Origin of the sequence: Acinetobacter sp. BIGb0102 (assembly GCF_003815055.1) — a bacterium.
GTDB classification, from domain to species: domain Bacteria; phylum Pseudomonadota; class Gammaproteobacteria; order Pseudomonadales; family Moraxellaceae; genus Acinetobacter; species Acinetobacter vivianii.
Genome location: NZ_RKQE01000012.1, coordinates 1 through 57,671 on the forward strand (window position 1 = coordinate 1; position 57,671 = coordinate 57,671).

The window sequence follows — 57,671 nt, forward strand, 5'->3', positions numbered from 1 at the left end:
TCCACCCGATCGCAATGGACCCAGGTCTACGTTTTGCGATCCGTGAAGGTGGTCGTACTGTAGGTGCTGGTGTTGTTGCTAAAGTAACTGCATAATCGCCTAGAGTGATAAAAAAACACCCCTTTGGGGTGTTTTTTTTTGCCTATTGTTAGACAATCCTTTTGTAAGAGTGTCCTTAACTGATAGCTTGCTGTCCCAAACTGCACTTATTTGATTTGCATAAAAACGTAATATAAAACGCAAGAAACAAATAAAAGTGCTCAGTGGAATGTTTCACTGAAAAAGGAGTTGGCAGCATGAATGCTAAAGTAAATATTTCAAATCGTGCGGGTGCAAGCTTCCCAGTCCGTCGTATGAATTTTGATTTCGATCAAGTACCAGAATACTGGATGGATGGTTCAGCAGGTTTAACCCATTTCATGACAGGTTTATCTGCACTGTTTCCAGATGGTGAGAAATTATTTATTGATGCGGTACGTGCGGTTCGTTACTACCCAGCGATTAAAGACAACGAAGAACTACAAAAAGAAATCAGTGCGTTTATTGGTCAAGAAGCCATGCATACGCAAGAGCATGTTAACTTTAATGCTTCTGCACAAAAATATGGTCATGATGTAAGAACTTTAGAGCAAATCACTGGACGTTATATTCAATTTGCCTTAAATAATTTTTCTAAAGTGGTTAAACCATTTGGTATGACCAGAGAAATGGTTAACCTCACCGCAACAACTGCCTTAGAGCATTTCACCGCGACCATTGCTTCTGAATTATTGCGTAATCAGCATATTCAGGACTTAATGACCGATGAGACCATGTCGTATATGTGGTTCTGGCATGCAGTCGAGGAAAATGAGCATAAAGCCGTAGCTTATGATGTTTATGAAGCCGTATTTGGCAAAGGTTTAAAAGCTTATAGCTTGCGTACCTCTGCGCTGGTTTTTGCGATGGCTCTGATTTTTATTCTTCAGTCCTATTTCACTTTACGTTTGCTTCAACAAGATAAAAAGCTGAACTTTAAAGAATTGGCGATGATTTATAAATATGGCTATAGTCCTTCAAAAGGGATTATTACTGGTATGGCAGGTGAGATGCTGGCTTACTTTAAACCAGGCTTCCATCCAAATGATCTGGATACGGTACAGTTGTTAAAAGACTGGAAAGCGAAACTCGGTTTCTAATTTTCTTATCTTCAAATAAATCGATTTAAAAGGGCAATTAGAATTGCCCTTTTTCTTTTTACTCTTTCATTTCATAGGTGATTTTCAGTGTGAAGACATGTCCTAAGATGATGCTTTTCTGACCTTATCTGCACTTATTCGATGCACTGAAAAGAGCGTATAAAAGAAGTATCAGATATGGTTTATGAAGAATATTCACGGATAGGAGAAAAGGGTATGAATGCTAAAGTCAATATTTCAAACCGAGCTGGCGCCAGTTTTCCTGTACGCCGAATGGATTTTGAATTTGGTGAAGTGCCACGTTATTGGGCAAATGGAGATGCTGCCTTAACACATTTTATGACTGCGCTTTCAGCACTATTTCCAGAAGGTGAACAATTCTTTGTGAATAGTACGCGTGCAGTGCGTAATGATCCTAAGTTGGCTGATCCTAGATTGCAGAAAGAAATCAGTGCTTTCATTGGTCAGGAAGCCATGCATTCAAAAGAGCATTTAGCTTTCAATGCATCCGCACAGGCTTATGGATACAATGTCCGTGAGATGGAAGAGCAAACGGGACGCCTGATTAATCGAACCATCGGCATAACATCTAAACTCTTGAAACCTTTTGGCTTCACTAAAGAAATGATCAGTTTGACTGGTACGTGTGCTTTAGAGCACTTTACCTCGACCATTGCCGAAGAATTATTGAGTAATCCAGACATTCAAGCGATGTTTATGGATGAGACTATGTACCATTTATGGATGTGGCATGCGGTTGAAGAAAATGAGCATAAAGCCGTGGCCTTTGATGTGTATGAATCTATGTATGGGCAGGGCGCTAAAGCCTATTTCATGCGGTCATTGGCGTTGGTTATCGCGATGGGCCTGATCTTTATTACCCAATCTTATTTCACCGCAAAGCTATTAAAAGTTGATGGCAAGTTGACATGGCGTGATACCCGATACATGTTGAAATTTATGTATGGTTATAAAGGTTTTATGACGCGTCAGATTCCAACTTTACTTTCGTTCTTGAGACCGAAGTTCCATCCAAATGATGATGATACGACGGAACTACTGAATAAATGGCGGGCCGAATTAGGTTTTAATCTGAGTTAACTCCAACGGGCAGTAAAACTGCCCATTTTTTTATTCAATTTTTAGCTGAAATTGTCGATAATCTGCATCAGTATTTTATAGAGTGAAAGATTGTGATTCGATTGATGCAGGAGCGTGATCTGGAAAGAGTGGCAGCCATTGAGCGCTTAGTGCAAACACATCCATGGAGCAAGCAACAATTTCAGGAGTCTTTAGCTTCGTATCAATGTACTGTGTATGAGCAAGCCAATCAGGTGGTGGGTTTTTGTATTTTGCAACCTGTTCTGGATGAGGCAAACCTGTTGCTTATGGCAATTCATCCAAGTCAGCAGGGCAAAGGACTTGGTTATACTTTATTAGATGATTCTATTCAGCAGTTAAAGAACAATCCGATTCAGATTTTTTTAGAAGTGCGTGAAAGTAATACCGCTGCGATTCGTTTATATGAAAAAACAGGATTTCATCAAATTGATTTGCGCAAAAATTATTATCCGAATCCTGATGGTTCCAGAGAGCATGCCGTGATTATGGTCAAGACATGCACAGATGATTTTGCTGCGTTATTTAATAATTAAATTATTCCACTCGGAAGGCAGTGTACTCATCAATGAATTTCCTAATTGATGAATTTCATTGTCTGAGAGTGGGCGATTGAGTCTGCGCCATTGTCCATCCAGTAATAATTCGAGTGGTGTATATTGCGATTTATAATTCATTTTATCTGAATGCGGTACCCAATAACCCAAATATAAATAATCTAGATTCAAGCTACGTACATATTCAATCTGTTTAAGGATGGCGAACACGCCCAGTGAACGGCGTTGTTCATCAGGATCGAAGAAAGTGTAAACCGCAGAAAGACCATCATCCATCAAATCACAGGTTGAGACAGCAATTAATTTTTGGTCTTTCCAGAGTTCGATAAAGAAGCTTTCTGTGCAGCTATGCACCAGAAACTTTTCAAACTGATCCAGACTGGCGGGATACATATCGCCATCTGAGTGGCGTTCATTGATATAACGTTCGTACAAGTCATAATGCTGTTGAGTGGCTTGCGAGGTCGGCAAAATACTCATTTCTAAATCTTGATTACGTTTCCATGCCTTTTTCTGGCTGCTATTCATGCTGAATTCCTGAACCGGGACGCGGCAAGATAGACATTGGCGACATAAATGACATTCAGGACGATAAACAAAATCACCACTACGGCGGAAACCGACTCGAGAAAGTTCTGACAATGTCACCACATCAATACGGTGAATCGGGTCCAGAAATACCATCCGGGCAGATTTATTATCGAGATAACTACAATCATGCGGCGGTGTAATGTAGTACTGTAAGTCATTTAAAAGGGACTTGGGTTGGTATGATTTCATTAATCTGTCCCTCCAAGGTGTTAATCCGTTAACCGTCTAATGTGCCAAAAACTGCTATTGTTTTACTTGAAAATACACGTTCTTGATAACTTTTCCAATTGATAGAGGGGGCAATAATTACATCTTGTAACGATTTAAGATAGGCTTGGCGAGAAAGTGTACTCGCACCAAGGCTTAAAAGATGATCATTGACCAGTTGGCAATCAATCCACGGAAGCTGATTTTCCTGTCCAATCAGCATTAAGGTATAGAACGCCATTTTCGAAACATCGGTTTCAGTACTAAACATCGACTCACCAAAACAGCCTTTGCCTATGGTAACGCCATATAAGCCACCTACCAGCTTCTCTTGTTGCCAGACTTCAACACTATAGGCATAGCCAGCTTTAAATAAGTCACAATAGCCTTGAATAATGTCTTCACTGATCCAAGTTTCATTGGCATAACTGCGCGGTAAAGAACAGGAACGAATGACCTCTTCAAAAGCATGGTTAATGGTAATTCGGTAATCATGCTTTTTCATATTGCGAATGAGTGACTTACTGGGCTTGTATTGTTGTGGTTCAATCACACAGCGCGGTTCAGGACTCCACCAGCAGATCGGCTCATCTTCATTGAACCAGGGGAACAGACCGTGTGTATAGGCTTCAAATAATGTAGACGGACTGAGATCAGCACCGATACAGATAAAGCCTTGGCCTTCCGGATCTGCTTCTACAGGATCTGGAAAAATATATTGCGAGGGTGGAAGCTGTTGCATAGCAAAGAAAGTAAATAGGAATGATTCTAAACTAACTGAACTGAGCAGGAATGGCAATCTTGAAGATTGCCATTCGCACTAAGCCTTTAACTAAATAGGCGCAGTTGTTTGGCAATTTGCAGCTTTTTGCTGTCTAGGAAAAATTGAGCCTTGGCTTGAATGACCTCCAGACTCTTTTCTCGATCAGACACAGTTTTGCCTTCACTATCCAGTACTAGCCAGTTGAGCTGGCTAATGACATTTTGGACATACTCTGCAAATTCAGTTGCTGATTCTAAACCATCAATGAAATGTGCACGGTAGAACAATTGCTGGAAATGATCGGCTGGAATACCGATACCTGTAATCGGACTAATTAAGACATTATAGTTTTGATGAAAACTCGCCTGTTCCAATAAATAATGATTTAAGCGATGACTTTGTTGCAATATTTCATTATTCGGTTCCAGTGTCTGACAGGGTTGGGCCAAACCTAGATGCGATAAAATCACCAAAGCATTGAGAATTTGGGCGTAATTCAGTTCAGGAAAACTTTGTTCTAGTTCAGCAATGGTGATTGGACGATAGTTTTCTTCTGCAAATTTATTGCCGATCGGGGTGTAGATATCTTCAATTAAATTAAATGTCCCTAAAAGTCCATTGATACTATGAGGTAGCTTTTCCTTAGCGGTCAGTAAGACAAAGGCTGTTTTTCTCAAACGCTCCTGAACTTGCAATGGGGTCAAATTATTCTTGCCGCGGATAAATAAATCGCGTCTAAATTGGGTATTGGCAAAATAATCACGACATTGTTCTTTGAAAATAGGATGTTCTATCGCATTTAAAAAGTTCTGATGTTCCTCTGAGAAGTTAATGCTATCTAAATGGGTATTTAAATCAGTAGAGCCTGCATAAGATAATTTGATCTCATCCAGAGTCCGCACGACTTGCTGGAAAGAGAAGCATTGCCAGTCTTGATTGAGATACTCATGGATCAAGTAGTTGGGATTTTGTTGTTTAAGATCGGCAACTTTCTGAACTGCATTGGGATTACGTTGTGCAAAAATCGGATTCTGTTTGAGCAGGTCTTCACTAAAGCTGAGCGCTTCATTGACCTTTTGCAGGGGATTGGTACTTGTGCTATTAAATTTGAAATGACTATGAAACAGTTCACGGATCGGCATATTGGCTGCCCAGCCTGTGACGCAGTTGTAGCTGATATAGACAATGCCATTGGGCTTTAAGAACTGACGGATAAATTTTAAAATAATGTGCTGGTTTTCGTGGCTAATCCAGCTCCAGATGCCATGTAAGCTGATCGAGTCAAACATGGGTAAATCTTGACGGTTGAGTAGCTCTTCAAAACTGTCGTCATAAAAATAATGCTCAACCTTACTTTGTTCTGCCAGTTGATTGGCATGTGCGGCGTGCGCAGGGTTGAAGTCGGTGCCATAAAAGCTGGCTTGGTTGCTAGTGGCATGAATATTAATACTGACGCCTTGCCCAAAGCCCAGTTCGCAGTGATTCTGATTTTCCTGAAAGTCTGGACTATCGATCCCATTTAATAATAAACAAAACTTTTGGAAATTCGGGCTGAGATCTCGATAATAACCGTAGGTATAATTCACTTCTGTTTGATAGCCATTTGTCCAGGTCGTTGTCATTTATCTATCCTATTCATCAATGTATTTCTATCTATTAAAAAAAGCAGCTTTGTCTAAAAAGTCATCACTTTTGATTGTAGGGATGCTGCCATAAAAAAACCACCAATGTCTGGTGGTTTTTAAATTGTGGCCCAATTAGTTTAAATTATCGAGATATTTCTCTGCATCGAGGGCTGCCATACAACCTGAACCCGCTGAAGTAATCGCTTGACGGTAAACGCTATCTGCAACATCACCTGCAGCGAATACACCTTCAATTGAAGCAGCCGTTGCATTACCAGCAGTACCACTGTGTACTTGAATATAGCCATCGCGTAAGTTCAACTGACCATCAAACATACCGGTATTTGGTTTATGGCCGATTGCAACAAACAGACCTTGTACCTGAACGTCCTGAGTGCTTTCATCTTGAGTTGATTTAATGCGAACAGCGGTTACGCCGGTATTGTCGCCCAAGACTTCATCGACTTGATGATTCCAGATAATGCTGATTTTGCCTTCTTTTTCTTTGGCAAAAAGGTGATCTTGCAAGATCTTTTCTGAACGTAAGCTATCACGGCGGTGAACCAGTGTGACATGCGCTGCAATATTCGAAAGATAAAGTGCTTCTTCAACTGCTGTGTTACCGCCACCAACAACCATGACATTCTGGTTCTTATAGAAGAAACCATCACAGGTTGCACATGCGCTTACGCCTTGACCCATGAAAGCTGCTTCAGATTCAAGACCTAAATATTGTGCAGTTGCACCTGTTGCAATAATTAGCGCATCACATGTGTACTCTTCCATATCGCCTTTGAGGACGAATGGACGAGTCTTAAGATCAACTTCATTGATATGATCATAGACGATTTCTGTACCAAAACGTTCTGCATGAGCTTGCATACGTTCCATAAGTACAGGACCAGTTAATCCTTCAGGGTCACCAGGCCAGTTATCAACTTCAGTCGTCGTTGTTAATTGACCACCAAGTTGTATACCAGCAATGAGTGTCGGTTTGAGGTTAGCACGTGCCGCATAGACTGCTGCGCTATAACCTGCAGGACCAGAACCCAAAATAATTAACCGTGAGTGACGAGCGCTCATTAAAGAACATCCTTTTTATATTGAAACTGCTAAAATTATACGTGAATCGAGAGGGGAGTGGGGTAAATCGATCCGGATAATATTGATTAACTCAATCGAATTGGGCTATATCAGTGCAGAATGTTAACAACAACAGTAAACAATCGTGCATCTTTTTTGTAAGAACGAGTGCATAATATAAAACTTATTGATTAAGGTAAGTTAGACCTTAAAAGATACCAACAAATAACGAATTGGGTTACAGGACTGTATATGACTGCGGTGTCAAGTGTTTATGCACAACGCTTTTTAATGACATTATTTTTGATTTCCTTTGGCATTTATTTATTTCTTGCCACAGTAACTTATACACCGTTTGATCCCGGATGGATGCACATTTCCAGTGATACCCAACAGGTTTCGAATGCAAGTGGTGTGGCAGGTGCTTGGATCGCAGATTTACTCTTTGGATTTCTGGGGTGGGCGAGTTTGCTTATTCCTTTGTTCCTGTTTATAGAAGCCATCCAGGTCTGGTGGCCAAGAAGCTTTTTAAACCGCCCATTGCGTTATGCTGCCCAGTTTTTTTTAATTCTTTCGATTTCAAGTTTGTTGTATTTGCACTGGAACATGCCCGCAGATACTTTGGACAATGCGGCTGGCGGTATCATTGGTTATGAGCTCGGTGCGAGTTTATCCCAGTTGCTGACGATTTATGGTGCGACCTTGTTTTTACTCGCATTCAGTATTTTGTTGCTGACTTTGGCTTTTGGCATTCAGTGGAACAAGACTTGGGTAACATTGAAAAATACCCCAGCGTATCTGCAAGATCTATTCTATAAAAACGTACCACAAAATGAATCTGCATATGATTTAACGGAGCAGTTGACGCCCGCTGAAACTCCAGCTGTCACAAGTAAAGCCCAAGCTGTGCCTGAAAGCTCGGATGATCAAAACGAGACCAAAACCAATCAGGTTCAAGCCAAGCTGATTAAAATTGATGATTCACATCATCAACTCATGGCAGAAAAATTATTTGCCGATGTGGTTGCGAAAGAACAGCAACAAAGTGCTGAACCACAACAAACAACTGCACCTGATGATGACTTTGAGCAAACCTTACAGCGTGCGCATCAATTTGAAACTGAAAGTCAGCGTTTAGTGAAAACAGGTGAAGTATGGCGTGCATTACAACGTGATGATGCCAGTCATAAACAGGAAATTGATGCATTACTGCGTGCTGCTGATGAGTCAGCCCATGTAGCGCCTCAACTTGAACCCGCAGCACATGCTGAAGCAGTCATGCAAAAAGCCAATCCTAGCAATCTGGACTGGAATGATGACCAGATCTTTGATGAATTATTGGCTGCGGTACCAAACAGTAAAACAGCAACAGATGCACATACACTGATCACTCAGGCTGTGCCAGCAATGACACACACACCTGTTGAGCAGGAAAATGAGTTTGAAGCAGATATTGAAGCCTTGATTAGTGAGTCTAATCAGGTAAATACGACTCAAAATCACAGCGCTGCTGTGCAAAATCCACTTCAAGAAGACAAACATAATCTTGTTGCTGAAGAGATTGATGAGTTTAATGATCTTCTGGTTGAAGAGGAGCGTGAACAAACCGCTCCGCGTACCACAAGTTATGCGCAATCGTCTGCTTTTGTAAAAGCGCCGATTGAAGTATCAAATGCACCGAAAGAAGCATTGTCTAAAGAAGCCTTTATCGAAGCATGGCAAGAAACTGCGGGTAAGGCAGAGCCTGAAACCGATTTGGATATTGAAGAAGATTTTGATTTAGATGCACCATTAACAGATGCATTTGGTCGTCCAATGTCTCGTGCCATGCAAGTGGCGAAAAAACGTCTTGATTTGCCAACCTTACCGGGGCTGGAATTGCTGGATGAAGTTGATCCAAACAAAAAGGTGAACTTCACTGCCGAGCAATTAGCACGTCTTTCTGAATTGCTAGAAATCAAATTGCAAGAGTTTAATGTCAAAGCGCAAGTGGTCGAAGCTCAACCTGGCCCAGTCGTTACCCGTTTTGAACTGGATCTTGCGCCGGGTGTAAAAGCCTCTAAAGTGACCAATATTTCACGCGATTTGGCACGTTCAATGTCGATGGCATCTGTTCGTGTGGTTGAAGTGATTGCAGGAAAACCGTATATCGGAATTGAAGTACCGAATAGTAGCCGTGAAATGGTACGGTTGATTGAGTTGTTAAAAACGCCAGCTTTTGAAGACCCTGCTGGTTTGCTCTCTATGGCGATGGGTAAAGACATTTCAGGCAATCCTGTCATTACTGACCTCGGCAAAGCACCTCATATGTTGGTTGCGGGAACGACAGGTTCTGGTAAGTCGGTTGCAGTGAACTCGATGATTTTGTCGATGTTGCTGAAATATACACCAGATCAGCTTCGCTTGATTTTGATCGATCCAAAACAGCTTGAATTGGCCAACTATAACGATATCCCTCATCTACTCACACCAGTTGTAACCGACATGAAAGATGCGGTTAGCGCATTAAACTGGTGTGTAAATGAGATGGAACGCCGTTATAAACTGATGTCATTCCTGAAAATCCGTAAGCTCAGTGACTATAACCGTAAAGTTGAAGAAGCGATTGCCAATGGCGAAGATCTAATTGATCCAACGTGGAAAGCCAGTGATTCAGTTGTGGGTGAGCGTGCGCCGCGTTTAACGCCGTTACCTTCAATTGTGATCGTTGCCGATGAGTTTGCCGACATGATTATGCAGGTCGGTAAAAAGGCCGAAGAAATGATTACCCGTCTGGCGCAGAAATCTCGTGCCGCAGGTATTCACCTCTTACTTGCGACGCAACGTCCTTCTGTGGATGTTATTACGGGTCTGATCAAGGCGAATATTCCAACACGTGTTGCATTACGTGTGAACAGTAAGATTGACTCGCGTACCATTCTGGATGCAGGTGGGGCAGAAGACTTGCTCGGTCATGGTGATATGTTGTTCCTCGGCCCTGGTAAAATCGAGCCTGAGCGTGTACATGGGGCCTTCATTAGCGATGATGAAGTAAACCGTATTTGTGACGCGTGGCGCGAACGTGGTGAGCCAGATTACGTGGATGAGATTCTCACGCCATTTGATGAAGAGCCTTCATCGCGTGGTTTCGAAGATGGTGATGGTGATCCGAGCCGAGATGCGCTTTATGATCAATGTGTCTCTTTCGTTTTAGAAACACGTAAAGCATCTACCTCTTCATTGCAGCGTAAATTTAGCTTAGGTTACAACCGCGCAGCACGGATCATTGACCAGATGGAAGAGAATGGAATCGTAAGCTCGATGGGGGCCAATGGTAAGCGAGATATTCTCGTTTAACGAAAATTATGACTAAAAAAAGCCTCTTTATAGAGGCTTTTTTGCTTTAGATTTTCGTATTTTTATGTGGTAAAAATCACATTTTTTATTTAAGCTTGCCCTTTAAAATCTCAACGTTGAGGTGAGTCGTGTTAGTTGCATTAAGTACGCTAATTTTTATTCATTTCTGTGCATTGATTACACCGGGACCAGACTTTTTTCTGGTTTCACAAACGGCTATTAGCCGCTCTCGTAAAGAAGCGCTTCTGGTGGTACTAGGCATTTGTTTAGGGGCAATGCTGTGGTCACTCCTTGCTTTGATGGGACTCAATATTATTTTTGAAAAAATGGCATGGCTTAAACAAGGACTGCTTATTGCGGGTGGCCTATACTTGTGTTGGCTTGGCTTTCAAATGCTTCGCTCTGCCTTCTCTAAAAATAACCAAACCATAAATCCAATTAGCTTACCTCAGTCACCTTATTTATTCTTTATGAAAGGCTTGTTGACCAACCTTTCCAATCCTAAAGCGATTATCTACTTCGGTAGTGTCTTCTCACTGTTTTTGGCAAATCCTTTATTTGATCAGCACCATTCTCTACTTTTTATTATTGTTTCGATTGAGACAATTCTATGGTTTGTCTTGGTCGCTTTTGTATTTTCTCTACCGACATTCCGCAATGCATACCAAAATTTTGCAAAATGGATTGATGGCGTGTCTGGTGGGATATTTACCTTATTGGGTGTTTATCTGATTGGAAGTCGTTAATCAAAACATCAAAAAGCCTGCATCATGCAGGCTTTTTTATAAATGGATTATTCGTCATGCTTTCATTATTCAATATTAAGAAACAACCCCATCAATAAGAGTATCCAGAAGATAGAGCCAATAATAATGACAATAATTTGAGCAATATTAAATTTTTCCTGTATTACCACATTGAATTCATGCGACTGTCTTTTTGCATCATTGAGTGCTAAAAATGCAGGGACAAGGAAAACAAAACTGAGAGAAGAAATTAACCAATAAGGGTCAGGTAAGCGAGCCAGCAAGAGAGCGAAAACGAGATAGCCGACATACATCCAGCCTGGAGAGAAATCTTGAGCATAGCCTTTTTCTTTGGCATATTCTCTGATTCTCTTGAAGAGTGAATATAAGAAGAAAATAGAAAAAATAGCCCGGGCAGCAGGCATGATATTTAAATTATCTTTTAGTGCCAGAAAACGCCATGCTTTAAAGATCCACCACAGTTCATATAACCCTAAAGAGATAACCGATAAAAAGATAAATTTCTTCAGGCTAATGATGGTTAAATCGGCTAGATGATGATTTACAGGAGCATTTTCAATTACGCTTGTGTTTTGGTCAGTCATTGTCTTTCTTAAAATAGAGAGGTTAAAAATATAAAAATTATGAGTTGGAGTTATTAATCAGAGCATGCCAAAAATATCATTATTTTAATTAAAACCACATAATTTACGCGTCAATTTGTTCATATTGATAAATTATGTGGCCTTTATTCTAGAATTGATTAAGCAAATTTCGCTAAAACTTCTAGAAAACCCTCTTTCTGGCGAGGAAATTGTGCAATCACATCATGAATGCGTTGGCCTTCAGGATTGGTTGCATTCAAGTCACGACCATCTGCCAAAAACTTGGTAATCAAGCGCTCATAGTCATTTGGGCGCATATGTTTGAAGGCATGATAGAGCACATGAAAGTCGGCATTTACGCCAGCTGGAGGAAGCTGGTTAAGGTAGGCAAACACACGCTCATCTGACCATTCTTCATTGAAAGTTGCTGGCTGTGATAATGCCATGACAATCTCCTCAGTCTTATAAAATAATAAAGGCAAAATATGAGGCAGAATGAGAAAAGTATCGCTTTTCCCTGCCGCAACACTAGAAGCTAGGCTTCCAGTGGGGAGGGAAAAGAAAAGTCATACTTTTCAAATTCTACGACGTATTTTGCCCTTATTTACGAAAAATCGCTAATGAAAAAACTTCTAACGATCTTCAGGTAAATTGATATTCATTTCTAGCATTTCAATGTTTGCTTCTGAGCGAACCTGCATTTGAATATGCTGTTCATCCACCCCACGAACATAACGACTCACGACCTGCATGATTTCTTTTTTCATTTGGTCGATTTTGTCTTGGCCTAAGCGACGGCCCAAGCCTTGTTCAGAGGCAACAATAACTTTTAAACGATCTTTGGCAGTTTGTGCACTTGATGGTTTTTCATCACTGCTAAAAAGTTTACTCCAGAATCCTGCCATAATTACGCTCCAAATAGTCTAGCTAACCAACCTTTTGGCTGTACTGCAATGTGTCGATAAGGACGGTCTTCGCCAAGGAAGCGAGCCACTAAGTCATCATACGCTTGTCCAGCTTTTTCTTCTGAATACAGAATCACTGGTTTACCTTCGTTTGATGCTTGAAGTACGCTTGGGCACTCAGGAATTACACCCAGAGTCGGCACACGTAAAATATCTTTAGAAATATCGTCGATCGTTAACATTTCTTGTTTATCAGCACGTTCCGGATTGAAACGGGTGATACATAAATGCTTACGGATACGACCTTCGTTTTGTTCAACTTTTTTGGTCTTGCTATCAAGCATACCAATAATACGGTCAGAGTCACGTACTGATGAAATTTCAGGATTCGTCACAATGATCGCTTCATCTGCATGATACATTGCTAAAATCGCACCACGCTCGATACCAGCAGGTGAGTCACAGATGATGTAGTCGAACTCTTGAGAAAGTTCGTCGATCACACGTGCTACACCTTCATCACTCAACGCATCTTTATCGCGGGTTTGTGACGCAGGGAGAATATATAAGTTTTCAATATCTTTATCACGGATGAGTGCTTGTTGTAAGCGAGCTTCATTATTGATGACATTGACAAAGTCATAAACTACACGGCGTTCGCAGCCCATGATCAAATCAAGATTACGTAAACCCACATCGAAATCGATCACAACAGTTTTATGACCACGTAGGGCTAAACCTGTTGCAAAAGATGCACTTGTTGTAGTTTTACCTACACCACCTTTGCCTGACGTTACGACAACAATTTTGGCCACCGAATCCACTCCTATTTATGGTCATACGCCCCTAAAAGGGCTTTTTTGGTGTTTAATGAGATAAATTAAAACTGCAAGGCCTCAAATTCAAGTTCTTGCTTGTTATTTAAATAAATATGTACAGGCTTTTTGATCATATCTTTTGGAATATCATCTGCAACACAATACGTCCCTGCAATCGAGATTAATTCGGCTTCTAACGAGTGGCAGAAAATACGTGCTGCAGCTTGTCCACCTGCACCTGCAATGACTCTACCACGAGCATTGCCATAAATGTGAATATTTCCAGATGCAATGACTTCCGAACCACTATTCATGCCTGCATTTAAAATGATATCACCCTGATCTTGCACCAAACATTGGCCTGTACGCAAAATTTCATCATGATACGAGGTGATATATGCATTCGATGTGTTTTTTTGTGGTGTTTGTATTGCTGAATTATCCGCTGCTTTCGCTGGGGCTGGATCAACCACCTGTTCTTTAGATGCCTTGATACGTTGCAATGGCTGATCTACGGGTAAAACAGGGAATTGAATGGCGCGGGCTTCATCACCCAGAATGCCATCAATCACTGCCATAGGCTGTAAACCCAGATCAATCAAGAGCTGAATTAATGCAATCAGTTCTTGCTCAACAGTACTGTCAATAATGACCAATGTGCCGATATAAGAACCTTCATTCAGCGTGCTGGTAAGTTGCTGTCGGATTGCATTATGGTCATTTGTGTCGAACGTGAGTCGACTAAAATTCACCATTCTGCCCGTAATCCGTATATCAGCCATAATTTATCCTTCAGGGCTTTTTAAGCGCTCTATTGTGTTAAAGCAGTTGTAAATAAAAGCAAATGCTAGAACAAATTACACGAATTCTCTAGCTCGATTGGTAATTTTTCTTGTAATCATTCCGCTTTTTTATCCAATTGATCAGATTCTTGCAAAATCTGCTGCCATTGCTTCACTTTTACTTGTTTTCTTATCGCTTCAAGGCTTTCAAATACGACCGATTCGACCAGTTCTTCCAGATATTGATTATCAATATTCAACTGGCTGGCTTGCTCTGCAATATATTGATAATTTTCATTCGGTCGTTGAGTTGAGCCTGCTGTAAATGGCTCGATCAAACCTGCACTGATATTCTCACCTAAACGTTGACCAATACTTTGAATCTGTTGCTCGATTCTTCCCCCAACAATCGGAATCAGGCGTAAGAGTTGCGTCAGTTCAGGCGTATCTTCAATAGCCTGATTGACAATAACGCCGACTTTTTGGGTAATTAAAGGTTGCTGTTGTTGTAACGCTGTTGCAAGTGACTCTTGTAGCAGAGAAGCCAAGGTGACCGTAAACAGCTGACGATGATGATCAACCAGATCATGAATGATTTTTTTGTGCTGTGAACTGGTTTGCAGCTCATGACGAATGCCATCAATCACGGTGATGACTACACGATCTGATAATTCTTCCATGACTACGCGATAATAAAAGACGGCTTTAATCCGGATTCCATCTGGTACGACTTTGTAGCCCAGCTCATATAAACGATAAGCGATGATCCCGGCACGGAATAAACGTAAAAAACGGAAATGCGGGATCACCGCAAGAATTTCATACCAGTGAATGAAAGGGAAGAACCACCAGCGTGCATGGTGTTTTTGTACGATTGAAAGAAACCAGCGAATGACCAGTTCTACAATTAAAAATATAATAAACCACGCTTCAGTAGTAATTACCCACGGGTGTAAATGGGTTCGATAAAACTCCAGCACCGTCGGGAGTTGGATGGTATTAAAAAACCAAGACCCGATATTGCTCATCAAGAAAAAGTTCATGCCTAAGCAGAACAGGTTAAAAACAATAATAAAGACCATAAAAATGTCATAGACCAAAAACAGCTTAAAGAATTTGCTGTTCGGATTGACATAGTTATATTTAGAGTTCTTTCCTGAGTCCTGCTGGGTCATGTCTTACTACAATTCCTTTTGAAACTATTGCTGGTATTTGGCTTTCATTTGGCTAATCAACTGGTCTTTTTCAGTCCAGATCTGATCCACCCATTTCTGGAAGCGTTCACGATAAACGGGATCATCCTCATAATTACCACCAAGTACCCACTCTGGAATATCTATTTTACGTAAATCTACTGCAATACGAGATACATCACCGAGCCAGAATTCGCCGTAGCCCGGTGCACCGTCTGGATAAACAATAGTCATATCGACCAAAGCATCAATTTTATCCCCAAGAATATTCAATGCTAAGGCAAGACCGCCTGCTTTAGGTTTAAGCAGGTTTTGATAAGGGGATTGCTGTGCAGCATGTTTTTCAGGAGTAAAACGGGTCCCTTCTAAATAGTTGAGTAAGGTAAAAGGTTGACTAAGTAACTGTTCACAAGCTTTACGTGCTTCCAGCATATCGCGTGATTTTAGTTCGGGATTCTTCGCGATTTGCTCTTTGGTATGACGTTTCATCATAGGGAAGCCGAGGATTTTAAATGCCTGCCCGACAAATGGAATAAAAATAAGTTCCCATTTGGTAAAGAAGCGGGTCAGCGGCATACGTGTTAGGCCAAAATACTGATTGACTGTGGTATCGACCCAGCTTTGATGGTTACACATCATCATATATCGACCTTGCAGATTCAGGTCGAGACTTTTATCAATACTGATATCCCAGTGTAAATCTGGCAATACATTGTCAATTAACCAGTTATTTACCCCTAACCAACTGTTGGTAATCTGAATATTGGTTTCGTCTACTTTTGATGATTTTTTAAATAATTTGGTTAAACCTAATGCCAGTACAGGTGGGCCATGAAAAAATGTACTTCCTGTAATGACTGAACTAACGGTTAATCCTTTACTGACTTTTTGCAATAAGGACGCTTTTTTATTGGCGTTAGACATAAATCGAGCCTTGAGTGCAGATGTTTGAAAAAAGAGATGTTCCAACTATAAACAACAGATGTTGAAATACAACTGTATATTTTCAGATGTTGACAATTTTTATATATTTAGGCGGGTTAACACTGCTTTTTTCCGATTAAATGTGATTTTTGAAGGAGGGAAAGCGGATTTTTATGTATGTGATGATTGTCACATAAAACATTTATTGTGTGAAAACCATAAACATGAAGAAATTGTGGTGCTTTATTCAAGTAAAATGCATCAAAATATTACAAAAATACAAATAAAGTGTTTATTATTAACAAAATATCAATGGTCTAGGCCAGTTTTCTCATTCATTATTTGTCCAGACAACAAAATACATAGACAGGAGCTACGCAATGCGTGCATTAGTAATTTCAACACTCGTAGGGGCTGGATTGGTACTTTCTGGTTGCCAAACTACAGGTAATAACATCGGTGGCGTAGAATATGACAAATCTGCTCTAGGTGCATTAATTGGTGCAGCTGCGGGTTATGGCGTATCTAAAGGTAACGCAAATACAAGTAAGCAAAACAACCGTGCTGCGGCAATCGGTGCTGTTCTTGGTGCTGCTGGTGGTTTATATCTCGACAATAAAGAGAAAAAATTACGTGAGCAAATGGCTGGTACTGGCGTAGAAGTAGGCCGTAACCCAGATGGTTCTGTTCAGTTAATCATGCCTGGTAGCATTACCTTTGATACAAACAAATCAAACATCAAACCTAACTTCTACAGCACTTTAAACAAAGTAGCGCAAACTTTAGGTGAAGATAACAAGAGTGCGATTCTTGTAACTGGTTATACAGATAATACGGGTAACGATTCAATCAACATCCCATTATCTCAAGCACGTGCTCAATCAGTTAAAAACTACTTAGCTGGTCAAGGCGTATCTTCTAGCCGTATCGATGCGCAAGGTTATGGTTCTTCTAACCCGATCGCTTCAAACGCGACTGCTGCTGGTAAAGAGCAAAACCGTCGTGTAGAAATCAGCATTTATGCAAAACAGTAATTTTTACTGATTTCTAAAAAACCACCTTCGGGTGGTTTTTTTTATTGTCGATCCAGTCAGGCGACAAGCCGTGGCGTACCATTTGTATAAGGCATCATAATTTATACATATCCCTAGATTTACTATTGGGATTCTAAAACATAGATGTCTATAATTGTGCTCGAAAAATCAGGCTCGGAAACGAGAGAGGAATAACCAATGTCATCTGCCAGTCAACTTAATGACAAGCAACTTGAAGCCATGAAATATGTTCAGGGGCCTTTGTTGGTACTCGCAGGTGCAGGTTCGGGTAAAACTTCAGTAATTACCCGAAAAGTGGCTTTCTTGGTACAACAATGTGGTATTCCAGCCTATCGTATTACGGCAATGACCTTTACAAATAAGGCTGCACGTGAAATGAAAGAACGTGTAGGTAAATTGCTTTCACGTGAAGAGGCGAAAGGACTTTCGGTTTCGACCTTCCATACTTTTGGTTTGAATTTACTTCGTCTTGAATTAAAACATTTACCGCTTAAAAACAACTTTTCTATTTTAGATGCGGATGACTGTAAGCGAATCCTGATGGATTTGATGCAGCGTGATAATTTGTCAGGGGCAGAGAGTAAAGAACTTCTTGCCAAGGCAATGAAGAAAATTTCAGACTGGAAAAACGATCTTATCGTTCCAGAACAAGCACATTCAACTTGTGAAACGGTTGAAGATGTCCAGTTTGCACATCTTTATCAGCTCTATGAGCGTAACTTACGTGCCTATAACGCCGTAGACTTTGATGACCTGATCGTGATGCCGACACGTTTGCTTCAGGAAAATGCTGAAGTACGTGACAAATGGCAAAACCGCGTTCGCTATTTACTGGTCGATGAATATCAGGATACCAATACTGCGCAATATACCCTTGTTAAGCTTTTGGTTGGGGTGATGGGGCAGTTCACCGCCGTAGGTGATGATGACCAGTCCATTTATGCATGGCGTGGTGCAAAGCCTGAAAACATGGCGTTATTGAAGGATGACTTCCATAATCTAAAAGTCATCAAACTTGAGCAGAACTATCGTTCAACCAGTCGTATTCTAAAAGCGGCCAATGCCGTGATTGAGAACAACCCGCATATTTTCGATAAGAAATTGTGGAGTGATAAAGGTCATGGCGAAACCATTCGTGTCATTACCTGCTTAAATGACGATGATGAAGCAGAACGCGTGGTCAAAGATCTGATCACGCACAAATTGATGAACGGTAAAAACTGGAAAGATTATGCGGTGCTATATCGCGGAAACTTCCAGGCGCGTGTCATTGAAACCCAATTACGTCAGATGCAAATCCCTTATAAACTGTCGGGTGGTCAGTCGTTCTTCGCGCGTGCAGAGATTAAGGATGTGATGAGCTATTTACGTCTCATCATTAACCCTGAAGATGACAGTGCATTCTTGCGTATTATTAATACGCCAAAACGTGCGATTGGGCCAGTGACTTTGGAAAAGCTGGGTTTATTTGCCCAAGAAAATACCTTGTCTTTGCTCACAGCATCTTCTGACCAGCGCTTAAGCATGGTGTTACCGAAGAAAGCTGCAACACAATTGCATGAGTTTGCTGATTTTATTGCGACATTTACCCGTGAGTTACTTGACGATGATGAGCCGATGCCAAAGGTTCGTCAGATGATCAATGAAGCGGGTTATATCGATTATATTCGTGAACAGGCGGCGACACCTGCTCAGGAAAAAACCAAGCTCGATAGCATCGAAAGTTTATATAGCAGTATTCAAAACTTATTGAATCGTACTGACGATGTCGATGAGAAAAATATTGAAAGCGTGATTCGTAAACTGGTACTGCTGGATATGCTTGAGCAGCAACAGGAAGAAGAAGACACCGATAAAGTGAACTTGTTGACTTTGCATGCGGCAAAAGGTCTGGAGTTCCCTTATGTGTATATGATTGGTCTGGAAGAAGAACTGTTACCACACAAGAACTCGATTGCATCGGAAACCATCGAAGAAGAACGTCGTTTGATGTATGTGGGGATTACCCGTGCGCGCCAAGGGCTCACTTTGACACTGGCAGAACAGCGTAAGAACGGTGGACAAATGCGTCAGATGACGCCAAGTCGCTTCTTGGATGAAATGCCACAAGATGATCTGGAATGGCATGGCCGTAAAAAGAAACTGGCGCCGAATGTTGATCCAAAAGAGCAAGCGCAGCAGTATCTTGCCAATTTAAAAGCATTGTTGAAACGATAGTTTTTTGTGAAGCGATATATTTTTATTACTTTTCTATCATTGCTGTTTTTTAGCCAAACCGTAACAGCAGAAGAAACCTATTTTACTGCAAAAGGTTTTGAAAATGGAAAAGTTCTAGTATTTCGTGGCAAATATGCAGAAGGTATAGTCAAGTCGAATTATCCATATTTATTGAGAATTTATTGGCATTACTCAGATATTAATAAGAGTGGAATGCCTGATTCTCCAACAATGGGTGCACAATTTGATTTTGAAGAAGATATTTCTAAATTAGATACCAAAGATCTAGGCCAACTAGTTTTAGTTGTAACTGGAAACTCTAGAAAAGAATGGGTCTGGTATGTAAAAAATCCGATTGTTTGGAAAAAGAAATTCAATAAAGTTTTAAAGGGTAAGAAAATTTATCCAATAAAAATTGTTGAAACTTATCAACCAGATTGGGATTTGTATTCAAATTTTATGAGAAATTTAAAAGATTAGTTGATTACATATCTTCTAGTCTTTGGAAGTAGAAGTTTTATATTCGAAAGGTTAGCTTTATGAAAGTCCAAGTTAAAGTATTAGATGCGCGTTTAGGTCAAGAGTGGGCTTTGCCTTCTTATGCAACCACAGGTTCGGCAGGTTTAGATTTACGTGCATGTTTAGATGCAGCGATTGATATTGCGCCAGGTGAAACTATTCTGGTTAAAACTGGTTTGGCGATTTATATCGAAGATCCAAACTTTGCTGGTTTGATTTTGCCTCGTTCAGGTCTAGGCCATAAACACGGGATCGTTTTAGGTAACTTGGTTGGTTTGATTGATTCAGATTATCAAGGTGAATTGATGGTATCTGTCTGGAACCGTGGTCAAAATACATTCCGTTTAGAACCAGGTGAGCGTTTGGCACAATATGTTCTTGTACCAGTGGTACAAGCTGAGTTTGAACAAGTGAGTGAATTTGTTGCAACTGAGCGCGGTGCTGGTGGTTTCGGACATACGGGTAAGCAATAATTTTCCGGTAAATATCACTTAAAATGCAATGTTTTACTGGAAAACATTGCATTTTTCATATTGATTGTTTGTTTAAAGTATATTACAAAGCAACTGATTAATTATTTTAATTTTTCTGAACAAGGGTTAATTAATTACTTAATAATTTCGCCATTTTTGAATAATTGAATGATTATAAAAATAGGGGCTTGCTGTGAATATACAACAAACATTTCCTTTGAATATTTTTCGTGCTTATGATATTCGCGGAAAACTTTCAAATCTCACGCCAAATATTATTTGTTCAATTGCCCACGCCTTAGCTTTACAATATAAAAATGCTGGACAGAATCAGGTTGTTGTTGGTTATGATGCGCGATTAACCAGCCCTCATTATGCTGAAATTATTCAGCACGCGCTTCAACAAGAAGGTCTGCAAGTGACTAGTATTGGTTGCTGCTCATCACCGATGATGTATTACATTGCCCGTGATTTTGGTGGGAATGGCATTATGGTGACTGCAAGCCATAATCCAAAGTCTGATAACGGAATTAAGTGGATTGTCAAAGGAGAGCCTCCGAGTCCTGAAACGATTCAATCCGTTGGTCAACTCGCGCAAATTTCTCTACCGACTGCCAAAGAATATTTTTCCTCAGATATCCGCTCGCATCACACTATTCCGCAATATTGTTTACAGTATCAACACGCATTAATTGATGATATTCAATTGGCTCGACCATTAAAAGTTGCTCTTGATGGTTTACATGGTTCAGCAGGCCATTGTGCAAAACTGGTGCTGGAAAAGTTAGGTTGTGAAGTGGTTGCATTACGTTGTGAAGCCAATGGACATTTCCCCGATCATGCACCAGATCCTTCTCATGCTGAGCATTTAAAGCAATTACAGGCAGCGATTTTGTCAGAACAGGCCGATCTTGGTATTGCTTTAGATGGGGATGGGGATCGTGTCGTTTTGCTAGATGAGCAGGCCACGATTATTAGCCCTGATCGCTTGCTGTCCTTATTTGCACAGATCTGTTTACAGCAGCATCCACAAAAAGAAATTGTTTTTGATGTGAAATGTTCGCGTATGGTGTCTGACACGGTTCAGCAACTTGCGGGACAGGCTAAAATGATCCGTACAGGAAGCAGTTTTTTACGGGCTTATTTATCTCAATCCAAAGGTGCTGCGGTCTTTGGTGGCGAATATGCAGGCCATTATGTCTTTAACGACGGACGTGGTTATGGCTATGATGATGGTCTCTATGCGGCTTTGCGTGTGATGGAATATCTCACACAATCAACGGCAAAAAGCTTGTCTGAATTATTGAGTATTTACCCTGAACGTTACTGCACCGAAGATACTTATATCAACACGCATGATGCCAATCCGAAACAGGTTTTAGATGAGATCGAGATTTTAAGTCACCGTTTAGGCGCACGTTTAAGTAAAATAGATGGTGTAAGACTTGATTTTGATGATGGTTTTGGCATTATTCGAGCATCAAATACTGGTGAATATTTTACCGTCCGCTTCGATGCAGACAATCCGGATCGGTTAGTTGAAATTCGCCAGACATTTGTTTCTATGTTGCAAGACCATTATCCACAGATTGCACAAGAACTCGCACAGGCTTAATAAGGAGAGACGCATGCCACATGAACATATCGGCATTGATAAAGCAAAAATTTTGATTGAAGCTTTGCCGTATATCCAACGATTTGCAGGAAAAACGTTGGTTGTAAAATATGGTGGTAATGCGATGACTGATCCGGAGTTGGAAAGTTCATTTGCCCGCGACATTGTTTTGTTAAAAACAGTAGGTTTAAATCCGATCGTTGTACATGGTGGCGGCCCACAAGTTGATTCATTATTAAAACGTTTAGGACAAGAATCTGACCGTATTGATGGCATGCGCGTGACCGATGAAGCAACCATGGAAGTGGTTGAGATGGTACTTGGTGGTAGCGTTAATAAATCGATCGTTAACCTGATCAATAAACATGGTGGTCGTGCCATTGGTTTAACGGGTAAAGATGGCAATTTGCTGCGCGCACGTAAATTGTTGATGGAAAAACAGGAAGCAGATGGTTCCGTTTCACAAATTGACTTGGGTATGGTTGGCGAAGTTACAGGTGTAAAAACTGACGTCCTTGAAATGTTTACCCAAAGTGATTTTATTCCTGTTATTGCACCACTCGGTGTAGATGAGGATGGCAATACTTATAATATCAATGCTGACCTTGTGGCTGGAAAAGTTGCAGAAGCATTAGGCGCAGAAAAACTGATTTTATTGACCAATATCACTGGTGTACTGGACGAAAATAAAAACTTGTTAACGGGTCTGACCACGCAAGAAGTTGATCGTCTAATTGAAACAGGTGTGATTTATGGTGGCATGATTCCAAAAGTGGGTTGTGCACTGGATGCGGTAAAAGGTGGTGTAGTCAGTGCGCATATCGTTGATGGACGTGTACCGCATGCAAGTTTGTTAGAAATCTTTACTGATCATGGTGTGGGTACTTTAATTACCAATCGCGTCAAGCATTAATTCTGCTGATGAAAACAAAAAGGGGCCTTAAATTAGCCTCTTTTTTTCGTCATGTGTTGTTCATGTTTTAGTCATCTCAATGTCATTTAAGCGCTTTAAGGTAAATCTAGCCATAAGGAGCTTTCATTATGCTAGAAAAATTAAATCAATATCGCCAGACATTGACTTTACCTTTACGCCACAAACCAGCTCAAAACCAGTTCCGTTTTGAATGGGTGGATAATTTAAAAGAATTACAAGATGTACAACGTTTTAGAGCTACACAATTTAGCCATCAATTTGGGATGCATTTTGAAGATGGTTTAGATCAAGACCTTTATGATTTTGGCTGTGAACATGCCGTTTTACGTGAGAAGTGGACAGGTGAAATTGTTGCCTATACTCGATTAAAATTATTTCAAGGCCATGAAATCGGGCAGAGTTATAGCGCTCAGGAATTCGAAATTGTTCCGCATTTATCACATTTACCAAGTGTTTTAGAAATTGGACGAACTTGTGTTCATCCAAAGTTCCGTTCGGGTAAAGCGCTCTCTATGCTCTGGTTGAATCTGACGCCTAAAGTACTGTGGTCGATGCGAGCCAAGTACTTAATGGGCTGTGTCAGTATTCATTTAGAAGATAATTTGGCGCGTGCTTATTATACCCATCGTCAGATTCAACAGTTGGGTGAGCATCAGACGATTGATATCCGCTCAAAACGTAGCTTTGAACCCGAGCGTCCTGACTATAGTTTTCCGCAAGATGAACGGATGCCAAAATTATTCCAAACCTATTTAGGCATGCAATCGAAACTTTCAAAACAGGCATTTTATGATGAAGATTTTAAATGTCTGGATTATTTTGTGTTTTTGGAAGTGAATAAGATTGCCATGTCTTTTGTCATGAACAAAATGGTGCAACGTTAGTCTTATATCATTCCTTGTCCAATAGTGAGCACATATTAAGATTTACAAGCGATCTCAACCTCATGCACAATAGGCGTAGATGTTAGATAGTTAAAAGATATGTGCCAGCTATTAGGAATGAATTGTGCTACCCCGACAGATATTACCTTTTCGTTTCGTGGGTTCTCCCAACGAGCAGGGGTCACATCTGATCATTGTGATGGCTTTGGTATCGCATTCTTTGAAGACAAAGCCTGCCGTTTGTTTGTCGATAATCAATCGGCAGTAGAATCTCCAATTGCGGATCTGATTCGTAACTATCCGATCAAGTCTCGTAATGTCATTGCCCATATCCGCAAAGCCACACAGGGCAAAATCAATTTAGAGAATTCACATCCTTTCTTGCGTGAGTTATGGGGCAGACACTGGATTTTTGCCCATAATGGCGATTTGCATGACTTTAAGCCTGAGCTTAGCGGGCGTTTTGAACCTGTCGGCAATACGGATAGTGAGCTGGCATTTTGCTATTTACTAGATCAGATGGTTGAGGCATTTGGCTATACCGAGCCAAGTTTAGAAGAGATTTTTTCACTATTAGAACGTATTTCTCCACAAATTGCCGAGCACGGAACGTTTAATTTCTGCTTGTCGAATGGTAAGGCACTGTATAGCTATGCCACTACCAAACTGCATTGGTTGGTACGTGAATATCCTTTTCAACATGCACATTTAATTGATCTGGATGTAGAGGTCGATTTTAGTCAGGTCACGACACCTGAAGATCGTGTGGCGGTGATTACCACTGAGCCTTTAACGCATAATGAAGCATGGACTGCATACCAGCCTGGGGAAATGATCTTATTCCAGTGTGGTAAACCGATTTTGCATGCTTTAACACGAGTAGAGCGTTTAATCCGCGAAGCAGAAAATCCTGCATTAAAACGAATAACTAAAGCAGATCAGTATTAATATAGAAGATATAACCAGAATATATGTTTGAACTGTTTTTTATTAAAAAATTAGTTCTCATTTTTCTGGTTATATCAATAAAATTAGATAGATAGTTTTTCTTGTTGGTTAAAAAATACTTGAGCGTTTTAGTTGGTAAAAATATTAAATTAAATATAAAACAACAGCTTATTTTATTTTATACATAAAAATTGCAAACCTGACAAAAATGCTGCGTTTTTATTTAAATCTTTTGTCGATATTATATTTGTATTCAATAAATCAAATATGGTTTGGGGTTTGATATGGGGATGAAATGGTCTGTCGAATATAATACAGGAATAGAAGTAATTGATGATCAACATCGTCGTATTCTAGATTATATTAATGAAATTGATGAATTAAAAGAAGACGATGACCGTGCGAAGTTAAAGGGGATTCTGGATAATATTATTGATTATACCCAGTCTCATTTTACCTTTGAAGAAAGTTTGCAGGAAGAAGCGAACTATAAGTATCGTGTACCACATAAGCGAGTACATGACTTATTTATCAAAAAGATAGAGACTTATCGTCAGCGTTTTGAGTTGGGGCAGGAAATTGATAGTGAGTTGCATGAAGCACTATCAAAGTGGTTGATTAATCATATTCGTCATGATGATGCTGATTATGTTGGTGCTGTCAAAGAAAATATGATTGGTATTATTAAAGAAAATGAAAAGAAAAAAGGGAAGAACTGGTTTTCTCGATTCTTCTCATAATAAAAAGATAATAAAAAAAGATCCCTTGTTATAAAAAATAATAAGGTTGGTATGAGTGATATACAAGGGATCTAATTAAAAAATAATAACTGGTGCGCAGCAAATCATCTTGACTGGGTGATTTGCTTTTTTCTTTCGATATCTTTTGTTTTGATTTTCAAGCGTGAGAAAGGCAAAATAGATTGAATATTTCATTGCAAACACCATAAAGCGCAATGAGTTCAAAGATTTTTCAAGGAATGCATTATGCAGGACACAACTCTGTCACGCTGGTTTGCCCCAGTGATGGCGTTTTGCCTATCTTTTGTCATGATTACCACATTGGCACCAACTGTAGGTATCCAGATTGATCGTCAGTTCGATTTCTGGTTGCTGTGGTTAGGCACCATGATTTTATTGGCATTGCCAATCGGTTATCTTGAAATCGCTTTAGCAAAGCGTTCGCAAACGACCGCATTACAAGCACTTTCAAGCCTTACACGTGATGCCGATGCTTCGCCAAGATGGCGTGTCGTCGGGTGGTTAGCAGTTGTTTTCGTCCCGTTTTTTGCAGGTAGTGTACTAAATACTGCAAGCCATGTGGTGAATGAACAACTGGCATTAAATATTTCGAGCCAGATTTTATTCGCGATTCTTGCTGTTGTTGCATTTGCACTTTCTTTTATCCCTCGTCAATTCCTTATTGCTTTGACAACCATCGGTGTCGTTGCTGCGTTTATCCTTGCCAATGTGATGGGTACTCAGTTACAGGCATGGCACTGGACAGGTGTGGAGTTTAGCGAGTGGGGCAATGCGACAGTACTTGCCTTGGTCGCAAGTGGTTTAGGTTTGGGCTTATATTGGCAGAGTAGCCTAGCTGTGGTGAAAAAGCAGGAAGCTGCAACCACTTCAGTTTTACCGATCTGGATTGCTCAGCTTCTTGCCGTGATTGCATTTGGCTTCTTCTCTGTTCAGGCTCAGCTTCCTGCTTTGGCATGGGGTTTTGCTGCACTGATGTCGGCTGCTTTGTTAATCCAGTTTGCAAAAGAGCAACTGGCGCAGCGCCAGCTGGCAGTTGTGGTTCAATGGGCAATTTTGCTTGCAGCGATTGCGGTATGGGCAGTGCCACAAGTTGAGCAAATTTTTAATACCTTGTTGATGTTATGGGGTCTCATCATTTGCCTAGTCTATGCATTGTTTGCTGGCTGGATCATGAAGATCAGTCATCTACGTAAAGCGATGGGTTTTAGCAATGAATTGTTCTATAACATCTGGCGTATTGCGATCCGTATCATCTTACCGCTTTCAATTGTGGTCGCAATTATTGCGGTTATTGGGCAAGTGATCTAATGGAACAGGTAAAACAAGTTTGGCTGGCTTATACAACGCCTGAACAGCAATTTCATCTGACTGTTGCATTCAGTGAGGGAATGACGGCTCAGCAGGCAATTGATGCCAGTGGCTTAGCCGAGCAGGTGAGCCTGCCAGAAGTTTTACACTTGGGGATTTTTGGCAACAAGATTGAAGCAGAGACTTTGTTACAAGCTGGTGATCGTGTTGAGATTTATCGGCCTTTGACCATCAATCCCAAAGATATCCGCCGTAAACGGGCTGAAAAGAATCCTGTTGGGCGATTTATCAAAGGTAATCGTTTTAGACCATCAAGCTAATAAAGAAAACCCCTCACGATTATCTCGATGAGGGGTTTCTTTTTACTGCAAAGCCGTTATAGTGGGGGCGCAGTCAAAATCGCTTCTTTTGATGCCGGTAAACCAGGTTGTGATTCTGGAATCGTATCTAAGCCTTCCAGACGTTCAACATTACCATTCGCATCAAAATAAACTTTTAAATGCTGACCGTGTGCCGCAGGTATTTTTGCTTTTTTGGCATAAGTTCCCGGGATGTAGTTGTAGATATAGTCCCAACGTTGTGGGTTCAAAGGATCTGTAACTGTTGGGCTACCAAGCAAGAAACGGACTTGCTGAAAGCTCATGCCCACTTGTACTTGAGATGCTTGTGCTTTGGTTAATGGTGTTCCCTGTGGAATATCGACTTTATAAACACCAAAGACTGAACAACCGCTAAGTACTGAAGTGACGAACAACGCCAGCATGATTTTTTGCATTTTGCTACACTATCCTGATAAATGATGATGCATTTGGTTCAAGGATAGATCATACTGCATCTAAACTCTATTGCCTATTCCAACTTAAGATTTGTTGAGAGACCTTTTTTTATGCCGATTTCCAATCAAGACTTACGCAAAGCTGGACTTAAAGTTACCCTTCCTCGTATTAAGATTTTGGAATTATTAGAAAATTCAAAACAACATCATTTAAGTGCTGAAGATATTTATAAAACTTTGCTTGAGCAGGGTGAAGATGTGGGTCTAGCAACGGTTTACCGTGTGTTAACACAATTCGAAGCTGCCGGTATCATTCAGCGTCACCATTTTGAAAACAACCATTCTGTTTTCGAAATCATGCAAGAAGATCATCATGATCACCTCGTTTGCTTGAACTGTAACAAAGTTGTTGAATTTACTAATGATATTATCGAGCAAGAACAACACGCTGTTGCTGATAAACATCAATTTGCTTTAACTGGCCATTCTTTAAACCTTTACGGTTATTGCAGTGATGCAGAATGCCAAGAGGCTTATCGTAAAAAATAAGCTGAGTTGAGTTAAAAAATTAAAGTTCACGAAAATTGAACAAATAAAAAGGGAAGGTTACAAAAACCTTCCCTTTTTTTAATGGCTTAGTTTGAATTATTGACCATCAAAGGTAATGTTGCGGCTGGCACTCAATAACTGGTCTGCGCCTTCTTCTGAAAGTTTGATGGTGAGACGTAGATCGTTTGGTGAGTCTGCATGCTTCAATGCATCCTTATAGGTAATCTGACCTGCTTTATAAAGGTCAAATAAAGCCTGATCGAAAGTCTGCATGCCTAGTTCGCGTGAACGTTTCATCAGATCTTTAATCTCATGAATTTCACCTTTACGGATATAGTCGGCCAGAAGCGGGGTGTTAATCAGAATCTCAATCGCAGCACGACGCGAATTGCCGTCAGGCGTTGGAATTAACTGTTGTGCCACCAATGCTTTTAAGTTCAACGACAAGTCCATATACAGCTGGCTATGACGATCAGCTTCAAAGAAGTGAATAATACGGTCTAAGGCTTGGTTGGCATTGTTGGCGTGCAGGGTCGCGAGTACCAAGTGACCAGTTTCTGCGAAGGCAATCGCATAGTCCATAGTTTCACGAGAGCGAATCTCACCAATCAAGATCACATCTGGTGCCTGACGTAGCGTATTTTTCAATGCCACTTCAAATGAATCGGTATCAATGCCCACTTCACGTTGTGTCACAATGCAACCTGCATGTTGATGCACAAATTCGATCGGATCTTCAATGGTAATAATATGACCTTTAGAATTCTGGTTGCGGAAACCAATCATTGAAGCGAGGGAGGTCGACTTACCTGTACCTGTTGCCCCTACAAAAATGATGATGCCGCGTTTGGTCATCGCCAGTTCTTTCAGAACTTCAGGCAGTTTCAGGTCATCCATGGTTGGAATATGGGTTTCGATTTTACGTAACACCATGCCCGGCATATCACGCTGCTGAAAAGCACTGACACGAAAACGTGCGGTCTTTTCACGATTCATGATGGCAAAGTTGCATTCGCGTGTATCGACAAATTCTTTACGCTGTTTGTCCGTCATGATGGACTGTACCAACTGACCGACAATTTCTCCTGACAGCTTGGTTTTTGAAACAGGCACAATCTGCCCGTTAATTTTCATTGAAGGTTCAACGTCTGCCGTGACAAATAAGTCCGAGGCATTTTGTTGAATCATCAAATTGAGTAAATCATTAAAGTCCATGATATCTCTCTAATCCCTTTATTTTTATAGGAATGACTCAGGCTGTTTCGCCACCGTACGAGCCGTTTGCGGGCTAATTAAACCTTTAGACACCAATGTTTTTAAACTTTGATCCAAAGTGGTCATGCCGTAGTTGGCGCCAGTTTGAATGGCAGAGTACATTTGTGCGACTTTATTTTCACGCACAAGGTTACGGATTGCAGGAATCCCGATCATGATTTCATGTGCAGCCACACGACCACCGCCATTCTTCTTTAATAGCGTTTGTGAAATGACCGCTTGCAAAGATTCAGACAACATGGCACGAACCATGTCTTTTTCTTCAGCAGGGAATACGTCGATCACACGGTCAATGGTTTTTGCGGCAGAAGTCGTATGCAGGGTACCAAAAACCAAGTGACCTGTTTCTGCCGCGGTCAATGCCAAGCGAATGGTTTCAAGGTCACGCATCTCACCGACCAGAATAATGTCAGGGTCTTCACGGAGGGCGGAACGAAGTGCGGCATTAAAGCCATGTGTATCGCGGTGTACTTCACGCTGGTTGATCAGACATTTTTTCGACTGGTGTACAAATTCGATTGGATCTTCTACCGTTAAAATATGGTCATAACGGTTTTCATTAATATAGTCGATCATCGCTGCAAGCGTTGTCGACTTACCCGAACCTGTTGGGCCTGTGACAAGCACAATCCCACGAGGATAATCACAAATTTCCTTGAAAATTGTGCCGAGTCCCAAATCTTCCATGGTCAACACTTTCGATGGAATGGTACGGAATACCGCTCCAGCACCACGGTTCTGATTAAATGCATTGACACGGAAACGAGCAATATTCGGTACTTCAAATGAAAAGTCAGTTTCTAGATCTTCTTCAAAATCACGACGTTGTTTATCATTCATAATGTCGTACACTAAACGGTGTACATCTTTATGTTCAAGTGCTGGTAAATTGATACGACGTACTTCACCATCTACACGAATCATCGGAGGCATACCCGCTGAAAGGTGTAAATCTGATGCACCGTTTTTAACCGAAAAGGCGAGTAATTCTGTAATATCCATAATTTCCCCGAAACAAACTCAAAAGTCTCATTATTTTGTAGAATAATATAAGGCTTTCATTCAGGCTTACCAACACCTTAAAGAATGGGAAAGCAAAAAAACATTTCGTAAATGAGAACTGTGTCAATGAATCAATCGCAACAATCCCGTCAAACTGTTTTAAATCAAATAGAACACGCCTGTCAGCGTGTTCAACGTGATCCTGCGACTGTGCAATTGTTAGCCGTTTCAAAGACCCATCCTGCTTCAAACCTGCGTGAAATGTACGCAGTGGGACAGCGCTGTTTTGGTGAAAATTATTTACAGGAAGCGCTGGAAAAAATTGAAGAACTCAAAGAGCTGGAGATCGAGTGGCATTTTATTGGTCATGTGCAACGTAATAAAACTAAGCATTTGGCTGAGAAGTTTGATTGGGTACACGGGGTTGACCGTTTGATTATTGCCGAGCGTTTATCTAGCCAGCGTTTGGAATCGCAAGCGCCGTTAAATATTTGCCTACAAGTGAATATTGATGGACAAGATTCAAAAGATGGTTGCCAGCCAGAAGAAGTGGCTGAGCTGGTTAAGCACATTAGCCAGCTTCCACACATCCGTTTACGTGGTTTGATGGTCATTCCTGCGCCTGAAAATCATGCTGCATTTGCAGATGCCAAAGCACTATTTGACCAAGTGAAATCTCAACATGCACAACCGCAAGATTGGGATACCTTAAGTATGGGGATGTCGGCTGATCTGGAAGCTGCGATTGCGGCGGGTTCAACCATGGTGAGAGTCGGGACAGCGTTATTTGGTGCAAGGGATTATTCAGCAAAGTCTTAATAATTATTTAATTCAACAAGATGACTCCAGAATTGAATCGGTTTTGGAGTGGCTTGCGGTTGATCAAACAGTGTTTTATTTAGGTTGAATTCATTACAAAAGTAATTGATCAGGTCTGTCCCATAATAAATAATATCGGTTTGCATGATTGAAAATATGGGATTTCCCTTTTCAAGGGGGGTACTCGGAATATAACGATGAGAGTAAACAGGGATCATTTTCGGATAAGCTTTAAACTGCTCCTCAAATATTACCAGACGGTCTGAGATTTCCTCTGGTGCGGCACCCCATTGATCTAACCAAAAGCCATTTTTAATATCAAAGAGAATGCCTTCATGAGGCCCGTTGAGCTGCGCTATCAACATATTTTTCGCTTTATCGCTATGAAGTGCTTCTCTCCAGCGAGGAAATTTCCATTCATTTTCTGAAACAGGAAGTCCGTACTTTAAAAATAGCTTCAAATCAGAAGGAAAGAGAAATCTAAAAAGCTGCTCTATTGCTTCTATTTCAGTTTCTGTTAAGCCAGTGTCAAACTGGATACCGTGCTTTAATAGTTCTGTATGAAGCAATTGAATGTTCATTAGCCCACTACTTCAATCCGACTCGAACCTGATCCAACAGGTTGTACCTGAATCTGTACAGGAATCCGTTCATGCATTTCCTGAATATGCGAAATTAAGATTACTTTACGACCTTGGCTTTGCAACTGATCCAGCGCATTCATCACCATGTGCAAGGATGATGCATCCAGCGTCCCAAAACCTTCATCAATAAACAATGATTCGATTTTCATAGAGCCAGAGGCCATATTGGCAATCGCCAGTGAAATCGCAAGGGCAGTCAGGAAGGATTCTCCACCAGAGAGAGAGGCAACCGAACGGGTTTCACCATCCATATCATGGTCGATAATTGCCAGACTGAGTGAGTTTTCCAAGCGCTTTAATGTGTAACGTTGCGATAGCATTGCCAATTGCTGATTGGCATATTCCAGCAAAATATCCAGATTATATTGTTGTGCCAAATCTCGGAAATCTTTGCCTTTAGAATCGCCAATCAAGCTCGAAATCTTATTCCAGCGATATTCCTGTTGCTGAATTTGCTGGATCTGGTCGGCAAACTGTTTTTGCTTGGCAAGGTTTTGCTGATGTAATTCGAGTTGAACTTTATATTGATCGCGTTGTTCAAGTTGCTGTTGTAGTTTTTCCTGATTTAGCTGAATCAATTCAATCAATTGTTCATGTTGAATCTCAGGCTGTTGCTGCTGATGCTCCTTGGATAGCTGCTGCGCGGTTTTAAGCGCATAGGCTGCTTCACTCAAGACACGATCCGCGTTTTGTAGGGTTAAGCGGATTTGCTGTTCCTGCGTTGAAGAAATGGCTAGCAACTGACTGAGTTGCTGTTCTTCAAAATGCACATGCTGCTTCAACCATGCACCGATTTCTGTTGTGCATTGTGTGAATGATTGTTGGTTATGCTGATGCTGTGCTTTGAGCTGTTCTAGTTCATTCTTGTATTGCTCAAAGTTTTGTCGTGCCTGTTCAAAATTCTGCTTTACCTGCTGATATTGATGTTGCACTTGCTGACGTTGTTGATCATGTTGATGCAACCATTCATTGGCTTTCAATTCAGTTGAACCAGCCATTGCCAGAATGAGTTGATTGGCAGCCTCACTATTTTGTTGACCCTTTTTCGCAATTTCCTGCAATTGCTGATTTAGCTCAGTATGTTGCGTACTTAAACTATTCAGATTTGATATTAATAAATTAAGCTGTTGCGTGCTGTGCTGTTGTTGTTTGCTCAGTCCATCGGCATGATCAAGCTGTTGCAGGCGTTGTTTTAAACGCTGCACAATCTGTTGTGATTGGCGAAGCGGTTGTTCCAGCCAAAGTGTTTTCTCATGTGAATCCAGACAATCCACAATATGCTGAATCTGTCGTTGTAACTGCTGTACGGTTTCCAATTGGTAGGCCGTGTTCTGGATAGACTGATTTAAATTAAACTGCTGTTTACTGGCCTGATTGAGTTGTTGTAATTGCTGATCAATCTGTTGTTTCGTTTGTGTAGATTGAGCGCTTAAGTGCTTTAACGATGCCTCAAGCTCGTGTTGAGCTAAATTGAAATCGAGTTGAATATGACTTTGAGCCAGATATTGCTGTAACTCTTGTTGTTGAGCGTTTAATTTTTCCTGAGTTTGTTGCAAGACTGCTTGGCGCTGTTTTTGCTCAGATTGAAGTTGGGTAAATTGTTGCTGTGTATTCTGCCAAAGCTGGAAGGATTGTTGCTCTTGTTGTAGCGCCTGTTGTTCCTGCTGTTGCTGTAATGCATATAGGGCTTTCGAAACTGGACTTTCATCCTCACGATAGGGATGTTCAGTACTGCCACAGACCAGACAAGCTTCACCTTGTTTCAGTTCGGCACGTAAATGTTCAATATTCTCGGTATGGAGTAAGCGTTGCTGTTGCAGGATAAGCTGTAATTTTTCCCGCTCGGTTTTTGCTGCCTGAAATTCACTTTCTACTGTTTGAGTATTTTGCTCGAGCTGTTGATACTGAACTTGTATCGTATTTAGTGTGTGTTGCAGCTCTGAGACTTCATTTTTTAATTGAAAATGATGCTGTAGTTTTTGTTGAATCACATCCATTTGATTCAGCTGAGTCAACACTTGCTCTTTCTGTGTCTGTTTCTGCTCAAGGGTACGATCAATCTGCTGTGTTGTACCAAACTGCGTGATCAATTGCTCAAGTTGGCTTTTATCTTGCTCAAGTTTGCTTTGAGCCTGTTGAATATTCCCCAGCGTATTTTCAACTTTTTGATAATGCTGAATAAACTGCTCTAATTGTTGTACATGAGCATGCAGGCCCTTATCTAAAGTTGAGAAGTGGGCACTTTGCTGTAATTGCTCAAGGCAGGATGTCTGTTGTGTGCCTATATTCTGGAGGCTCTGCTCAAGCTGTTGTTGCTGTTGTAGCAAAGGTTGTTGCTGGGTTTCGATAAGCGTCAGTCTGCTTTTGGTTTTTTTATAATCTTCGGCAATATAGTCACGTTCCTGAACGTATTTACGCACCTGACTCAACTTATCTTGATGTTGCAGCTCAAAATTCTGGAACTGTTGCAGCGCCGTTTCCGCTTGCGTATAGCGGATTTTTTCCTGCTCAAATTCTGTGGTTAAGCGACTAAACTGTTGCTGTTTTTGTTGAAGCTGTGGCTCAAGTTGTTGCAGTGTTTTTTGGATTTGCTGCTGTTGAAAAACAACAGGACGAATCTCGGAAAAGATTTCCAATTGTTCAAGCAATTGGCGATCTGTTGCGAGGGCAGTATGGGCATTGAGCTGCGTTTCATGCTGCTGTTGTTTGAAGATAATTTCACTTTCAAGCTTTTGTTGTTGTTCAAACCACTGCTGTTGTTGCTTGAGTTGTGTTCGTTCGGTTTCAAGCTGTTGGACTTGTTGTTGTGTCTGTTGAAATTGAGTTTGTAAGGCAGCAACTTCCTCATCGGAACGAATTTCAATATGACCTAAAACATTTTCCAGCTGTTTGCGCTGGTTGGTCATTTCACGGGTTTTTTCAAACGCCAGTTGCCCAATTTTGGCAAAGATACTGGAGTTGGTCAGGTATTCCAGCAATTCGCCTCGTTCGGTATCACGCGCTTTTAAAAAAGCGGTAACTTCCGATTGTGCCAGTAAAACGGCACGGGTGAATTGTTCAAAACTGAGTTGGGTAATTTGCTGGATATGGCTTTCGACGGCTTTAGTTTTGTCTGCAACCACCACGCCATCGGTCAGGCATTTGAGTGAGCGCTGTACACTTTGCAATTTACCACTGGCATTTTCACGGGCACGCTTAATTTCCCAACGTGCCTGATAATGTTTCTGATCTTGTGCCACAAAACACAGTTCAGCAAAGCCGTGTCCTGTACCGCGACGTAAAACGGTCAGGGGAGAGTTGGTCAGCAGCTCCGAACCATCCACGTCCAGAAGCTTGCCATCACTTTCTTTGAGGCGGGGAATTTTATTAAAGAGTGCCAGACACATGGCATCTAAAATGGTGGATTTACCTGCACCTGTTTTCCCGACAATCGCGATCAAGCCTGCATTGGCCAAAGGATCGCACTCAAAATCAATAAAGTGCTCACCCGCAAGAGATGCCAGATTTTTTAGTCGAATCGATAAAATTTTCATGGCAAATCCTTAAGAACTTTGATCATCTTCAAGTTTTTTCTGTGCTTCATTCACTAGACTTAAGAAATCTTTGGTGACTTCATCATCGGTGTGATAGCCCTTTTTCTCCCAGATCTGCTGGAATAATTTTTCTGGTGTGGGTGGCTCCAGGCTAATGCTCTGCTTGTTTTCAGCATTACTTTCATTCGATAAATATTGTCTGGAAATACGCACCAGACGGTAGCGATCCTTCGGCAAGGCATCTTCGAATTGTTGGCGCAAATTCGGCTGTGGAGGAATCGCGGTATGATATTCGATATCGACATATTCACGATGGTCAATATTTTCGATAGGGCCACTCGGTAGGTTTTTAAGCTGCTGCATGACTGCTGTGAGTTCATCTTTAATTTTATGCAGTTGAATACTTCGCGGAATTGCCAATGCTTCAAAATCCAGCTTATTTTCTGGTTGGGTTGAATCAACGGTGACTTCGACCACTTGGTGCTTATAGTTGATTTCACTAAATGACAGTGGAATCGGAGAGCCACTATAACGAATATGGGGATGCTGTACCTTTTGCGGTTTATGCAGATGTCCAAGTGCCACATAATCGATACTGTCATCAAACAGGCTGGTAGAAAGTGCTTCTTCATTGCCAATAATAATCGGACGCTCTGAATCCGAAGTTTCTCCACCTTGCATATGTGCATGTGACATCAGAATCAAGGCCTGATCATCGGTTTTACGACGCTTAGCTTCTTCGATTAATTGTTGGTGTAGATAAGCAATCGCGTTTTGGCTATTGGTGGTGTGTTCATTAAAGCCTGTGATTTCGGCTGAACGCAAGAATGGCAGGGCAATACACCACGCGACAATCTGTTTTTGCTCATCATAAATCGGTAGAATTAAACGTTCCAGATCCAGTGTTTTATCTGCATTCCAGCGAATTACGCCAACTGTTTTGGCATTATATTTCTCTAATAATGGCTCAACCTGTTCAATTCGATAGCCCGAATCGTGGTTGCCTGCGATCATGAGGGTCTGCATATGCGGTGCAAGCTCATGCGCATCGGCTAGGAACTGGTAGAGCTGTTTTTGTGCCTGCGAGCTTGGATTGATAACATCAAAAATATCACCCGCAATCAGCAAGGCATGCGGTTGTTTGTGTTTGATTTGCTCAAGTAACCATGCCAGAAATTGTTCATGTTCATAATGGCGGGAATGATTATAAAAGAATTGCCCCAAATGCCAGTCAGAAGTATGAAAAAAACGCACAGTCATAAATGAATCTAAAAATGAATTGAACCAGAATAAGGTAGCACGTATTTAAACGGAAAGGAGAATCTTACTCAGCAGAAAAGCACTACATGATACCGCTTGATCATTTTTAAACGTTCCTCTAGTTTGAAGATAAAGTCATGATTTAAAAAATGAGGACATATCAATGAGCTTAGGTAAAGTAAGCCGCGAAATCAGGGATCAGATCATGTTGATTGGCCTAGACCGCGCCGATAAACGGAATGCCTTTGATAGCCATATGATTCAGGATCTGTCGCTGGCATTAACGGAATATGAAAATGATCCAGAACTTCGTTGTGCTGTGATTTTTGCAAATGGTGACCATTTTACAGCGGGCTTGGATCTGGTTGAGCTACAACCGAAAATATCCGAAGGCATTTTTAACTTTGCTGAAGAACAAATTAACCCGTGGGGAACAGCAGGTCGACATCGAAGCAAACCTGTTGTGGTGGCGGTGCAGGGAATTTGTTATACCGCTGGAGTGGAGTTGATGCTCAATGCCGATGTCGTGATTGCCAGTGAAAATACAGTATTTGGTCAGCTTGAAGTATTACGTGGCATCATGCCATTTGGTGGGGCAACGGTACGTTTTGTGCAAGCTGCGGGATGGCAAAAAGCCATGCCATATTTATTAACAGGCAAAACTTTTGATGCTAAAACGGCAGACCAACTGAACCTGATTTCCGAGATTGTAGAAAATGGGCAACAGTTGCAGCGTGCTATCGAAATTGCCAAAGACATCTGTATTTCAGCACCGCTTGCAGTACGGGCTTTATTGGCCTCTGCAACCGATGCGGTAACGCAAGGACAGACAGCGGCATTTGAGAAAATGAACCGTTATTTGATGCCGCTGTTTGAATCGCAAGATGCACAAGAGGGCGTTCGTGCCATGTTAGAAAAACGTCCACCACAGTTTAAAGGGCAATAACTGACAAAAGAAATATAGGTTCATTTTCAGCAAATATTTTTATTCAGTTATTTGGAATACTGAGAAGCTTTCTTTAAATACCTAAAACCCGCTACTGGGCATTTTCATCTATCTCGCAAATACCAAAGGTATTATGGTCGGGATCAAGAAAATAGCCTTGCCAGCAGCGATTTGGGATCGCGAATTTATCCATCGCCACAATGCCACCTAGACTGAGAATTTTAGCCGCCGTTTCATCAAAATTTTCAACTTCAATGGTGCAGGTAAATGCATTGGTTCCGCATTCTGTTGGTGGAATCGCCACTGGGCGTTGCAGTAAGCCGCCGTGAATTCCCTCTGTTTCAATGCGATAATAATCAATCGGGAGGCCTTCCACTTTTTCGAAATTCCAGCCAAATGCAGACTGGTAAAAATGGACGTCACGTTGTGGATTGGATGACTGAATTTCAAAATAAGTGACTGCGTTCATGATTCGATTCCTTTATCTTTATTGTGTTTAACTTATTCTAAATAGAGCTGGCACGAGCGTGCTGAAGCTTTATGTAAATGAGTAAACTTGTCCGATCTGGATTGAGTACTCAAGTAAATTTTATTAATTTAACTCGAATAGCGGAGATTGATTAAACATTGATGAATATAATGAAGTTAGCTGATTATCCTGAATGGTTAGATCAAGCGGCAAATTGGTTTGCCAATCAATGGGGCATTCCTGTTGAAGCGTATCGTGACAGCATTCAGATGTCGATTGAACAGCAGGATGGTGTTCCGCAATGGTATATGATTCTAAATGATGAGCAGCAAATTATTGCAGGAGCAGGGATAATCGAAAACGATTTCCATGACCGCAAAGACCTTGCACCAAACTTATGTGCTTTATTTGTTGAAGAGGCTTATCGCAGGCAAAATATTGCCAAACAGTTGTTAGATTTCGCTCGAACAGATATGAAAAGGGCAGGATTCGAAAAGTTGTATCTGGTGACAGAGCTAAATGATTTCTATGAAAAGTGTGGCTGGACATTTTTAACCACGGTTCAAGATGATGAAGGTGAGCCGATCAAAATGTATGTTGCAGATACGCTTTAAAACATAAATTTGAGGCAAATAAAAACCGACGATTCGAGTGATGATAAATCGTCGGTCAAAATCTTTTCCAATGGTTCTGGCTGCTAACACAACCATTGTTAAAGATGGAGAGTCATAATGAAAGGTCACCGAAAACATTGCGGATGCCGTGCAATGTCCAATCGGTTGCTGCGACCTTGTACCCTATATAACGCTGCTAGTTGAGGATTGGTTGACATAAAAATGAAAAAAAAGTGAAAAAAATTTATAATTATTTCTTAAAGCCAGTCCAATTAGGTTTATCTTTATGATTTCATTGCGTTTGTATTATCTCTGGTTTTTTATTATTTGTTTGGCCTCGACTTTAATCGCAGGCGTGTTGGCTGCGATTTTACCAAATAGTCTGGGCGGTGTGCTCACCGCGATTCCTTATCTCATTGCCATCATTTTTGTTTTGTTTAAATTTCTCAAGCAACAACGCCGTGCACCGACGCAGCAAGAGAAGAAACGCTTAAGCATCGGCTTTAGTCTGATCTTTTGGGGCTACAACGCATGTGGTTTATTACTGAGCCTATATATTTTTGCGCGTAAAGATCCTGAAATCTGGCAGAACTTCTTACTCTATTTAAAACAGCCACAATTTTTACTTGCCGTTTTAGCCATGTGGTTGGTGATTGCCTTGCCGTTATTTTTAATTACGTACTGGTTCTATGGGCCGCAAGCACAAAGAATGGCCAATAAGATGTTTCACTAATTAAAGAAAGTTTACTTGTTATTCAGTTTTATTCTGCTAAGACTTAAATATAGAACGAATCAAAATCATGCAGGATGAGGATAAGATGCAAAAGCAGACGGTTTTAATCACAGGCGCCAGTGGTTTTATTGGTTCGCATTTGCTGCCTTTCCTGTTAGAGCGAAACTTTCAGATCATTGCTTTAACCCGACAGCCAAATCGGGTTGCTCAGCATTCAGCATTGCGGTGGGTGAATGATCTGGATCAAATTGAAACACAACAGATTGATTATGTGATTAATCTGGCTGGTGAAAATATTGGCGCAAAACGCTGGACTGAAAAGCGTAAGCAGCAATTAATACACAGCCGTGTTGAGGTAACCGAGCAACTGTATCAATGGTTGCAACGTAAGCGAATTTTTCCGAAGTGTATTATCTCGGGTTCTGCGATTGGCTATTACGGTATTGATCCTCAACAGCAATGGCAGCTGATTTGTGATGAAAATACAGCGCCGCAATCCATTTTTATGTCTGAGCTTTGCCAAGTGTGGGAGCAAACGGCTTTAAAGTTTAGCCAACAACATACCAAGATTATTCGTTTAGGTGTGGTTTTTGGACAGGGCGGGATTTTGCCGCAGATGCTGTTACCCATTCGATTGAATGCTGTGGCAAAAATTGGTTCAGGACAGCAACCTGTAGTGTGGATTCATATTCAAGATGTATTGAATGCCATCCTTTTCTTGCTGCAATCCACTCATCCTCAACAGGTATATAACCTTGTTGCACCAGATAGAATCAATCAACAACAGTTTGCTCAAATAGCTGCTCATATTTTAAAGCGCAAACCTTTTATGACGGCTCCAAAATGTATCTTCGAATTGATGTTGGGCGAGCAATCGCAATTGATTTTAAATGGTCAATATGTGATTCCTCAGGCTTTGCTCGAACAGGGTTTCCAATTTCAATATCCAGATTTGAATGGGGCTTTAACCGAAATTCTAGCAAGACATTAAATTCTGTTGCTTTAGGCGCAGCGGTGAATACGCTTGAGGATCGACAATGGTCTCTTGTCCTAACATAAGTTGGCGCAACAGTCGCGCCGAGCCAGAACCCATACATAAGCCATTACGGAAATGTCCAAAATTGGCCCAAAGATTTTCCAGTTCTGGCATGGCACCAATATAAGGAATGCCTTGTGGAGAACTTGGGCGTAGGCCCGCCCAACGTTTCACAATCGGGAAGTGTTGTAGCTCAGGCACCATTTCCAGACATGCCGTTAAAATATCTTGCTGGGTTTGCTCATCAACTGCTGTACTAAAGCCAGTTTCGGCCATACTAGAACCACAAACAATGTGACCATCTTGGCGTGGAATCAGGTACATCACCCGATTCATACACATGGTCGGTAACCAGTTTTCAGGGGTTTTAAATAATAGCATTTGCCCTTGTACGGGCTGCACAGGAATATGGCGTTGTAGTTGCTCGGCCCATTGCTGACTCCATGCACCAGAAGTGATGACTACATGATCCGCAGTAAATTTTTGCCCATCTTCGGTTTCAATTCCGAGCACTTTCTTATTCTGAATAATTAATTTTTCAACAGGACAATGTTCAAAAAAACGGACCAATGGATGTTGTTTTAAATAGCAGATCAGGGATTGTAATAAACGTGGATTGCGGACATTCGAGAGTTGGGGAAAATAGATTGCTTGTTGGAATTGTTGGGAAATATAAGGATTAATCTGTTCGAGTTTGGAGCGATTGAGCAACTCACATTGCTGCATTGGTTCCTGATATCGAGTGGCATAATTCAAGCCAACTTCGAAATCTTCCTGATCAAAGATCAGCATGCCTGTATCGTGGATCTGAAAATCAATGCCAGTGATGGGGAGGAGCTTCTCATTCCATGTCTGGTAGAGCGATTTTCCGTATTGCGCCAGTTGATTGACTTCGGGTGCATAACGCCACGGATACATTGGGGAGAGAATACCTCCACCTGCCCATGATGCGGCTTGGCCTGCTTGTTGTTGGTCAAAAATATCGACAGAGCAGCCTTGTTCAGCTAGTTCCAATGCTGACATTAAGCCGCTAATACCCGCACCAATGATGGCAATATGCATAACTTTAATTTAAGTGGTTTCTAAGATAAAACGTATCTTGAAATTTGCTACACGGAAGACGTCATTCGCAACCTGAGCAAGCTAAAGCGGTTATAGCTTTAGCGTAGTGCAAGACAAACGGAGTGCGTAGTTTACGCTAAAGCATAGCTTTTGCCTTGCGGTACGGCAGAGATTATTAATCTCTGCAACTCGTACCTCAGGTTTTGCGAATGACAATGGTTTTGCCTACTTTTCCCAAAAGAAAAGTAGGTCGAGCCGAAGGCTAATCCTGAAAAAGGATGAGAGCTCAACAAGACTCTGAAGTAGATACTATCATTTTCAGACAGATGAAATATAACTTCTATTTCATCTCTTTTAATTTACGCGCTGCATCTTCAGCAAAATACGTCCAGATCCCATCAGCACCTGCACGACGGCAGCACATCAAAGATTCCAGAATCACGCTGTCAGATAACCAGCCATTCTGAATCGCACCTGCAAGCATGGCATATTCACCACTCACCTGATAGAGGAAAGTTGGCACGCCAAAAGTATCTTTTACTTCACGCACCACATCCAGATAAGGCATGCCTGGTTTAACAATGACCATATCTGCACCTTCTTGTAGATCAAGTGCAATTTCATGAAGTGCTTCGGCACGGTTGCCAATATCCATTTGGTAATTGTATTTATTGCCGCCTTTCAGGTTGCTGGCAGAGCCGACCGCATCGCGGAAAGGGCCGTAGAAGCTAGAGGCATATTTCGCAGAGTACGCCATGATATTGGTGTAGATAAAATCATTTTGCTCAAGCGCTTGGCGGATCGCACCGATACGGCCATCCATCATGTCACTTGGTGCAATTACATCGGCACCTGCCGCAGCATGACTGAGTGCCTGTTTCACTAGGCATTCGACAGTTTCATCATTTAACACATAACCTGTGTCATCAATAATGCCGTCTTGACCATGTGTGGTATAAGGGTCAAGAGCGCCATCGGTAATTAGCACCATTTCTGGTAATTCTTTTTTGAGTAGACGGCAAGTTGTTTGAACTAAACCATTTTCGTCCCAAGCTGCTTCTGCTGTTAAACTTTTATCTTCTTGTGGCGTTACAGGGAATAAAGCAAGTTTGGATACACCGAGTTCAAGCAGGGTTTCTGCTTTTTTAAGTAGTAAATCAGCTGACAAACGCTGCACATTTGGCATGCTTGGAATGTCTTGAGTTTGTTGTTGTCCTGGTAATACAAACACTGGATAAATCAAGTGATCTGCCGTTAAATGTGTTTCGCTGACCATGGCACGAAGTTGGTCATTTTTACGGATACGGCGCATGCGAGTCGCAGGAAAAGCTGGACGATTGAACGTATAAGTCATAACAATCTCGATGTTCAGTATTACACTAGGGGAATAATTGAGGTATTAAGTCACGCGAGGGAGAGCTTGGCGACTTCGCTCAATTACGAACCCCGCTATTGTAGCCCCATATTTTTAGATTTGTGCAAAATAATGGAAAGTTATTCTTTCCATTGAGTGTAGGCCGCGTATGAATGATGTAAAGAAAAACTGGACTGGCAATATTCAGTTAGGTGCAAAGGCAGATCACCAAGTGGTCTTGAAACAGTTATGTAAAGCATTTAATGCCTGTCCATTTTTTAAATACAGTGGCATGGTCATGCGAGTAGTTGATGATCAAATTGAAGCCTATGTGGAGATGCAGCCAGAACTGGTCGGGAATCTGGCATTTCAGATTTTACATGGTGGTGTGGCTGCCACGATTCTGGACAGTATTGGTGGTGTGGCGGCCATGGAGCAGCTTTATCGCCGTGCCTCACCAGAAGATTTGCCTGATACCATCAAAAAAGTATCACGCTTAGCCACGGTAGATATGCGTGTCGATTATCTGGCGCCAGGGCGTGGTAAATATTTTATTGCGCGTGCCGAAACCTTACGTTTGGGGCGTAAAGGATGCACTATGCGCATGACCATGGTAAATGATGAAGACAAACCCATTGCGACTGCAATCGCATCGTATGCCTATTAATTCTTAAAATAAAAATATTAAGCACCTCTCATGCAAAGTGTGAGAGGTGGCTTTCATTTCTAAGTCCATCTTTTGTTCCTTCCAATTCTATTTTTATACAAGTTAATTCTACTGTCCTCCCGTGAAACATGTCATGGCGAGCCGATCCAAAATTATTCACAAACTGGATAGAGATCTGGAAAAAGTGGATAGAGCCTGAGGCTGAATCACGCTTCAATCAAGAAAAGGTTTTTATTGATTGGAGGACATAAAAATGACGACACGTAATATTGCCGAATGGCAGGATTTTATTACAGGCTGTCTCGACTTTCGCCCTAAGGATGGGGTATTTCGTATCGCACGTGATATGTTCACTGAAGCTGAACTTTTCGATTTGGAAATGGAATTCATTTTTGAAAAAGTCTGGATTTATGCCTGCCACGAAAGCGAAATTCCTAACAATCATGATTTCCTGACGGTTCAGATTGGACGACAACCGTTAATTATTAGCCGTGATGGTCAAGGCCAACTGCATGCCATGATCAATGCCTGTGAACATCGTGGTGCGACCTTGACGCGCGTTGCCAAAGGCAATCAATCCACGTTTACCTGTCCGTTCCATGCGTGGTGCTATAAATCAGATGGTCGTCTGGTCAAAGTCAAAGCGCCTGCTGAATATTGTGAAGATTTTGATAAGTCCAGTCGTGGCCTCAAACAAGGACGTATTGCCAGTTATCGTGGTTTTGTTTTTGTGAGTCTAGATACACAGGCAACGGATAGCCTTGAAGACTTCTTGGGGGATGCCAAAGTATTCCTCGATTTAATGGTAGAGCAGTCACCGACTGGCGAGTTAGAAGTCCTGCAAGGCAAGTCGGCCTATACCTTTGCAGGAAATTGGAAGCTGCAAAATGAAAATGGACTGGATGGCTATCACGTCAGTACCGTGCACTATAACTATGTCTCCACTGTGCAACATCGCCAGCAAGTCAATGCAGCCAAAGGTGATGATATGGATACTCTGGATTACAGCAAATTAGGCGCAGGTGATAACCAGACCGATGATGGCTGGTTCAGTTTTAAAAATGGTCACAGCGTTTTATTCAGCGATATGCCAAATCCTGCAGTCCGTCCTGGTTATGACACCGTCATGCCTTATCTGCTGGAAAAATATGGTGCCAAGCGTGCGGAATGGGCCATGCACCGCCTAAGAAATTTAAACCTGTATCCAAGTTTATTTTTTATGGATCAAATCAGTTCACAGCTGCGTATTGTGCGTCCAGTGGCATGGAATAAAACCGAAGTGATTAGCCAGTGTCTCGCTGTAAAAGGGGAGTCAACCGAAGCGCGTCGTAACCGTATTCGCCAGTTTGAAGACTTTTTCAATGTCTCTGGATTAGGTACGCCAGATGATCTGGTGGAGTTCCGTGAACAGCAAAAAGGTTTCCAAGCGCGTCTGGAACGCTGGAGTGATATCTCTCGTGGTCATCATAACTGGTGTTATGACATGACTCAAAATGCACAAGATCTTGGAATCCGACCTGTGATTACGGGGCGTGAACTGACGCATGAAGGTTTATATGTCAATCAGCATGGTCATTGGCAACGTTTAATGCTGGATGGTTTAAATCGCAAAGCTTTAAAAATGCAGGATATTACTTATCAACTTGATACAGCAACGGAAGAGGTATAAGTCATGACTGCTGAATTACATTTTGCTGTTTCACAATTCCTTTATCAAAAATCAGAGTTATGCGACCGTTATGATTGGGATGCCTATCTGGAACTGTATGATGAAGATAGTGAATATCACATTCCGCAATGGATTGATGATCATCAGTATGTCGAAGATCCAAATCAGGGTTTGTCTTATATTTATTATGCAGACCGTTCGGGTTTAGAAGACCGCGTATTCCGTATCCGTACTGGAAAAGCGGCATCGGCGACACCATTACCACGCACTCAGCACAGTATTCAAAATGTACAGGTCAAAAGCCTACCAGATGGTTTGATTGAAGCCAGAGTCGGTTGGAGCACCTTATATAACCGTCAAGGGCTGGAAGGTTGTTTCTATGGACATGCCACTTACGTGTTAAGACAAACGGCTGAAGGATTCCGTATTCGCCGTCAGCACACGATTTTGCTGAATGACAAAATTGATTCGGTGTTGGATTTTTATCATGTTTAAGGGAGCATCATGATGGGACATTCAGTCGCACTTAATTTTGCCGATGGAAAAACCTTCTTTATTTCGGTACATGAAGATGAACTGTTACTTAATGCTGCCATTCGTCAGGGTATTAATTTACCGCTGGATTGCCGTGAAGGCGTGTGCGGAACCTGTCAGGGACAATGTGAAACAGGCATTTATGAACAGGAATATGTGGATGAAGATGCTTTAAGTGAACGTGACTTAGCAGAGCGCAAAATGTTGGCTTGCCAAACGCGAGTCAAATCCAATGCTGCATTCTATTTCGATCATAGTTCTGAAATCTGTAACGCTGGCGAGACACTGAAAATTGCAACGCAAGTGACTCAGGTTGAACTGGTGTCTGAGACAACTGCGATTTTGCATGTCGATGCCAGTTCATCCGCCAAGCAATTAGAGTTTTTACCCGGTCAATATGCACGTTTGCAGATTCCTGAGACGGATGACTGGCGTTCTTATTCTTTTGCCAATCGTCCGAATCAGAGCAATCAATTGCAGTTTTTAATTCGCTTATTACCGGATGGCGTGATGAGTAATTATTTACGTGATCGTTGCCAAGTCGGTCAAACCATCATGATGGAAGCACCTCTCGGCAGTTTCTATTTGCGTGAGGTTGAGCGTCCATTGGTGTTTATTGCGGGTGGAACAGGTTTATCGGCATTTTTAGGCATGCTGGACAATATTGCTGAACAAACGAATGCACCTGCAATCCAGCTGTATTATGGGGTCAATCAGGAAACTGATTTATGTGAACAATCCCGTTTGCAAGGCTATGCTCAACGTTTACCAAATTTCAATTATCAACCTATTGTCACGCAAGCTTCGGCGACTTGGGCAGGCAAAACAGGTTATATCCACGAGCATCTGAATCGGGAACAACTCGCGGAACAAGCCTTTGACATGTATTTATGTGGCCCGCCCCCGATGATCGAGGCGGTTAAAGGCTGGCTGGATGGACAAGCATTAGACAACTATCGTTTGTATAGCGAAAAGTTTTTACAAAGCAATACTGCTCGTAATTGATCGGCTGCGTTGCCAGACGATTGACACAAAACAGGGGGAGAGGAAATCCCTCTGTTTAAGATAAATAAGCAGTTTACAAAATTAAAAATCTCAACGTGAGCATACGTTGAAACATCTACTTTAAGGGAATAAAAATGAAGACAATTGATGTGAATCATGTGATCAATCGGGATCGGCTGTCGCCCTTGCAATGGCTGGTTTTTGCATTGGGCTTTCTGGTGTTTTTCTGTGATGGTTTGGATACAGGGATTATCGGTTTTATTGCGCCTGCGTTGCTAGATGACTGGGGGATTAGTAAACCTGAATTGGCGCCAGTGCTGAGTGCGGCACTGGTAGGTATGTCGATTGGTGCGATTATTTCTGGGCCATTGGCGGATAAATTTGGACGTAAAGGCGTGATTGTGTCCACGACGTTATTATTCTCTATATTTACCATCCTGTGTGGTTTTGCTTCTTCTACACAAGACCTGATGATTTATCGCTTTATCACGGGTGTCGGGTTGGGGGCTGCCATGCCGAATATCAGTACTATCGTTTCAGAATATATGCCTGCAAAACGCAAAGCTTTCCTCACGGGACTGGCAGGTTGTGGTTTTATGCTGGGTATTTCTTGTGGTGGGGTGTTGTCGGCCTATTTACTGGAAAATTTAGGTTGGGCCAAAGTGGTGATTCTAGGTGGGATTATTCCTTTATTTTTAGTGGTCGCTTTAATCTTAAAATTGCCAGAATCTGTACCGTATCTGATTAAAAAAGATCAGCAAAATAAAGCTCAAAGCATTCTGGAAAAAGTTCAAGGTCATGCTTTTGCTGACACGGTGAAAATTGAGTTAGCTCAAGTCGATGTCAATCATACTGATAGTCCTGTCAAAACCGTATTAACGAAATATCTCTGGGGATCGGTGATGTTATGGCTGTGCTGTTTCATGAGCCTGTTAGTATTTTATCTACTCACCAGCTGGATGCCTACGATTTTAAAAACCGCTGGTTTCAGTACGCAGCAATTTAGCTTGATTGCTTCTATTTTCCCATTTGGTGGAGTGGTCGGCGCTGTGATTATGGGCTGGTATATGGATAAGCTGAATCCAACCATCGTGATCAAATATGCATATTTAATGGCATTTATGCTGTTTATCGTTGCGGGTTTCGTCAGCTCAAGTATTTTGTTGCTCGGGATTAGTATTTTCCTGATTGGTGCTTTGTTGACGGGCGCTCAATCATCACTGTTACCTTTAGCTGCTTTATTTTATCCATCGCAGTGTCGTGCAGTGGGGGTCTCTTGGATGCATGGCATTGGACGAGTTGGCGCAATTTTTGGGGCATTTTTCGGTTCGTATATCTTTACCTATGAAATCAGCCTCGGTGGTATTTTCTACCTCTTGGCCTTACCGACGTTTATTGCCTTTATTGCCTTAAGTTTAAAAGCGATGCGTCAAAACAATAAAGCCAATCCTGTCTTAAGCACCAGTTAAGACGTTAAAAAAGCCCAGTGCTTTTTGACACTGGGCTTTGATTTTATGAATACATCGCACTAGATTTTATTTCGGGTTTCACTCGGTTTTTCGCCAAATTCCTCTTTGTATTCTTGCGCAAAACGGCTGAGGTGATTAAAGCCCCAATCATAAGCGAGTTTGGAAATGGAAATTTTCTGCTGTTTACTTGCATGACTCAATATTTTATAGATTTGCTGCAATCGATATTTGCGTAAATAGGCCATTGGACTGAGTCCATAATATTGCTGAAACTCTTCATACAGTTTGGATTTAGAGACACCCGCCAAGCGTTGTAAACTCTCGGCATCGAAGGATTCCTGTGCGTGTTGTACAATAAAATTCTTCACTTTTCGGATATATGCTGGCTCCATCTGATTGCTACGGTCATGCAATGCCGCAGAATAATTATTTTCCTGAGACAGCAGCAGGGCTTTAATCACAAAATTTTCATAGTCTTCAGAAAACATCGACAAACCCGAAAAGTCTGCATAATGTGATTTGAGTTGTAAAAAGTTTTCAATGTTATTCCACCAAGCTTTCATCAGCCCAGTCATGCTGAGCGAGATTTCAGGGTTAAAGACCAGCGCCTGTTCAAGTGGTTGATTGAGCAGCTCTGATAGCACCAGATGCAGACTTTTTTCGGGAATCACCACCTGAAATTTTTGACAATCCTGATTAATAACCAAGTCCTGTAAATCCTGATTGGAAACGATGAGCCCAGTATTCGCATCGGATTGATATTTGGCACCACGAATGCTCAGTGTTTGCTTGCCATGAAACGGCAGGCTGATGCTATAGGCTTTTAGATTGGAAATGTTGATCGCAACGTTGGCACCATAACTAATAGTCCCGATCGCCATTTTTTTATGAGGAAGTCGCATGCCGTCATAATGAAAGTCGAGTGTCTCCCGACACAAGGTATCCAGACGATGCTCGCCACAGATTATCGACATTACATTTTGTGCAAAATCGGCTTGATGCGAATGATGGATAAGATCCATGTTTTGGCTGAGTGATGTCATAGTCCTTTCACCTAGCGAAGTGCTTATTGTTTTAGCAGCAAGAAAAATGCCATTTTGATCCATAAATGAGCGTATTTATTCTTAGCTCTCTGGAAGTGCAATTGAACAGAAATGCTGTTCCAGCTTGTTTCATTAGAGCAAACTCAAGCAAATATACAAGCCCGTAGGGAATATATCTTTATGCTTTATAGGTATGTTAAATGCAGGTCTCGAGCTTAGGAATTGATTTGTGCAATGGCTAAATAGCCAAACTTTAAGTTTTAAATCATTCATAAAATATCAATTTATAAGAATTGAACGCATCAGTTATTTTTTTTAATCTCGCCATATGATTTTTTATCGGTAAAATGCGAAATAATTTTTGCTCCTATTTTTTTGCGCTTTGGTTTTTAACATTCAGTTAAGTTTTCAAAATTAAACTGATCGGCTGATTAAACCAAAAGTTAAAAATCTCTTTAATCTTCAGGAATAACTTATGACTGACGCTCAAGCCAACCCACAGGATGCTGCTTCAGATTCGGCATCAGATGATGCAATGAAAGCAAAACGTAAAAAATTTCTCGGATTTTTCGCGCTCATTCTCATTCTTGCTGCAATTCTGTATGGCATCTGGGCGTTATTCTTTAATCATTCTGTCAGTACCGATAATGCTTATGTGGGAGCTGAAACAGCACAAATTACCTCAATGGTGAGTGGGCAAGTTTCTGAAGTATTGGTGAAAGATACCCAACAGGTAAAAAAAGGCGATGTGTTGGTGCGTGTTGATGAGCGGGATGCCAAGATTCAATTAGCACAGGCGCAAGCTGAACTTGCCAAAGCACAACGTCAATATAAGCAGACTCAGGCAAATAGCAGTTCTTTAAACTCTCAGGTTGTTGTGCGTAATGATGAGATCAGCAGTGCGCAAGCACAAGTGACCAAAGCCCAAGCGGATTATGATCGTGCGGCATTGGAACTCAAACGCCGTAATGAGCTTGCTGCGACAGGTGCGATTTCTAAAGAAGAATTAAGTAAAGCGCAAAGTGCAGTTTCGACTGCAAAAGCCAGTTTGGATCTGGCCCAAGCAGGTTTAGCTCAGGCAACCTCTAGCCGTAAAGCCGCTGAAAGTACTTTTGCTGCCAATGAAGCCTTGATTCAAGGGGTAAATGAAGCGTCAACACCAGATGTGCTCGTCGCAAAAGCTCATGTAGAACAGGCTGCGCTGGATTTGGAACGTACCGTGATTCGTGCACCTGTGGATGGTGTGATTGCCCGTCGTAATATTCAGATTGGTCAACGTGTAGCACCGGGTACGGTCATGATGTCGGTGGTGCCTTTATCTGCACTGTATGTCGATGCAAACTTTAAAGAAAGCCAACTGGCGAAAGTCAGAGAAGGTCAGCAAGTTACGTTACGCTCAGACCTGTATGGCGATGATGTGGTTTATCACGGGACTGTGCAAGGTTTCTCGGGGGGAACAGGGGCGGCATTTGCCTTGATTCCTGCGCAAAATGCGACAGGCAACTGGATTAAAGTGGTACAGCGCTTACCTGTACGTATTACCCTTGATCCAAAAGAACTTGCACAACATCCATTGCGCGTCGGGTTATCGATGCAAGCGGATATTGATCTCGCATCGAAGTAATCAGCCATGAAAACGCAAACTCCTTTTGCAGAACTCAGTGGCGGGCGCTTATTGCTTGCAGCTTTTGTGATCGCCCTTTCAAATTTTATGGTGGTACTGGATACCACAATTGCCAACGTTTCTGTGCCTCATATTACAGGGAACCTTGCAGTTTCTAGCTCTCAAGGCACGTGGGTCATTACTTCTTATGCTGTTGCAGAAGCAATTTGTGTCCCTTTAACGGGTTGGCTGGCAGGACGTTTTGGTACGGTTCGGGTTTTTGTCTTCGGATTGATTGGTTTTACTATCTTTTCATTTTTATGTGGTTTAGCGACTTCACTGGAAATGTTGGTCTTTTTCCGAATTGGACAAGGTCTTTGTGGTGGCCCATTGATGCCGCTCAGCCAAACCTTGCTCATGCGAATTTTCCCACCAGAAAAACATGCTCAGGCAATGGGGCTTTGGGCCATGACCACGGTCATTGGGCCAATTTTAGGGCCGATCCTCGGAGGCTTGATTAGTGATAATCTGTCTTGGCATTGGATCTTCTTTATTAATATTCCGGTTGGTATTGTCTGTACCTTAGCTGCCATACGCTTATTGTCTGTGGCTGAAACCAAAACCGAAAAACTACGGATTGATGCCATTGGCCTAGGTTTATTGGTGTTGTGGATTGGCGCACTGCAATTAATGCTGGATCTTGGACATGAACGCGACTGGTTTAATAACACCAGTATCATTATTCTGGCGTTGGTCGCAGCAGTAGGCTTTATTGTCTTTATGATCTGGGAGCTGACTGAAAAGCATCCCGTGGTCAATCTTTATGTGTTCAGGCATAGAGGCTTTGCTGTTTCAGTACTGGCGCTGGCCTTTGGTTTCGGCTCCTTCTTTGGCAGTATCGTACTCATTCCACAGTGGCTACAGATCAATCTGGGGTATACCGCCACATGGGCAGGTTATCTCACTGCCACGATGGGCTTTGGTAGTTTAACCATGTCGCCGATTGTGGCGAAGCTGTCGACCAAATATGATCCGCGGGCATTGGCAAGTTTTGGGTTGGCCTTGCTTGGCGTTGTCACTCTGATGCGTGCATTCTGGGTGACTGATGCTGACTTTATGGCCTTGGCGTGGCCTCAAATCCTGCAAGGTTTTGCGGTGCCATTCTTCTTTATTCCGTTGTCGAATATTGCAATGGGCTCAGTATTGCCACAAGAAATGGCATCTGCCGCAGGCTTAATGAACTTCCTTCGAACTATGGCTGGTGCGATTGGTGCGTCGATTGCGGTCACCATTTGGGATGATCATGCCAAAGTCGCACGTAGCGAAATGGTCAATAATCTGCATCCGCAAGAAGTCCAAAATAGTCTGCTTCAGAATGGATTCTCACCCGATGCAACGCTGGGTGTGATTGCCAATTTAGTGGATAAAGAAGCGATTACCATGTCTGCCAACCATGTGTTTATGCTGTTGGCGATTGTGTTTGTATTTGCCAGTGCCTTGATCTGGCTGAGTCCAAAACCGAAAGGGAATACGGGTGGCATGCCGACCCACTAAAAATTATGAACTAAAAAAGCATCTCTTCTGAGGTGCTTTTTTATGTATAAAAATAGTGTTTTAAGCTGGAATTGATAGATTTTGCCTATTTTTTTCTAGAGAAAGCATGCCAGAATCCAGTTGAAAGCGATAAGGATTGCATTGTAATCACACGGAGGGATATTACTGGGCGTAGGTGATAAAGCCTAGAATCATTGAATATTATTAAAAATTTATTTTTATCAAAGATTAAAACCTCTATACCTGAAAATAAATAAACTAGCATGGCAATTGCATGGATAGGCAGGTATATATAATGGAGTTATCACGTGAATCATAGATATTCATTTTTTTTCAGCAGTTTATTGGCTGTTGGTTTATTACAGGGATGTGGGAATGATTCCTCATCAGATCAATCAGGCAAAGATTCAAATACCGGCCAACCTCCAAAACCCAACCTGATTATTGATCAGGACCCAAGTAGTTGTAGCAAACTGGCAGAGGATGGCTCGAGTATTGTGGTCGGTTCGGATCAGAATGGTGATCCTGCGGCACCTGAAGGTGCATCTGGTTATCGTTTAAACAATACAGTCAAATATGCCGATAAATATATGGTGGTGGCGAATACGCCATTGGCAGTAAAGGCCGGATGTGAAATTTTAAAAGCGGGTGGAACTGCGGTGGATGCCGCTGTAGCTGTACAAGCGGTGTTAGGTTTGGTGGAGCCACAATCCAGTACCATTGCGGGCAGTGGTTTCATGATGTATTACGATGCAGAAAGCAAAACGGTTACTGCCTATGATGGACGGGAAACTGCACCTGCTGCTGCCAATGAATATTATCTGGTTCGACAGGATATACATGATCCAGAATCTCCCGCACCTGTGCCGAGTGCCCGTCGCAGTGGCCGTTCTATTGGTGTGCCTGGGGTAATGCGTTTGCTGGAACAGGCACAACAGGAACATGGCAAACTGAAATGGGATCAGCTTTTTGATCAAGCCATTGTATTGGCAGATCATGGCTTCCGTATTCCTGGACGTCTGGCCGATGCAATTGCAAGTAATGCCGCTCATCTGGCGCTCGATGCAAATGCAGTCGCAACCTACTTTTATCCAGATGGTACACCACGTAAAGTGGGTGAAACCATGACCAATAAAGCGTATGCCAAAACGCTGGAAACACTTGCAACTCAAGGTGCGAAAGCCATGTACAGCGGGCCGATGGCGAAAAATATTGTGGCTAAGGCGGGACAAACTGTTGGGGATGATGCAGCCCGTACTCCAATTACCCCAAGTTTGATGACCTTACAGGACTTATCCAATTATCAAGTTAAAAAACGGACGCCAATCTGTACCACTTACAGAGACAATTACTATGTATGTACCATGCCACCGCCATCATCAGGTGGGATCGCTGTTGCACAAACGCTGGGCATTTTAGAAAACTTTGAGATGAGTAAATACCCGCCTAAAAATCCAGAGAATGAAGGTGGGATCCCTGATGTCATGGGCGTACATTTAGTTTCTGAAACGGAACGACTGGCTTATGCAGACCGCGATAAATATGTAGCAGACACAGATTTTGTGCCTTTACCTGCGAAGGGCATTGCTAGTCTAATTGACAAAAACTACCTGAAACAACGTGCAGCATTGATCAATCCAGATCAAAGTATGGGCGTTGCACCAGCAGGCCAATTCGATTCCAATGCTGGGATTGATAAGACTGTTGAACATGGTACAACTCAGTTCACGATTGTCGATGCGTATGGCAATGTGGTTTCAATGACATCGACAGTAGAAGCAAGTATGGGTTCATTCCATATGGTAGATGGCTTCCTGTTATCCAACCAGTTAACGGACTTTAGTGCCAATCCTGTTGATCAAACTGGTGCATTATTAGCAAATCGGGTAGAAGGTGGTAAGCGTCCACGCAGCACCATGGCACCAACGCTGGTATTTAAAGGAACAGCACCTGGTGATTTTTATATGGCAACGGGTTCACCAGGTGGTGGCACGATTATTCAATATGTAGTAAAAACGCTGGTCGGTGCATTGGACTGGAATTTGAACGCACAACAAGCCACCTCTTTGGTGAACTTTGGGGCAACCAATAGTCCAAATACCAATATTGATAGCTCGAATGACCAGTTGTCCTTACTTGAACTGATTGATGCTTTGAAAGCAAAAGGACATGGTATTTCCAATACCGCTCAAACCAGCGGGATTGCGACGATTATGAAAGTGAATATTGATAATCAAAGCAAATACGCGGGTGGAGTCGATCCACGCCGTGAGGGCATTGTGTTAGGCAATGGTGCACTATAGGATGATATCGGACTAACAGGCAAATAAAAAAGCCTTTAAGTATTGAACTTAAAGGCTTTTTTATATCGGATCGAACAATCCCGAATAATATTTTGGTGGAGATGGCGGGAGTTGAACCCGCGTCCGCCAGCATTACGCTCGAGAATACTACATGCTTAGATATCGTCTATTGTTTTAACACTAAGCGACCCGACGAACAGGGTACAAAGCGCGATCCTCTAAGTTTGGTATAAAGCCCCGAGGCTTGACTCTATACGGACTTGTGTGCGTGCGCTTCAGTCGGGTTCACTGACCACAAGTATTCAGTGAAGCGGACAAGCTGCCCTTAGGCAGCTAGAGCGTATGATTCGTCGTTTGCGACTATTAAAATGCAAATTTTATTTACGAGAGAAAATGCGCTCTCGGCATGCATCTATGAGTTTCATCACCAGCGTCGAAGCCAGAAACATCCCCAAAGTACAGCGCAATCATAACATAGATCGCTAGAATTTAAATCTTAATTTCTAACCAATCAGCAAAATATACGCTTATTCTTCTATATTGTGACTGCACTTTATTTTTCAAGTTCCAAATACAAAAGCCGCTAAAAGGACAGTTTTTTGAATCTATCTGACTTGATTTGACCTTATTTTTGCTTTTTAAGGGACAGAGTAGGGCCCAATAGCATCTTTTATTTTGTGACTACGAATATATATTGTTCGAGAACGGACTTTATTCCGTGACTTTTTAGTCTTAAGTGTACCTACAGGATGGATTTGATAGCTCACCATTCAACCAATAATTTTTGATCAATTGAAAATGTTTGATAATTATAAAACCTCTATCAGCTCAAACTCCTCTGCAACTAATTCCATTTTTTCAGAAAACCAACCTTCTCTGGTGAAAAAAGCTTTATGTTCTCTTCGCCAGTAATCGAGTGTTAGATCACCTTCGCCTTCTTTATTTGCAAATTTTTCTGTTACTTCGTTAAATTTTATTAAATACATTGAAGTTATTCTAATCACACAAACTGGTTTTTGGGCACCATTGAGAATAATTCCGTAACTCCCAACAGTAATAGGTGGGATCTCAGATTGATAGGAAGTCAAGGAGCTACATGATGCGGTCTTAAAACCTTTCATAATAAGGTCCGCTAGTTCATCAGCCATAGCTGGATTATCCCCAAGTGACCAAGCTAAAGCGCCAGCATATTTTGTCTTTAGTTCATTAACTGAAATCATTTTTTCCTTATCTGCTTTCATACGTTCTTTAGGAATGATACAGATATTATTCTTAAAATTAATTTTCTGCTAGTTTGCTCCAAAAGTTCCCTAGAACGAAACTCCAAAAAGTTAAGATTTTAACTTCCAAAGTATTGAGAGAAATACCTTTTTTCTCTTAAATTTTAATAATCAATAAGTTATTTTCTAAATCTTGGGCTGCAAAGTAGTATTGCAAATAAAATAATACATATGCCAATAATGCTGAATAGATCGGGTAATTCATGCCAAAAAATAAATCCCCAAATCCCTGCAAAAATAATAGCAATATAATTCATTGGGCCAATTTGTCCTGCTGGCGCTAAGCTATAAGCATATGACATAAAAAGTTGGCTAATGTTGGCTAAAAGTCCTGCAGCAATGAGTAGACTTAATTCGTGCCAAGTGAAAATACGCCAGTGCCAGAACATTGGAATAGATGAAATTAAAGTACCAAAAATGCAGAAGTAAAATACAATTCGTTCAGGTGGCTCTGTACTGGTTAAAGCTCTTACGGTAACAAAGGCCATGGCCGATAAAAAGCACGCACCTATGCCAATAAAAGACAATTCGTTAAATAAGCCTTGATCGGGTTTGGCAACAAATAAAACTCCAACCAACCCAATAAGAGCAGCAAAAATCATTGATTTAGTGATTTTTTCTTTTAAAAAAAGCCATGCAATCAGTGGAATAAAAATAGGAGAGGAATAGCTGAAAACCATAGCATTCGAGAGTTTTAGGTTGGCAATGGCATAGAAAAAACCATACATTGCAGCAAGACCCACCAAACTTCGCCAAGTATGCATCCAGAGTTTATCTGTTTTAACGAAGTCTAATCCTTGTTTAAACAGCATTGGGATAAAAATAAATAAACCCACTGCATTTCTAAAAAACACAACTGTGGCATTGTCCACGGTTTGAGACGCAAAACGAATGCACACTCCCATAATGGAAAACAAGAATGCTGATGTCAAAAGACAAAGCAAGGCTTTTCCAATTTGAGTCGAGGGCTGTGTCGGAGCAGACTGGTTTTGCATATACAAATGAGTTCTTGGCTTTCAGGATTATTTTAGCAGCAGTGATTGGTTTGAGGGAAATGTGTCGTAATTAATATGGGAAATGTGAAAAAGATGAGGTGATATGCCTCATCTTTTAAACTTTATTAGGTCACTGGTGCTGGGTTAAATACAGCGAGTGAGTTATGAATACCCCAACGGTCCGACCACGTTTGTTGCTCTCCACTCGCCACTTGTAGAATTAGTTCAAAAAGTTCCCAACCTACTTCTTCAATGGTTTTCTTGCCAATGGCAATATCGCCAGCACTGATATCAATCAGGTCATACCAACGGTTTGCAATATTGTTTCGACT

Annotated in this window: 54 protein-coding genes, 1 other RNA gene and 1 pseudogene (1 of these 56 running past the window's edge); 31 read left to right on the forward strand and 25 right to left on the reverse strand. The window is 41.5% G+C overall.

Annotated elements, in window-relative coordinates:
* The 4 genes and pseudogenes from EC846_RS08925 to rimI form a co-directional block, all read left to right on the forward strand.
* Positions 1 to 95 (forward strand): annotated as a pseudogene (locus EC846_RS08925) (elongation factor Tu); the annotation flags it as partial.
* Positions 96 to 296: 201 nt separating this feature from the next.
* Positions 297 to 1,178, forward strand: coding sequence for a metal-dependent hydrolase (locus tag EC846_RS08930; protein ID WP_123774945.1), 882 nt, complete (start codon positions 297 to 299; stop codon positions 1,176 to 1,178).
* A 216-nt stretch (positions 1,179 to 1,394) separates the two neighbouring features.
* Entirely contained in the window at positions 1,395 to 2,279 is an 885-nt protein-coding gene (locus EC846_RS08935; protein ID WP_047431905.1) for a metal-dependent hydrolase, read from the forward strand.
* Positions 2,280 to 2,371: 92 nt separating this feature from the next.
* A complete protein-coding gene (rimI, locus tag EC846_RS08940) occupies positions 2,372 to 2,833 on the forward strand; it encodes a ribosomal protein S18-alanine N-acetyltransferase (RefSeq protein ID WP_213071310.1) in 462 nt (153 codons plus the stop codon).
* Here the strand turns inward: rimI and EC846_RS08945 are convergent.
* The 4 genes from EC846_RS08945 to trxB form a co-directional block, all read right to left on the reverse strand.
* On the reverse strand, positions 2,819 to 3,634 hold the full coding sequence (locus tag EC846_RS08945; protein WP_005256372.1) for an arginyltransferase: 816 nt from the start codon (positions 3,632 to 3,634) through the stop codon (positions 2,819 to 2,821). The two genes, rimI and EC846_RS08945, sit on opposite strands and share 15 nt — an antisense overlap.
* 28 nt (positions 3,635 to 3,662) lie before the next feature.
* Positions 3,663 to 4,394: a leucyl/phenylalanyl-tRNA--protein transferase gene (aat, locus tag EC846_RS08950; protein ID WP_005256374.1), complete on the reverse strand. Its 732-nt coding sequence runs from the start codon at positions 4,392 to 4,394 to the stop codon at positions 3,663 to 3,665.
* An 86-nt stretch (positions 4,395 to 4,480) separates the two neighbouring features.
* Complete coding sequence (locus EC846_RS08955) at positions 4,481 to 6,037, reverse strand: class I SAM-dependent methyltransferase (RefSeq protein WP_123774946.1); 1,557 nt, start codon at positions 6,035 to 6,037, stop codon at positions 4,481 to 4,483.
* Positions 6,038 to 6,172: 135 nt separating this feature from the next.
* Complete coding sequence (gene trxB, locus EC846_RS08960; protein ID WP_005256378.1) at positions 6,173 to 7,123, reverse strand: thioredoxin-disulfide reductase; 951 nt, start codon at positions 7,121 to 7,123, stop codon at positions 6,173 to 6,175.
* A gap of 252 nt (positions 7,124 to 7,375) precedes the next feature.
* Here trxB and EC846_RS08965 point away from each other — a divergent pair, with 252 nt between their 5' ends.
* Together EC846_RS08965 and rhtC are read left to right on the forward strand one after the other, a co-directional pair.
* Positions 7,376 to 10,459 (forward strand): DNA translocase FtsK, encoded by a 3,084-nt coding sequence (locus EC846_RS08965; RefSeq protein ID WP_123774947.1) that lies wholly within the window; start codon positions 7,376 to 7,378, stop codon positions 10,457 to 10,459.
* A 128-nt stretch (positions 10,460 to 10,587) separates the two neighbouring features.
* Positions 10,588 to 11,205 carry a threonine export protein RhtC gene (rhtC, locus tag EC846_RS08970; RefSeq protein WP_005256380.1) on the forward strand — a complete coding sequence of 206 codons (618 nt, stop codon included), beginning with the start codon at positions 10,588 to 10,590 and terminating at the stop codon, positions 11,203 to 11,205.
* 65 nt (positions 11,206 to 11,270) lie between these two features.
* On the opposite strand, the gene EC846_RS08975 is transcribed toward rhtC, so the two are convergent.
* From EC846_RS08975 to EC846_RS09005, 7 genes are all read right to left on the reverse strand, one after another.
* Positions 11,271 to 11,810, reverse strand: a complete 540-nt coding sequence (locus EC846_RS08975; RefSeq protein ID WP_123774948.1) for a hypothetical protein — start codon at positions 11,808 to 11,810, stop codon at positions 11,271 to 11,273.
* Between the two features lie 158 nt (positions 11,811 to 11,968).
* On the reverse strand, positions 11,969 to 12,256 hold the full coding sequence (locus EC846_RS08980; protein WP_004770953.1) for a PA4642 family protein: 288 nt from the start codon (positions 12,254 to 12,256) through the stop codon (positions 11,969 to 11,971).
* Positions 12,257 to 12,442: 186 nt separating this feature from the next.
* The gene (gene minE / locus EC846_RS08985; RefSeq protein ID WP_004655180.1) at positions 12,443 to 12,715 is read right to left on the reverse strand and encodes a cell division topological specificity factor MinE; all 273 of its coding nucleotides are present in this window, start codon (positions 12,713 to 12,715) and stop codon (positions 12,443 to 12,445) included.
* Between the two features lie 2 nt (positions 12,716 to 12,717).
* Entirely contained in the window at positions 12,718 to 13,530 is an 813-nt protein-coding gene (minD, locus tag EC846_RS08990; protein WP_004770954.1) for a septum site-determining protein MinD, read from the reverse strand.
* A gap of 65 nt (positions 13,531 to 13,595) precedes the next feature.
* Positions 13,596 to 14,315 (reverse strand): septum site-determining protein MinC, encoded by a 720-nt coding sequence (gene minC, locus EC846_RS08995; RefSeq protein WP_123774949.1) that lies wholly within the window; start codon positions 14,313 to 14,315, stop codon positions 13,596 to 13,598.
* Between the two features lie 116 nt (positions 14,316 to 14,431).
* Complete coding sequence (locus tag EC846_RS09000; RefSeq protein ID WP_123774950.1) at positions 14,432 to 15,490, reverse strand: preprotein translocase subunit SecA; 1,059 nt, start codon at positions 15,488 to 15,490, stop codon at positions 14,432 to 14,434.
* A gap of 24 nt (positions 15,491 to 15,514) precedes the next feature.
* On the reverse strand, positions 15,515 to 16,432 hold the full coding sequence (locus tag EC846_RS09005) for an acyltransferase (protein WP_005256385.1): 918 nt from the start codon (positions 16,430 to 16,432) through the stop codon (positions 15,515 to 15,517).
* A 380-nt stretch (positions 16,433 to 16,812) separates the two neighbouring features.
* Here EC846_RS09005 and EC846_RS09010 point away from each other — a divergent pair, with 380 nt between their 5' ends.
* The 11 genes from EC846_RS09010 to EC846_RS09065 all read left to right on the forward strand — a co-directional run bounded on the left by EC846_RS09010 (position 16,813) and on the right by EC846_RS09065 (position 27,466).
* Positions 16,813 to 17,466: an OmpA family protein gene (locus tag EC846_RS09010; protein WP_004770962.1), complete on the forward strand. Its 654-nt coding sequence runs from the start codon at positions 16,813 to 16,815 to the stop codon at positions 17,464 to 17,466.
* A gap of 198 nt (positions 17,467 to 17,664) precedes the next feature.
* On the forward strand, positions 17,665 to 19,704 hold the full coding sequence (gene rep / locus EC846_RS09015; protein WP_004655168.1) for a DNA helicase Rep: 2,040 nt from the start codon (positions 17,665 to 17,667) through the stop codon (positions 19,702 to 19,704).
* Between the two features lie 6 nt (positions 19,705 to 19,710).
* Positions 19,711 to 20,184 (forward strand): DUF695 domain-containing protein, encoded by a 474-nt coding sequence (locus EC846_RS09020; RefSeq protein ID WP_123774951.1) that lies wholly within the window; start codon positions 19,711 to 19,713, stop codon positions 20,182 to 20,184.
* Between the two features lie 59 nt (positions 20,185 to 20,243).
* Complete coding sequence (gene dut, locus EC846_RS09025) at positions 20,244 to 20,696, forward strand: dUTP diphosphatase (protein WP_123774952.1); 453 nt, start codon at positions 20,244 to 20,246, stop codon at positions 20,694 to 20,696.
* Positions 20,697 to 20,889: 193 nt separating this feature from the next.
* Complete coding sequence (locus tag EC846_RS09030; protein WP_123774953.1) at positions 20,890 to 22,311, forward strand: phosphomannomutase/phosphoglucomutase; 1,422 nt, start codon at positions 20,890 to 20,892, stop codon at positions 22,309 to 22,311.
* A gap of 13 nt (positions 22,312 to 22,324) precedes the next feature.
* On the forward strand, positions 22,325 to 23,224 hold the full coding sequence (gene argB, locus EC846_RS09035) for an acetylglutamate kinase (RefSeq protein WP_004770969.1): 900 nt from the start codon (positions 22,325 to 22,327) through the stop codon (positions 23,222 to 23,224).
* A 128-nt stretch (positions 23,225 to 23,352) separates the two neighbouring features.
* Positions 23,353 to 24,129, forward strand: coding sequence for a GNAT family N-acetyltransferase (locus tag EC846_RS09040; RefSeq protein ID WP_123774954.1), 777 nt, complete (start codon positions 23,353 to 23,355; stop codon positions 24,127 to 24,129).
* Between the two features lie 99 nt (positions 24,130 to 24,228).
* Complete coding sequence (locus EC846_RS09045; RefSeq protein ID WP_032863849.1) at positions 24,229 to 25,077, forward strand: class II glutamine amidotransferase; 849 nt, start codon at positions 24,229 to 24,231, stop codon at positions 25,075 to 25,077.
* A gap of 284 nt (positions 25,078 to 25,361) precedes the next feature.
* Positions 25,362 to 25,817 (forward strand): bacteriohemerythrin, encoded by a 456-nt coding sequence (locus EC846_RS09050; protein ID WP_004770972.1) that lies wholly within the window; start codon positions 25,362 to 25,364, stop codon positions 25,815 to 25,817.
* A gap of 246 nt (positions 25,818 to 26,063) precedes the next feature.
* Positions 26,064 to 27,146 carry a hypothetical protein gene (locus EC846_RS09060; protein ID WP_123774955.1) on the forward strand — a complete coding sequence of 361 codons (1,083 nt, stop codon included), beginning with the start codon at positions 26,064 to 26,066 and terminating at the stop codon, positions 27,144 to 27,146.
* On the forward strand, positions 27,146 to 27,466 hold the full coding sequence (locus EC846_RS09065) for an RnfH family protein (RefSeq protein WP_123774956.1): 321 nt from the start codon (positions 27,146 to 27,148) through the stop codon (positions 27,464 to 27,466). Before EC846_RS09060 ends, EC846_RS09065 begins: the two co-directional genes overlap by 1 nt.
* Before the next feature lie 56 nt (positions 27,467 to 27,522).
* On the opposite strand, the gene EC846_RS09070 is transcribed toward EC846_RS09065, so the two are convergent.
* Complete coding sequence (locus EC846_RS09070) at positions 27,523 to 27,921, reverse strand: outer membrane protein assembly factor BamE (protein ID WP_004655148.1); 399 nt, start codon at positions 27,919 to 27,921, stop codon at positions 27,523 to 27,525.
* Between the two features lie 111 nt (positions 27,922 to 28,032).
* Here EC846_RS09070 and fur point away from each other — a divergent pair, with 111 nt between their 5' ends.
* Positions 28,033 to 28,470: a ferric iron uptake transcriptional regulator gene (gene fur / locus EC846_RS09075; RefSeq protein ID WP_004770976.1), complete on the forward strand. Its 438-nt coding sequence runs from the start codon at positions 28,033 to 28,035 to the stop codon at positions 28,468 to 28,470.
* 96 nt (positions 28,471 to 28,566) lie between these two features.
* Here fur and EC846_RS09080 read toward each other — a convergent pair whose 3' ends face one another.
* Complete coding sequence (locus EC846_RS09080) at positions 28,567 to 29,685, reverse strand: PilT/PilU family type 4a pilus ATPase (protein ID WP_123774957.1); 1,119 nt, start codon at positions 29,683 to 29,685, stop codon at positions 28,567 to 28,569.
* Between the two features lie 24 nt (positions 29,686 to 29,709).
* On the reverse strand, positions 29,710 to 30,747 hold the full coding sequence (locus EC846_RS09085; protein WP_004770978.1) for a type IV pilus twitching motility protein PilT: 1,038 nt from the start codon (positions 30,745 to 30,747) through the stop codon (positions 29,710 to 29,712).
* Between the two features lie 126 nt (positions 30,748 to 30,873).
* On the opposite strand from EC846_RS09085, the gene EC846_RS09090 reads away from it, so the two are divergent.
* Positions 30,874 to 31,566, forward strand: coding sequence for a YggS family pyridoxal phosphate-dependent enzyme (locus EC846_RS09090; RefSeq protein ID WP_123774958.1), 693 nt, complete (start codon positions 30,874 to 30,876; stop codon positions 31,564 to 31,566).
* On the opposite strand, the gene EC846_RS09095 is transcribed toward EC846_RS09090, so the two are convergent.
* Genes EC846_RS09095 through EC846_RS09105 form a run of 3 tightly spaced genes read right to left on the reverse strand, consistent with a single transcriptional unit; the run spans position 31,563 to position 37,003 of the window.
* Positions 31,563 to 32,147: a hypothetical protein gene (locus EC846_RS09095; protein ID WP_123774959.1), complete on the reverse strand. Its 585-nt coding sequence runs from the start codon at positions 32,145 to 32,147 to the stop codon at positions 31,563 to 31,565. The two genes, EC846_RS09090 and EC846_RS09095, sit on opposite strands and share 4 nt — an antisense overlap.
* Complete coding sequence (locus EC846_RS09100; RefSeq protein WP_123774960.1) at positions 32,147 to 35,743, reverse strand: AAA family ATPase; 3,597 nt, start codon at positions 35,741 to 35,743, stop codon at positions 32,147 to 32,149. Before EC846_RS09100 ends, EC846_RS09095 begins: the two co-directional genes overlap by 1 nt.
* A gap of 9 nt (positions 35,744 to 35,752) precedes the next feature.
* Positions 35,753 to 37,003 (reverse strand): exonuclease SbcCD subunit D, encoded by a 1,251-nt coding sequence (locus tag EC846_RS09105; RefSeq protein ID WP_123774961.1) that lies wholly within the window; start codon positions 37,001 to 37,003, stop codon positions 35,753 to 35,755.
* 163 nt (positions 37,004 to 37,166) lie between these two features.
* Here EC846_RS09105 and EC846_RS09110 point away from each other — a divergent pair, with 163 nt between their 5' ends.
* Positions 37,167 to 37,949, forward strand: coding sequence for a crotonase/enoyl-CoA hydratase family protein (locus EC846_RS09110; protein ID WP_123774962.1), 783 nt, complete (start codon positions 37,167 to 37,169; stop codon positions 37,947 to 37,949).
* Between the two features lie 91 nt (positions 37,950 to 38,040).
* Here the strand turns inward: EC846_RS09110 and EC846_RS09115 are convergent, their stop codons facing one another.
* Positions 38,041 to 38,418: a VOC family protein gene (locus EC846_RS09115; RefSeq protein ID WP_123774963.1), complete on the reverse strand. Its 378-nt coding sequence runs from the start codon at positions 38,416 to 38,418 to the stop codon at positions 38,041 to 38,043.
* A gap of 161 nt (positions 38,419 to 38,579) precedes the next feature.
* Here EC846_RS09115 and EC846_RS09120 point away from each other — a divergent pair, with 161 nt between their 5' ends.
* The 3 genes from EC846_RS09120 to EC846_RS09130 all read left to right on the forward strand — a co-directional run bounded on the left by EC846_RS09120 (position 38,580) and on the right by EC846_RS09130 (position 40,756).
* Entirely contained in the window at positions 38,580 to 39,032 is a 453-nt protein-coding gene (locus EC846_RS09120) for a GNAT family N-acetyltransferase (RefSeq protein ID WP_123774964.1), read from the forward strand.
* 286 nt (positions 39,033 to 39,318) lie between these two features.
* Complete coding sequence (locus EC846_RS09125; protein WP_123774965.1) at positions 39,319 to 39,765, forward strand: ABZJ_00895 family protein; 447 nt, start codon at positions 39,319 to 39,321, stop codon at positions 39,763 to 39,765.
* 85 nt (positions 39,766 to 39,850) lie between these two features.
* Complete coding sequence (locus EC846_RS09130) at positions 39,851 to 40,756, forward strand: TIGR01777 family oxidoreductase (RefSeq protein WP_123774966.1); 906 nt, start codon at positions 39,851 to 39,853, stop codon at positions 40,754 to 40,756.
* On the opposite strand, the gene thiO is transcribed toward EC846_RS09130, so the two are convergent.
* Positions 40,742 to 41,863, reverse strand: coding sequence for a glycine oxidase ThiO (gene thiO / locus EC846_RS09135; RefSeq protein ID WP_123774967.1), 1,122 nt, complete (start codon positions 41,861 to 41,863; stop codon positions 40,742 to 40,744). The two genes, EC846_RS09130 and thiO, sit on opposite strands and share 15 nt — an antisense overlap.
* A 340-nt stretch (positions 41,864 to 42,203) precedes the next feature.
* Positions 42,204 to 43,217 carry a porphobilinogen synthase gene (gene hemB, locus EC846_RS09140; RefSeq protein WP_123774968.1) on the reverse strand — a complete coding sequence of 338 codons (1,014 nt, stop codon included), beginning with the start codon at positions 43,215 to 43,217 and terminating at the stop codon, positions 42,204 to 42,206.
* 169 nt (positions 43,218 to 43,386) lie between these two features.
* On the opposite strand from hemB, the gene EC846_RS09145 reads away from it, so the two are divergent.
* From EC846_RS09145 to EC846_RS09165, 5 genes are all read left to right on the forward strand, one after another.
* The gene (locus EC846_RS09145) at positions 43,387 to 43,884 is read left to right on the forward strand and encodes a thioesterase family protein (RefSeq protein WP_004770998.1); all 498 of its coding nucleotides are present in this window, start codon (positions 43,387 to 43,389) and stop codon (positions 43,882 to 43,884) included.
* Positions 43,885 to 44,137: 253 nt separating this feature from the next.
* Positions 44,138 to 45,553 (forward strand): anthranilate 1,2-dioxygenase large subunit, encoded by a 1,416-nt coding sequence (gene antA / locus EC846_RS09150; RefSeq protein ID WP_123774969.1) that lies wholly within the window; start codon positions 44,138 to 44,140, stop codon positions 45,551 to 45,553.
* A gap of 3 nt (positions 45,554 to 45,556) precedes the next feature.
* Entirely contained in the window at positions 45,557 to 46,048 is a 492-nt protein-coding gene (gene antB / locus EC846_RS09155; protein ID WP_004771000.1) for an anthranilate 1,2-dioxygenase small subunit, read from the forward strand.
* Positions 46,049 to 46,054: 6 nt separating this feature from the next.
* On the forward strand, positions 46,055 to 47,092 hold the full coding sequence (gene antC, locus EC846_RS09160; RefSeq protein ID WP_123774970.1) for an anthranilate 1,2-dioxygenase electron transfer component AntC: 1,038 nt from the start codon (positions 46,055 to 46,057) through the stop codon (positions 47,090 to 47,092).
* A gap of 134 nt (positions 47,093 to 47,226) precedes the next feature.
* Positions 47,227 to 48,561, forward strand: a complete 1,335-nt coding sequence (locus EC846_RS09165) for an MFS transporter (protein WP_123774971.1) — start codon at positions 47,227 to 47,229, stop codon at positions 48,559 to 48,561.
* Positions 48,562 to 48,620: 59 nt separating this feature from the next.
* Here EC846_RS09165 and EC846_RS09170 read toward each other — a convergent pair whose 3' ends face one another.
* Complete coding sequence (locus EC846_RS09170; protein ID WP_123774972.1) at positions 48,621 to 49,604, reverse strand: AraC family transcriptional regulator; 984 nt, start codon at positions 49,602 to 49,604, stop codon at positions 48,621 to 48,623.
* 475 nt (positions 49,605 to 50,079) lie between these two features.
* Between EC846_RS09170 and EC846_RS09175 the strand changes: the two genes are divergently transcribed.
* The 3 genes from EC846_RS09175 (at position 50,080) to ggt (ending at position 55,064) form a co-directional block, all read left to right on the forward strand.
* Positions 50,080 to 51,228, forward strand: coding sequence for an HlyD family efflux transporter periplasmic adaptor subunit (locus tag EC846_RS09175; RefSeq protein WP_062847588.1), 1,149 nt, complete (start codon positions 50,080 to 50,082; stop codon positions 51,226 to 51,228).
* A gap of 6 nt (positions 51,229 to 51,234) precedes the next feature.
* The gene (locus EC846_RS09180) at positions 51,235 to 52,761 is read left to right on the forward strand and encodes a DHA2 family efflux MFS transporter permease subunit (protein WP_047431981.1); all 1,527 of its coding nucleotides are present in this window, start codon (positions 51,235 to 51,237) and stop codon (positions 52,759 to 52,761) included.
* A gap of 308 nt (positions 52,762 to 53,069) precedes the next feature.
* Entirely contained in the window at positions 53,070 to 55,064 is a 1,995-nt protein-coding gene (gene ggt / locus EC846_RS09185) for a gamma-glutamyltransferase (protein WP_123774973.1), read from the forward strand.
* A gap of 93 nt (positions 55,065 to 55,157) precedes the next feature.
* Here the strand turns inward: ggt and ssrA are convergent.
* The 4 genes from ssrA to garD form a co-directional block, all read right to left on the reverse strand.
* Positions 55,158 to 55,517, reverse strand: a transfer-messenger RNA (tmRNA) gene (ssrA, locus tag EC846_RS09190).
* 356 nt (positions 55,518 to 55,873) lie between these two features.
* A complete protein-coding gene (locus EC846_RS09195) occupies positions 55,874 to 56,305 on the reverse strand; it encodes an ASCH domain-containing protein (RefSeq protein WP_228200674.1) in 432 nt (143 codons plus the stop codon).
* A 158-nt stretch (positions 56,306 to 56,463) separates the two neighbouring features.
* Positions 56,464 to 57,339: a DMT family transporter gene (locus EC846_RS09200; RefSeq protein WP_123774974.1), complete on the reverse strand. Its 876-nt coding sequence runs from the start codon at positions 57,337 to 57,339 to the stop codon at positions 56,464 to 56,466.
* A gap of 125 nt (positions 57,340 to 57,464) precedes the next feature.
* On the reverse strand, positions 57,465 to 57,671 hold the final stretch of the coding sequence (gene garD, locus EC846_RS09205) for a galactarate dehydratase (RefSeq protein ID WP_123774975.1). The gene runs 1,341 nt beyond the window's last position; only the last 207 of its 1,548 coding nucleotides appear in the window; its start codon lies beyond the right edge, outside the window — the gene reads right to left on this strand; it ends in the stop codon at positions 57,465 to 57,467.

What these genes read in the sequence shown, in the direction of transcription:
- EC846_RS09040 (WP_123774954.1), top strand. Translation starts at nt 23,353, where the DNA reads ATGCTAGAAAAATTAAATCAATATCGCCAGACATTGACTTTACCTTTA.
- EC846_RS09085 (WP_004770978.1), bottom strand. Translation starts at nt 30,747, where the DNA reads ATGGATATTACAGAATTACTCGCCTTTTCGGTTAAAAACGGTGCATCA.
- EC846_RS09070 (WP_004655148.1), bottom strand. Translation starts at nt 27,921, where the DNA reads ATGCAAAAAATCATGCTGGCGTTGTTCGTCACTTCAGTACTTAGCGGT.
- EC846_RS09080 (WP_123774957.1), bottom strand. Translation starts at nt 29,685, where the DNA reads ATGGACTTTAATGATTTACTCAATTTGATGATTCAACAAAATGCCTCG.
- EC846_RS09045 (WP_032863849.1), top strand. Translation starts at nt 24,229, where the DNA reads ATGTGCCAGCTATTAGGAATGAATTGTGCTACCCCGACAGATATTACC.
- EC846_RS09010 (WP_004770962.1), top strand. Translation starts at nt 16,813, where the DNA reads ATGCGTGCATTAGTAATTTCAACACTCGTAGGGGCTGGATTGGTACTT.
- antB (WP_004771000.1), top strand. Translation starts at nt 45,557, where the DNA reads ATGACTGCTGAATTACATTTTGCTGTTTCACAATTCCTTTATCAAAAA.
- hemB (WP_123774968.1), bottom strand. Translation starts at nt 43,217, where the DNA reads ATGACTTATACGTTCAATCGTCCAGCTTTTCCTGCGACTCGCATGCGC.
- EC846_RS09165 (WP_123774971.1), top strand. Translation starts at nt 47,227, where the DNA reads ATGAAGACAATTGATGTGAATCATGTGATCAATCGGGATCGGCTGTCG.
- trxB (WP_005256378.1), bottom strand. Translation starts at nt 7,123, where the DNA reads ATGAGCGCTCGTCACTCACGGTTAATTATTTTGGGTTCTGGTCCTGCA.
- EC846_RS09100 (WP_123774960.1), bottom strand. Translation starts at nt 35,743, where the DNA reads ATGAAAATTTTATCGATTCGACTAAAAAATCTGGCATCTCTTGCGGGT.
- EC846_RS08945 (WP_005256372.1), bottom strand. Translation starts at nt 3,634, where the DNA reads ATGAAATCATACCAACCCAAGTCCCTTTTAAATGACTTACAGTACTAC.
- EC846_RS09060 (WP_123774955.1), top strand. Translation starts at nt 26,064, where the DNA reads ATGCAGGACACAACTCTGTCACGCTGGTTTGCCCCAGTGATGGCGTTT.
- EC846_RS09195 (WP_228200674.1), bottom strand. Translation starts at nt 56,305, where the DNA reads ATGAAAGCAGATAAGGAAAAAATGATTTCAGTTAATGAACTAAAGACA.
- dut (WP_123774952.1), top strand. Translation starts at nt 20,244, where the DNA reads ATGAAAGTCCAAGTTAAAGTATTAGATGCGCGTTTAGGTCAAGAGTGG.
- EC846_RS09145 (WP_004770998.1), top strand. Translation starts at nt 43,387, where the DNA reads ATGAATGATGTAAAGAAAAACTGGACTGGCAATATTCAGTTAGGTGCA.
- EC846_RS09115 (WP_123774963.1), bottom strand. Translation starts at nt 38,418, where the DNA reads ATGAACGCAGTCACTTATTTTGAAATTCAGTCATCCAATCCACAACGT.
- EC846_RS08965 (WP_123774947.1), top strand. Translation starts at nt 7,376, where the DNA reads ATGACTGCGGTGTCAAGTGTTTATGCACAACGCTTTTTAATGACATTA.
- EC846_RS09200 (WP_123774974.1), bottom strand. Translation starts at nt 57,339, where the DNA reads ATGCAAAACCAGTCTGCTCCGACACAGCCCTCGACTCAAATTGGAAAA.
- EC846_RS09105 (WP_123774961.1), bottom strand. Translation starts at nt 37,003, where the DNA reads ATGACTGTGCGTTTTTTTCATACTTCTGACTGGCATTTGGGGCAATTC.
- EC846_RS09130 (WP_123774966.1), top strand. Translation starts at nt 39,851, where the DNA reads ATGCAAAAGCAGACGGTTTTAATCACAGGCGCCAGTGGTTTTATTGGT.
- EC846_RS09000 (WP_123774950.1), bottom strand. Translation starts at nt 15,490, where the DNA reads ATGACCCAGCAGGACTCAGGAAAGAACTCTAAATATAACTATGTCAAT.
- EC846_RS09095 (WP_123774959.1), bottom strand. Translation starts at nt 32,147, where the DNA reads ATGAACATTCAATTGCTTCATACAGAACTATTAAAGCACGGTATCCAG.
- EC846_RS08935 (WP_047431905.1), top strand. Translation starts at nt 1,395, where the DNA reads ATGAATGCTAAAGTCAATATTTCAAACCGAGCTGGCGCCAGTTTTCCT.
- EC846_RS09050 (WP_004770972.1), top strand. Translation starts at nt 25,362, where the DNA reads ATGGGGATGAAATGGTCTGTCGAATATAATACAGGAATAGAAGTAATT.
- EC846_RS09090 (WP_123774958.1), top strand. Translation starts at nt 30,874, where the DNA reads ATGAATCAATCGCAACAATCCCGTCAAACTGTTTTAAATCAAATAGAA.
- minC (WP_123774949.1), bottom strand. Translation starts at nt 14,315, where the DNA reads ATGGCTGATATACGGATTACGGGCAGAATGGTGAATTTTAGTCGACTC.
- fur (WP_004770976.1), top strand. Translation starts at nt 28,033, where the DNA reads ATGCCGATTTCCAATCAAGACTTACGCAAAGCTGGACTTAAAGTTACC.
- EC846_RS09065 (WP_123774956.1), top strand. Translation starts at nt 27,146, where the DNA reads ATGGAACAGGTAAAACAAGTTTGGCTGGCTTATACAACGCCTGAACAG.
- EC846_RS09110 (WP_123774962.1), top strand. Translation starts at nt 37,167, where the DNA reads ATGAGCTTAGGTAAAGTAAGCCGCGAAATCAGGGATCAGATCATGTTG.
- EC846_RS09175 (WP_062847588.1), top strand. Translation starts at nt 50,080, where the DNA reads ATGACTGACGCTCAAGCCAACCCACAGGATGCTGCTTCAGATTCGGCA.
- EC846_RS09005 (WP_005256385.1), bottom strand. Translation starts at nt 16,432, where the DNA reads ATGTCTAACGCCAATAAAAAAGCGTCCTTATTGCAAAAAGTCAGTAAA.
- EC846_RS08930 (WP_123774945.1), top strand. Translation starts at nt 297, where the DNA reads ATGAATGCTAAAGTAAATATTTCAAATCGTGCGGGTGCAAGCTTCCCA.
- EC846_RS09180 (WP_047431981.1), top strand. Translation starts at nt 51,235, where the DNA reads ATGAAAACGCAAACTCCTTTTGCAGAACTCAGTGGCGGGCGCTTATTG.
- EC846_RS09170 (WP_123774972.1), bottom strand. Translation starts at nt 49,604, where the DNA reads ATGACATCACTCAGCCAAAACATGGATCTTATCCATCATTCGCATCAA.
- EC846_RS08975 (WP_123774948.1), bottom strand. Translation starts at nt 11,810, where the DNA reads ATGACTGACCAAAACACAAGCGTAATTGAAAATGCTCCTGTAAATCAT.
- aat (WP_005256374.1), bottom strand. Translation starts at nt 4,394, where the DNA reads ATGCAACAGCTTCCACCCTCGCAATATATTTTTCCAGATCCTGTAGAA.
- minE (WP_004655180.1), bottom strand. Translation starts at nt 12,715, where the DNA reads ATGGCAGGATTCTGGAGTAAACTTTTTAGCAGTGATGAAAAACCATCA.
- EC846_RS08955 (WP_123774946.1), bottom strand. Translation starts at nt 6,037, where the DNA reads ATGACAACGACCTGGACAAATGGCTATCAAACAGAAGTGAATTATACC.
- argB (WP_004770969.1), top strand. Translation starts at nt 22,325, where the DNA reads ATGCCACATGAACATATCGGCATTGATAAAGCAAAAATTTTGATTGAA.
- rep (WP_004655168.1), top strand. Translation starts at nt 17,665, where the DNA reads ATGTCATCTGCCAGTCAACTTAATGACAAGCAACTTGAAGCCATGAAA.
- antA (WP_123774969.1), top strand. Translation starts at nt 44,138, where the DNA reads ATGACGACACGTAATATTGCCGAATGGCAGGATTTTATTACAGGCTGT.
- EC846_RS08980 (WP_004770953.1), bottom strand. Translation starts at nt 12,256, where the DNA reads ATGGCATTATCACAGCCAGCAACTTTCAATGAAGAATGGTCAGATGAG.
- EC846_RS09125 (WP_123774965.1), top strand. Translation starts at nt 39,319, where the DNA reads ATGATTTCATTGCGTTTGTATTATCTCTGGTTTTTTATTATTTGTTTG.
- thiO (WP_123774967.1), bottom strand. Translation starts at nt 41,863, where the DNA reads ATGCATATTGCCATCATTGGTGCGGGTATTAGCGGCTTAATGTCAGCA.
- EC846_RS09120 (WP_123774964.1), top strand. Translation starts at nt 38,580, where the DNA reads ATGAATATAATGAAGTTAGCTGATTATCCTGAATGGTTAGATCAAGCG.